Origin of the sequence: Streptomyces sp. NBRC 110035 (genome assembly GCF_000829695.1) — a bacterium.
Lineage (GTDB): Bacteria > Actinomycetota > Actinomycetes > Streptomycetales > Streptomycetaceae > Streptomyces.
The window spans coordinates 133,575-190,128 of sequence record NZ_BBNN01000030.1; the positions used below are offsets into that span (position 1 = coordinate 133,575).

The 56,554-nt window shown below is 72.1% G+C and carries 53 protein-coding genes and 2 pseudogenes (1 of these 55 running past the window's edge); 36 read left to right on the forward strand and 19 right to left on the reverse strand.

Annotated features, from left to right (window positions below; all coding sequences use genetic code 11):
• Positions 1-37 carry the end of a class I SAM-dependent DNA methyltransferase gene (locus TU30_RS20605; RefSeq protein ID WP_042172064.1) on the forward strand. Its footprint begins 1,580 nt before the window's first position, so only the last 37 of its 1,617 coding nucleotides appear in the window; its start codon lies off the left edge, out of view; it ends in the stop codon at positions 35-37.
• A 143-nt stretch (positions 38-180) separates the two neighbouring features.
• Positions 181-1,677 carry a class I SAM-dependent DNA methyltransferase gene (locus tag TU30_RS20610; protein ID WP_042172066.1) on the forward strand — a complete coding sequence of 499 codons (1,497 nt, stop codon included), beginning with the start codon at positions 181-183 and terminating at the stop codon, positions 1,675-1,677.
• A 46-nt stretch (positions 1,678-1,723) separates the two neighbouring features.
• Here TU30_RS20610 and TU30_RS20615 read toward each other — a convergent pair whose 3' ends face one another.
• On the reverse strand, positions 1,724-1,918 hold the full coding sequence (locus TU30_RS20615) for a DUF397 domain-containing protein (protein ID WP_042172068.1): 195 nt from the start codon (positions 1,916-1,918) through the stop codon (positions 1,724-1,726).
• A complete protein-coding gene (locus TU30_RS20620) occupies positions 1,908-2,792 on the reverse strand; it encodes a helix-turn-helix transcriptional regulator (RefSeq protein WP_042172070.1) in 885 nt (294 codons plus the stop codon). Before TU30_RS20620 ends, TU30_RS20615 begins: the two co-directional genes overlap by 11 nt.
• Before the next feature lie 264 nt (positions 2,793-3,056).
• Between TU30_RS20620 and TU30_RS20625 the strand changes: the two genes are divergently transcribed.
• Positions 3,057-3,404, forward strand: a complete 348-nt coding sequence (locus tag TU30_RS20625; protein ID WP_370626677.1) for an ATP-binding protein — start codon at positions 3,057-3,059, stop codon at positions 3,402-3,404.
• A gap of 46 nt (positions 3,405-3,450) precedes the next feature.
• On the opposite strand, the gene TU30_RS20630 is transcribed toward TU30_RS20625, so the two are convergent.
• Positions 3,451-5,622 carry an AIPR family protein gene (locus TU30_RS20630; RefSeq protein WP_042172072.1) on the reverse strand — a complete coding sequence of 724 codons (2,172 nt, stop codon included), beginning with the start codon at positions 5,620-5,622 and terminating at the stop codon, positions 3,451-3,453.
• Positions 5,623-5,785: 163 nt separating this feature from the next.
• Here TU30_RS20630 and TU30_RS20635 point away from each other — a divergent pair, with 163 nt between their 5' ends.
• Positions 5,786-6,232, forward strand: coding sequence for a hypothetical protein (locus tag TU30_RS20635; RefSeq protein WP_052479871.1), 447 nt, complete (start codon positions 5,786-5,788; stop codon positions 6,230-6,232).
• A gap of 2 nt (positions 6,233-6,234) precedes the next feature.
• Here TU30_RS20635 and TU30_RS20640 read toward each other — a convergent pair whose 3' ends face one another.
• Positions 6,235-6,918 (reverse strand): NUDIX domain-containing protein, encoded by a 684-nt coding sequence (locus TU30_RS20640; RefSeq protein ID WP_370626678.1) that lies wholly within the window; start codon positions 6,916-6,918, stop codon positions 6,235-6,237.
• Positions 6,919-7,200: 282 nt separating this feature from the next.
• Positions 7,201-7,862 (reverse strand): annotated as a pseudogene (locus TU30_RS20645) (pyridoxal 5'-phosphate synthase).
• 201 nt (positions 7,863-8,063) lie between these two features.
• Here TU30_RS20645 and TU30_RS20650 point away from each other — a divergent pair.
• The 3 genes from TU30_RS20650 to hemW all read left to right on the forward strand — a co-directional run bounded on the left by TU30_RS20650 (position 8,064) and on the right by hemW (position 13,154).
• Positions 8,064-9,278, forward strand: coding sequence for a glycosyltransferase (locus TU30_RS20650; protein WP_042172074.1), 1,215 nt, complete (start codon positions 8,064-8,066; stop codon positions 9,276-9,278).
• 353 nt (positions 9,279-9,631) lie between these two features.
• Positions 9,632-11,863, forward strand: a complete 2,232-nt coding sequence (locus TU30_RS20655) for an ATP-binding SpoIIE family protein phosphatase (protein ID WP_042172076.1) — start codon at positions 9,632-9,634, stop codon at positions 11,861-11,863.
• A 58-nt stretch (positions 11,864-11,921) separates the two neighbouring features.
• Positions 11,922-13,154, forward strand: coding sequence for a radical SAM family heme chaperone HemW (gene hemW / locus TU30_RS20660; RefSeq protein ID WP_042172262.1), 1,233 nt, complete (start codon positions 11,922-11,924; stop codon positions 13,152-13,154).
• Between the two features lie 120 nt (positions 13,155-13,274).
• Here hemW and TU30_RS20665 read toward each other — a convergent pair whose 3' ends face one another.
• On the reverse strand, positions 13,275-14,087 hold the full coding sequence (locus TU30_RS20665; protein WP_042172078.1) for a DUF3097 domain-containing protein: 813 nt from the start codon (positions 14,085-14,087) through the stop codon (positions 13,275-13,277).
• A 43-nt stretch (positions 14,088-14,130) separates the two neighbouring features.
• Entirely contained in the window at positions 14,131-14,856 is a 726-nt protein-coding gene (locus TU30_RS20670; RefSeq protein ID WP_042172080.1) for an MBL fold metallo-hydrolase, read from the reverse strand.
• A gap of 170 nt (positions 14,857-15,026) precedes the next feature.
• Between TU30_RS20670 and hrcA the strand changes: the two genes are divergently transcribed.
• The 18 genes from hrcA (at position 15,027) to era (ending at position 34,752) form a co-directional block, all read left to right on the forward strand.
• The gene (gene hrcA / locus TU30_RS20675; RefSeq protein ID WP_042172081.1) at positions 15,027-16,043 is read left to right on the forward strand and encodes a heat-inducible transcriptional repressor HrcA; all 1,017 of its coding nucleotides are present in this window, start codon (positions 15,027-15,029) and stop codon (positions 16,041-16,043) included.
• On the forward strand, positions 16,044-17,183 hold the full coding sequence (gene dnaJ / locus TU30_RS20680; RefSeq protein ID WP_042172083.1) for a molecular chaperone DnaJ: 1,140 nt from the start codon (positions 16,044-16,046) through the stop codon (positions 17,181-17,183).
• Between the two features lie 168 nt (positions 17,184-17,351).
• Positions 17,352-18,425 (forward strand): nitronate monooxygenase, encoded by a 1,074-nt coding sequence (locus tag TU30_RS20685; RefSeq protein ID WP_042172085.1) that lies wholly within the window; start codon positions 17,352-17,354, stop codon positions 18,423-18,425.
• On the forward strand, positions 18,422-19,162 hold the full coding sequence (locus TU30_RS20690) for a 16S rRNA (uracil(1498)-N(3))-methyltransferase (protein WP_042172087.1): 741 nt from the start codon (positions 18,422-18,424) through the stop codon (positions 19,160-19,162). The genes TU30_RS20685 and TU30_RS20690 overlap by 4 nt, the downstream gene beginning before the upstream one ends.
• A gap of 136 nt (positions 19,163-19,298) precedes the next feature.
• Entirely contained in the window at positions 19,299-19,883 is a 585-nt protein-coding gene (locus tag TU30_RS20695) for a hypothetical protein (protein ID WP_370626679.1), read from the forward strand.
• A gap of 108 nt (positions 19,884-19,991) precedes the next feature.
• Positions 19,992-23,171: a S41 family peptidase gene (locus TU30_RS20700; RefSeq protein WP_370626688.1), complete on the forward strand. Its 3,180-nt coding sequence runs from the start codon at positions 19,992-19,994 to the stop codon at positions 23,169-23,171.
• A gap of 388 nt (positions 23,172-23,559) precedes the next feature.
• Positions 23,560-23,913, forward strand: coding sequence for a histidine triad nucleotide-binding protein (locus tag TU30_RS20705; RefSeq protein WP_042172090.1), 354 nt, complete (start codon positions 23,560-23,562; stop codon positions 23,911-23,913).
• Positions 23,914-23,925: 12 nt separating this feature from the next.
• Complete coding sequence (locus TU30_RS20710; protein ID WP_042172092.1) at positions 23,926-24,831, forward strand: ribonuclease Z; 906 nt, start codon at positions 23,926-23,928, stop codon at positions 24,829-24,831.
• A gap of 21 nt (positions 24,832-24,852) precedes the next feature.
• On the forward strand, positions 24,853-25,845 hold the full coding sequence (locus TU30_RS20715; RefSeq protein ID WP_042172094.1) for an adenosine deaminase: 993 nt from the start codon (positions 24,853-24,855) through the stop codon (positions 25,843-25,845).
• 467 nt (positions 25,846-26,312) lie between these two features.
• A complete protein-coding gene (locus TU30_RS20720; protein WP_042172265.1) occupies positions 26,313-27,623 on the forward strand; it encodes a glucarate dehydratase family protein in 1,311 nt (436 codons plus the stop codon).
• Between the two features lie 232 nt (positions 27,624-27,855).
• Entirely contained in the window at positions 27,856-28,986 is a 1,131-nt protein-coding gene (locus TU30_RS20725; RefSeq protein WP_042172267.1) for a carbohydrate kinase family protein, read from the forward strand.
• 187 nt (positions 28,987-29,173) lie between these two features.
• Positions 29,174-30,244, forward strand: a complete 1,071-nt coding sequence (locus TU30_RS20730; RefSeq protein ID WP_042172096.1) for a PhoH family protein — start codon at positions 29,174-29,176, stop codon at positions 30,242-30,244.
• Between the two features lie 12 nt (positions 30,245-30,256).
• On the forward strand, positions 30,257-30,754 hold the full coding sequence (gene ybeY / locus TU30_RS20735) for an rRNA maturation RNase YbeY (protein WP_042172098.1): 498 nt from the start codon (positions 30,257-30,259) through the stop codon (positions 30,752-30,754).
• Entirely contained in the window at positions 30,751-32,121 is a 1,371-nt protein-coding gene (locus TU30_RS20740; RefSeq protein ID WP_042172100.1) for a hemolysin family protein, read from the forward strand. The genes ybeY and TU30_RS20740 overlap by 4 nt, the downstream gene beginning before the upstream one ends.
• The gene (locus tag TU30_RS20745) at positions 32,118-32,477 is read left to right on the forward strand and encodes an MmcQ/YjbR family DNA-binding protein (protein ID WP_042172102.1); all 360 of its coding nucleotides are present in this window, start codon (positions 32,118-32,120) and stop codon (positions 32,475-32,477) included. The genes TU30_RS20740 and TU30_RS20745 overlap by 4 nt, the downstream gene beginning before the upstream one ends.
• Before the next feature lie 108 nt (positions 32,478-32,585).
• Complete coding sequence (locus TU30_RS20750; RefSeq protein ID WP_042172104.1) at positions 32,586-32,939, forward strand: cytidine deaminase; 354 nt, start codon at positions 32,586-32,588, stop codon at positions 32,937-32,939.
• Between the two features lie 217 nt (positions 32,940-33,156).
• Complete coding sequence (locus tag TU30_RS20755; protein WP_042172106.1) at positions 33,157-33,636, forward strand: hypothetical protein; 480 nt, start codon at positions 33,157-33,159, stop codon at positions 33,634-33,636.
• A gap of 162 nt (positions 33,637-33,798) precedes the next feature.
• A complete protein-coding gene (era, locus tag TU30_RS20760) occupies positions 33,799-34,752 on the forward strand; it encodes a GTPase Era (RefSeq protein WP_042172108.1) in 954 nt (317 codons plus the stop codon).
• 161 nt (positions 34,753-34,913) lie between these two features.
• Here era and TU30_RS20765 read toward each other — a convergent pair whose 3' ends face one another.
• The 3 genes from TU30_RS20765 to TU30_RS20775 form a co-directional block, all read right to left on the reverse strand.
• Positions 34,914-36,242 carry a GH1 family beta-glucosidase gene (locus TU30_RS20765; RefSeq protein ID WP_078878401.1) on the reverse strand — a complete coding sequence of 443 codons (1,329 nt, stop codon included), beginning with the start codon at positions 36,240-36,242 and terminating at the stop codon, positions 34,914-34,916.
• 74 nt (positions 36,243-36,316) lie between these two features.
• On the reverse strand, positions 36,317-36,583 hold the full coding sequence (locus tag TU30_RS20770; RefSeq protein WP_042172112.1) for a protealysin inhibitor emfourin: 267 nt from the start codon (positions 36,581-36,583) through the stop codon (positions 36,317-36,319).
• Between the two features lie 69 nt (positions 36,584-36,652).
• Positions 36,653-37,723, reverse strand: a complete 1,071-nt coding sequence (locus tag TU30_RS20775; protein WP_042172114.1) for a M4 family metallopeptidase — start codon at positions 37,721-37,723, stop codon at positions 36,653-36,655.
• 351 nt (positions 37,724-38,074) lie between these two features.
• Between TU30_RS20775 and leuA the strand changes: the two genes are divergently transcribed.
• A complete protein-coding gene (leuA, locus tag TU30_RS20780; protein WP_042172116.1) occupies positions 38,075-39,796 on the forward strand; it encodes a 2-isopropylmalate synthase in 1,722 nt (573 codons plus the stop codon).
• Between the two features lie 183 nt (positions 39,797-39,979).
• Complete coding sequence (locus TU30_RS20785; protein WP_042172269.1) at positions 39,980-40,681, forward strand: TerB family tellurite resistance protein; 702 nt, start codon at positions 39,980-39,982, stop codon at positions 40,679-40,681.
• 31 nt (positions 40,682-40,712) lie between these two features.
• Here the strand turns inward: TU30_RS20785 and TU30_RS20790 are convergent, their stop codons facing one another.
• On the reverse strand, positions 40,713-41,261 hold the full coding sequence (locus TU30_RS20790) for a GNAT family N-acetyltransferase (RefSeq protein WP_042172118.1): 549 nt from the start codon (positions 41,259-41,261) through the stop codon (positions 40,713-40,715).
• 1,291 nt (positions 41,262-42,552) lie between these two features.
• Here TU30_RS20790 and TU30_RS37455 point away from each other — a divergent pair.
• From TU30_RS37455 to TU30_RS20805, 3 genes and pseudogenes are all read left to right on the forward strand, one after another.
• On the forward strand, positions 42,553-42,726 hold the full coding sequence (locus TU30_RS37455; RefSeq protein ID WP_234307933.1) for a hypothetical protein: 174 nt from the start codon (positions 42,553-42,555) through the stop codon (positions 42,724-42,726).
• 1 nt (position 42,727) lies between these two features.
• The gene (locus TU30_RS20800; RefSeq protein ID WP_042172120.1) at positions 42,728-43,741 is read left to right on the forward strand and encodes an SCO2521 family protein; all 1,014 of its coding nucleotides are present in this window, start codon (positions 42,728-42,730) and stop codon (positions 43,739-43,741) included.
• 84 nt (positions 43,742-43,825) lie between these two features.
• A pseudogene (locus TU30_RS20805) lies at positions 43,826-45,057 on the forward strand (hypothetical protein).
• Positions 45,058-45,114: 57 nt separating this feature from the next.
• Here the strand turns inward: TU30_RS20805 and TU30_RS20810 are convergent.
• Both TU30_RS20810 and TU30_RS38340 read right to left on the reverse strand, forming a co-directional pair.
• On the reverse strand, positions 45,115-45,399 hold the full coding sequence (locus TU30_RS20810) for a hypothetical protein (protein WP_042172272.1): 285 nt from the start codon (positions 45,397-45,399) through the stop codon (positions 45,115-45,117).
• A gap of 371 nt (positions 45,400-45,770) precedes the next feature.
• Complete coding sequence (locus TU30_RS38340; RefSeq protein ID WP_370626680.1) at positions 45,771-46,421, reverse strand: Scr1 family TA system antitoxin-like transcriptional regulator; 651 nt, start codon at positions 46,419-46,421, stop codon at positions 45,771-45,773.
• 4 nt (positions 46,422-46,425) lie between these two features.
• Between TU30_RS38340 and TU30_RS20815 the strand changes: the two genes are divergently transcribed.
• Genes TU30_RS20815 through TU30_RS20830 form a run of 4 tightly spaced genes read left to right on the forward strand, consistent with a single transcriptional unit; the run spans position 46,426 to position 48,540 of the window.
• The gene (locus TU30_RS20815; RefSeq protein WP_370626681.1) at positions 46,426-46,662 is read left to right on the forward strand and encodes a hypothetical protein; all 237 of its coding nucleotides are present in this window, start codon (positions 46,426-46,428) and stop codon (positions 46,660-46,662) included.
• Positions 46,659-46,874, forward strand: coding sequence for a hypothetical protein (locus TU30_RS20820; protein WP_042172122.1), 216 nt, complete (start codon positions 46,659-46,661; stop codon positions 46,872-46,874). Before TU30_RS20815 ends, TU30_RS20820 begins: the two co-directional genes overlap by 4 nt.
• A gap of 48 nt (positions 46,875-46,922) precedes the next feature.
• Positions 46,923-47,669, forward strand: a complete 747-nt coding sequence (gene recO / locus TU30_RS20825; protein WP_042172123.1) for a DNA repair protein RecO — start codon at positions 46,923-46,925, stop codon at positions 47,667-47,669.
• A gap of 34 nt (positions 47,670-47,703) precedes the next feature.
• Positions 47,704-48,540: an isoprenyl transferase gene (locus tag TU30_RS20830; protein WP_042172125.1), complete on the forward strand. Its 837-nt coding sequence runs from the start codon at positions 47,704-47,706 to the stop codon at positions 48,538-48,540.
• Between the two features lie 66 nt (positions 48,541-48,606).
• Here the strand turns inward: TU30_RS20830 and TU30_RS20835 are convergent, their stop codons facing one another.
• The 4 genes from TU30_RS20835 to TU30_RS20850 all read right to left on the reverse strand — a co-directional run bounded on the left by TU30_RS20835 (position 48,607) and on the right by TU30_RS20850 (position 51,866).
• Positions 48,607-49,029, reverse strand: coding sequence for a Fur family transcriptional regulator (locus TU30_RS20835; RefSeq protein WP_042172128.1), 423 nt, complete (start codon positions 49,027-49,029; stop codon positions 48,607-48,609).
• Positions 49,030-49,096: 67 nt separating this feature from the next.
• Positions 49,097-49,999 carry a metal ABC transporter permease gene (locus TU30_RS20840; protein WP_042172276.1) on the reverse strand — a complete coding sequence of 301 codons (903 nt, stop codon included), beginning with the start codon at positions 49,997-49,999 and terminating at the stop codon, positions 49,097-49,099.
• A gap of 6 nt (positions 50,000-50,005) precedes the next feature.
• Complete coding sequence (locus TU30_RS20845) at positions 50,006-50,782, reverse strand: metal ABC transporter ATP-binding protein (RefSeq protein WP_042172130.1); 777 nt, start codon at positions 50,780-50,782, stop codon at positions 50,006-50,008.
• A 46-nt stretch (positions 50,783-50,828) separates the two neighbouring features.
• Positions 50,829-51,866 (reverse strand): metal ABC transporter solute-binding protein, Zn/Mn family, encoded by a 1,038-nt coding sequence (locus TU30_RS20850; protein ID WP_042172132.1) that lies wholly within the window; start codon positions 51,864-51,866, stop codon positions 50,829-50,831.
• Positions 51,867-52,038: 172 nt separating this feature from the next.
• Between TU30_RS20850 and TU30_RS20855 the strand changes: the two genes are divergently transcribed.
• A complete protein-coding gene (locus TU30_RS20855) occupies positions 52,039-53,421 on the forward strand; it encodes a glycine--tRNA ligase (RefSeq protein ID WP_042172135.1) in 1,383 nt (460 codons plus the stop codon).
• 76 nt (positions 53,422-53,497) lie between these two features.
• Here the strand turns inward: TU30_RS20855 and TU30_RS20860 are convergent, their stop codons facing one another.
• Positions 53,498-53,704, reverse strand: coding sequence for a hypothetical protein (locus TU30_RS20860; RefSeq protein WP_042172137.1), 207 nt, complete (start codon positions 53,702-53,704; stop codon positions 53,498-53,500).
• 100 nt (positions 53,705-53,804) lie between these two features.
• Positions 53,805-55,250 carry an MFS transporter gene (locus tag TU30_RS20865; protein ID WP_042172278.1) on the reverse strand — a complete coding sequence of 482 codons (1,446 nt, stop codon included), beginning with the start codon at positions 55,248-55,250 and terminating at the stop codon, positions 53,805-53,807.
• A 99-nt stretch (positions 55,251-55,349) separates the two neighbouring features.
• On the opposite strand from TU30_RS20865, the gene dusB reads away from it, so the two are divergent.
• Positions 55,350-56,552 (forward strand): tRNA dihydrouridine synthase DusB, encoded by a 1,203-nt coding sequence (gene dusB / locus TU30_RS20870; RefSeq protein WP_078878412.1) that lies wholly within the window; start codon positions 55,350-55,352, stop codon positions 56,550-56,552.
• The last annotated feature ends 2 nt before the right edge of the window (positions 56,553-56,554 follow it).

A 56,554-nucleotide genomic window follows, 5' to 3' on the forward strand; every position in this document is an offset into this window, starting at 1 on the left:
TACTGGCACCACCGAAGAGACAGACCAGGAGCGGTAGTCCGGCTCTCGGCCCCTTTGGCCACCCGGCCCAGAGGTCCCGTCGGCGGCCACTCCGCCAAACGGGACGGAACGGCGTGTGGGCCCGTACACGCGTACGGGCCCACACGCCGTTCCGGGACAGGCACAGGGACTGGGTGAAACATGGTCAACGGGCTCGGCAACGGCGTGACGGGAACGGCCGCAGGGGGTGCGCCGGAGAGACTCTGGACCGGAGAGGACATTGCCGTACGGCTCCTGAGGTTCTACGACGAGAAGACCAGCACCCGTGCCATCACGCGCCTCCAGTTCGTGGAGCACGTCGGCTACCTGCTCTTCCTGAAGCTGGACCATGAGCGCTCACAGCGGCCGGGACGGTTCGCCCGCAAGTCCGTTGCCCCCGAAGGAGCCTGGCCGAAGCTCACGGACCTCGGCGGGGACGCCCTGCACAGCGGACTCACCGATCTCATGCGTGAGCTCGACGACCAGGCACCCAGCCGCTCCGACCGGCGGGTCGCCGGCATGGTCTTCCGCGACGCCCAGCCCTGGGACCTCGGCCGCATGGCCGAACTCGCCAAGCTGATCACGGAGCAGATAGACCACTACCAGTGGCGGCTCATACCCCAGACCGAACTGGGGCGTGCCTTCACCATCATGCTGCGCGCCTGCCGGGAGGACATCGACCGAAAGATCGACACCGGTCAGACGCTGACCCCGTTTCCCGTCCTGAACGCTGTCGTCAAGATCCTCGACGTAGGGCCCGACGACATCGTCATCGACCCGGCCTGCGGCACCGGCTCCACGCTCATCGCGGCCTACCAGGAGATGCAGTCCACCGACCCGGCCGCCATTGCCGGAGCGGACCTGGACGCCCAGATGTGCCGGCTCGCCACCCTGAACATCCTGTTCAACACGGGCCGCCCTTTCTCTGACCCCGCGCCGGTGAAGCTCGCGGACACCCTCACGCACAAGGTCCCCGTGGTGCGGGAAGACAGCACGCTCCCCACCGTGGCCATCTGCAACCCGCCCTTCAGAAGCGACGGCGTGGTGCCCAACGCCACCATGCGCGACGACTTCCTTGCCTACGGAGACTTCCCCACCAACTTCCTCCAGCACCTCATGGTCACTCTGGGGTCAGGGGCGCGGGCTGCGGTGTTCGTGCCCGACGGTGTGCTGTTCGGCGCAGGCGCGGCAGCCACCGCAAGGCGCGCGCTGCTGAAGAACTGCGACGTGCACACGCTCCTGCGGCTGCCCACCGGGATGTTCCACCGCAAGGGAGTGAAGTCGAACATCCTCTTCTTCACCAAGTCCACCCCTAAGCCGAACGGCCAGCCCGTCACGCAGAACCTGTGGGTCTACGACGCCCGCACGGGCAACCATCGCACGGACACCGGGAACCCGGTCACGGAGGCCGACTTCGACGACTTCGTCGCCGCGTGTATGCCTGGTGGGGACATCACCGAACGCACCGAGTCGGAGCGCTTCCGTCGCTACCCGGTGAACGAGCTGCTGGACCACCCGGCCGTGACCTTCGACCTGAAGGCCAACCTCGCGCCGGAGGTGGACGACTTCGGCTCCCCGAAGGAGATCGCCACCGGGATCGCCGATCTGCTGGACACCGCCGCAATGCACTTCCGTGAGGTTGCGGAGGCTTTGCCGTAGATAGAAGTGGGAGGCTACTGCGCCCAGCAGCCCTCCCCGTGTTCGCTCAGCCAGCCGCGGCGAAGGCCACGAACGTGGCCCAACCGTCTGCCCGCACGGAGAGGTGCGGCCGGTGCACGTCCTTGGAGTCACGGACATGGATTACGACGGTGTCGACCGCGACCTCCACGCACTCGCCCCCCTCGTTACCGCTGTAGCTGCTCTTGCGCCAGACGAGCTGTCGGAAGCTCTCAGCACTCATCGTCGGTCTGCATCCTCTCGATCAGAGCCAGAGACTCTCGCGGAGTGAGTGCCTGGGCCCCGATACTGCCGTAGCGTGCGGCCAGAATACGGACCTCGTCCATGTCCGTGGCCAGACGTGCGACAGCCTGTACTTCTGTGTACCCCACCTGAGGCTTTCCCTTTGGTGTCAGCAAGGTGAAAGAACCGCCCATACAGGCATGCTCGGATCGGTTTGTGGGCATCACCTGCAACTCGACTGTGCGGAACCGTCCGAGTTCGAGTAGCCGGGACAACTGCTCCTTGTGGACCTCTGGGCCGCCGATCGGTCGACGAAGTACTACCTCTTCGATCACGGCAGTCACCATGGGCGGGGGCCATTCGGTCAGGATGTGTTGGCGGTCCGTCCTTGAGGTCACTCGCTGTTCGATGGTCTCCTCTGTCAGTAAGGGCTTCCGCATCTCGTACAGCGCCCGGGTTCGCCGTTCGGTCTGGAACAGCCCGGGGACGTCATGGTTGTTGTAGAAGTTGACCTCAACCGCCTCCGCCTCCAGCCGCGCATAGTCCCGGAACCAAGCCGGGTGCCGGACTCGTGCACGTGCCTTGGCCCGCGCCACGTCCTCCTTCGTCGCCTTCAGGAGTCCGCCCGCATCGAGCAGGTCGTCCGCCGCGTCGAGGAACTCGGGCTGAGGCGTTCTGCGGCCCCGTTCCAGGGACGAGACCTGGTCCTCGCCGTACCCCAGCCGGTCGCCCAACTCCTTTTGGGTCAGGCCGGCGCGCTCCCGCAGGAGTTTGACCTGTCTGCCGACAGCCCGGTTCAGGTCGATGAGGCCGTCCGCGTCCTCCGAGGGCTCGGGGCGGCCTTCGGTGTCGTTCTGACGGGGTCCCGATGTCATCACGCTTCCCCCAACTCACCTGCCCCCGCCCGGTTGCTCCCGTCAGAACGGACACGCAACCGTCAGCAGCGGTACAGGTGCGTGCTGTACCGGTGGTTCTTCTGGTCGGCGTACGACCAGTCGGCCACGCTCTGTCACATGAAGTACGAAATCCGTGACCGATCCTGTCCGCCCCGCCGACTTCCCGCGCCCGCCCCCTTCCGTCAGCAGTTCAGCTCGACCAGATGCGGAGCACGGCTTGCTTGTCTCCTCGCGGCTCAACAGTTGGCGGACTGGGGGTGGGCCAGGGGCGGCGAATACCTGGAGGCCGCCGAGCTGGTGGTGGGTGAACTCGCCGCGAACGCGGTCACCCACGGCCGCGTGCCCGGCAGGGACTTCCTGCTCACGATGACGCTGGTCAGGCCCCAGGAGAGCGGCTCCGGCACCCTCCGGATCGAGGTGGCGGACAGCAGGGGAGAGCGGCTGCCCTTCCCGGCGCCGGAGCCCTGCCCGGACGGAGAGCACGGCCGTGGACTGGTCCTCGTGAGCGCGCTCGCGGCCCGGTGGGGCGTCGTACCCCGGTCGCCCTCGGGAAAGACCGTATGGGCCGAGCTGCCAAGTCCGCCGGGATGAGGCGGCGCGTGATCTCAACTGCCTGCCTCGCCCCTCTGCCCGACGATTACGACAGGTGCTCGTCCTCGGCCGCCTCCGCGGCTGCGATCCGCTGCCACAGCCGCTCCGCGATCTCGACCAGCGTTCCCTCACCCGGCACCCGCCACTGCTTGGGCCCCTGGACCGCGCTCCACTGCTCCTTCCAGTCGGCCTCGTTCCACATCTGGGAGACCAGCCCCGTCGGCGAGTAGCGCTTGCCGTCGGCTTCCCAGAGGAGCGGCGACTTGCGGTCGTTCACCCAACTCGCGCGGCGACGCCGGGGGTCGGCGTTGAGCCAGGCGCCGATGGCGAGTTCCTCGACGGCGCTGGGGGCGTACTCCAGACGCGTACCCTCCTCGATCGCGTCGTGGTCGACCAGCAGCCGCACGGTCTGGGGCCTGCGCTGTCGTGTCCGCCCGGCGGTCTTCAACAGCGCAGCCAGGTTCATGGGGGAGTCGGGCCCGGCGCCGCGGTCCAGTGTGCCCAGCACCGCCGAGGCCAGGCGCGCACAGCGCTCCTCGTTCGCGAAGGTGCTGGTGACGAAGCTCTTGGGGGTGAAGAGGTGGTCGACCATGCTGATGAGACAGGCCAGTACGGCGCTCACCTGGTTCGGGACATCCGCGAGTACGCCTGCCCACTCGCTGTCGGAATCGTCGAACCGTTCCCGCCCGATGCGCTGGAAGACCAGATGGGCCACCAGGAGCCCACCACTGTCCACGACAGCGGCCGGGCGTCCGGTGAGCTTCGCCCGCGTCGTCGTCAGCTCGTCACGTACCACCCGGAACACCTGGACCGCACGCCAGATCTGCTGAGCGCTCGGCTGCTGCCCGAAGAGACGCGTGTAGGCACCGCTCGGCCCCTCGCTCCACAGGGCGTTGGTCGATCCCTTGACCCGCACGGCGAGCGACGAGTCGCGGTGCATGCAGGCCAGGGCGGTGGCCGCCTCCGTGACCGAACAGCCCGACTCGGGTGCGGGGTCCAGCTCGCCGCGACGGAAGACGTACTCCTTGTCGAGGGAAATGCGGAAGTCCTTTTGGATCTCCCCCTGGACCGGGTCGATCGCGATGAAGTCCCGGCGCTCCATGTGGTTCTGCGTGTTGGTGGCCTTGGTGATGGAGCGGCCGAACCCTTCCGGTGTCCCGTCCAGAGAGATGACGCGCACCATCACGTACGCCTCCCCGCTGGCGTCCGCGTCCTTCTCGTACGCCCGGAACGCGGAGGTCACCGTCTGTGCGCCGTTGACGACGCTGGCGTTGGTCAGCGTGAGGACGGTCGGCTGTCCCACCGCCCGCTTGAAGGGGTACTCCTGGGCAATCTCGTCACACTGCACGGTGATGCCGTTGTGACGGTAGAGGAAGCCCTCCGGGTCCTCCAGCATCGAGTCGACCATGGTCTGGTTGACTCCGGTCAGCCCGAGCGAACGGCGGACGTTACGGTCGTACAGGCGTTCTCCGTGCCCCTCACCCTCGCCCTTGCCGCCGTACCAGCGGGCCAGCTGATCGGCGCTGACCTCGCCGATCACCGCCTTGAACGGTGTCTCGCGGGCGTACCACTCGCGGTTCATGGTCGCCTTGAGTGTGATCGGTTGCGGCTCGAGGTCTTCCCGGACGGCCCGGTGGAAGTCGGCCTGGCTCACCACCCGGTACGCGACGGTCCGGCCGAGTCCGCCGAATTCCCGGGCGGCCTCGTCCAGGATGTCGCGGGTCTCCTGGGAGAGGCGGCCGTCGCCCATGAGGGCAATGACCAGGTTGACCTTGCAGGTGGGAAGCTGGAGGACACCGTGCACGCGGTCCGACAGGAGTTGCAGTCGCTCGTTGAAGTGGTCGAGGTCGCGATTGTCGAGCTTCTTGAGCCCGTGGACCAGCTTGAGGGCGGCTTCCGTGTCGAAGCCGGCCGTCCCCTTGTCCTTCCACTTGGCCTGGACGAGGTAGATCTCCGAGCCCGAAGCGGAGAACGCCACACAGTCGATGCCGAAGTCGTCGCGGCCGTCGATGACTCCGGCTGCCGCCTCTTCCGATGTGCAGTCCGTGAGGATCCGGGCCGCCTTCGCCGAGACCGCCCGCGACAGCAGAGCAGTTTCACGCTCCTTGGGATCCTTCTTCACGAAGTCGTCCATGGAGATGGTCTCCCCGAACTCCTTCAGCAACGCCTTCCTGATGTGCTGAACCTCCAGCGGCATGTTCTGCCCGCCCTGCGTCATGCATCCCCCAACATCGAGGTCTCGACCAACCGGGCAGTTTAACCACATCAGATGATTGCTAACCGGCCAAATGGCCTATTCTGTAAGTGATTTGATGGTAGCGAAGGTATCTTGTGGGCTAAAATAAAACCGGTCGACCTGTTTGATTTCCTGCGGGCACCGGTTGCGCGATGCCCTGCCCGGGCTGAACGCGCACACGCTCTGCCGCAGTGCCCCCGGCGACGAGATGCCGTTCTGGGCGATGGCCTGGGGTCCACCGGTCGCGTCGGTGTATTCCCGCACCGCCAAGGTCCACGAGCCCCTGGGAGACCACCGGGCCGCCGCCGAGCAGTACGCGCTGGCCGCCACGGCCCGCCCGGCGGACACCTATGCGCGGATCGTTGCCCTGGACCTGGTGGCGGGCGCGGAGATGCACCTCAAGCGCGGCAGCATCGAGCAGGCGTGCGCCACCTGGCACCGGGCCATCGACCACATGGGCGGTGTCCGCTCCGTCCGTACCCGCAAGGCGGTCTCCCGTATGCGCGGCGACCTCGCACGCTTCCGGGCCCGTGGCCTGCGGTGCGTGGCCGAGCTCGACGAACGGGGGCGTGACTTCCTCGCTGGCGTCTGACCTCAGCGGCACCCGGAGAAACGGCGGACGACCGGCTCCAGGTAGCCCGCGTGCGGACCGGTCAGAACAGCCAGTTCGTCCGGTGAGCGCAGCAGGGCGATGTCGTCGAGTTCAGGTTCGCGGCCCTGGGCGCATTCGGCTGCCGCGGCAGCGGTGAAGTCCGCGCGCAGCGTTGCCTCGGGAAGGGCCGGAGCGAGGTAGGTCAGGCCGACACTGCCGTTCTCGCCGCGGGTGACGACCCACAGCTTCAGGTCCTCGGGTGCCGCACCGGTCCCCAACTCCTCGACCAGTTCCCGCGCGGCCTGGCCGGCCAGTGCCGGCTCGTCCAGCACCGCCCCGCCCTGGGGAGGCTCCACGGACCCCCCTGGCAGCTGCCAGCGGCCCGGGGTGGCCGTGGAGGGCGACATCCTCGCCACCAGCACACGGCCGTCATCGGTCGGCTGGACGACGTTCACGAACAACGAGGGCAGCGCAGTGGCGCCGGAAACGCGACGCAAGGCGTAGTGCCGGTAGGTCACACGCACCCACGACAGACGCAGGACGCGCGAGCCCGCCCATTCCAGTCCCCCACACGCCACCACAGGCCCGTCGAAGAGGGCGGGGTTGGCCCGGACCGCCATGTTCCACACCCGGTCCCGGGCCTCGGCGTCCTGGGGCGGCAGCGGCGGCTCCGCAGCTTCGGTCAAGAGGAGCCGTTCAACGTCGAAAAGGTCAACGCCCGCAGGGGGCAGTCTCTCGCTCACCGGCCCATCGTAGAACCCGCCCCACTCCTGCCCGCCACGAGTGCCTGCTCGTCCTTCAGCAGCGTCCAGAGCTCAACCGGCGTCGTTTGTGGCCGGTGACAGAGTTCTTACCGGCACCCCGAGTTCCACGGAGTCCGGGGCTCTTGTCCCAGAGAGATTGGTCCGGCCTGCCCACAGTCCGAGAGGGCCGCTTTCCGGCGGCCCGGCAGTGAGATCGGACAGGTGTCAGGGCCACAGCAGTTGCTTGGTCCGCCCGTCGGGTGAGGACAGGTAGGCGAGCCTGGTGTGGCGGCGCTGCTTGTCGCCCTGCCAGAACTCCACCGACTCCGGGCGCACTGAGTACAGCGTCCAATGGGGCGCCACGAGGTCCGGCTCGCTCTTGATCCGCGTGAGTGATGCCTCCACCTGCGCGTCCCTTTCGGCCAGATCCGCGAGCGGTTGCGATTGCCGACCGAGCAGGGCTTCCGCCCGTGCCCCCGCGCCGCGGGCGAGGAAGTCCGCAGCGCACAGTTCTGGGGTCTCTCGCACGACCGGTCCGCGCACCCGGACCTGGCGGGCGAGCGGTGCCCAGTAGAAGGTCAGCGCCGCATAAGGGCGGGCGGCGAGGTCCCGGCCCTTGAGGCTGCTCGCGTCCGAGGCGAATTGCCAGCCCTCAGGCTCACGTCCTTGAGGATGAGTACGCGGGCGGTCGGATCACCCTTGGCGTCCGCCGTGGCCAGCGTCATGGCATGCGGCTCCTGCACCCCGGCGCTCAACGCCTTGAGCAACCACTCGGTGAACAGTTCGAACGGCGTGTCCGGCGCAGTGGACGGGTCGAACCCGGGAAGCTCGCCGGCGAAGACCTCGATGTCCCGCAGCGTCTGACGCAGGTCGGCCGCGCCGGTCACGTTCCACTCCCTCGGTCGTGATCGCTCAAGTCGAACTGAACCTATCAACTCGCATGATCCTCAAGCTGATTGTGGTGGATCACGCCGTTGCATCCCCGAGGTGCCGGACAAGGTGGCCATTTTCGAACGGGGTTCCGGCGCAGGCGAGGGGCCTCGACGGGCCACGGTGACCGGGCGGCGCGCGCCGAGGAGAATCGCCGCATGCGTATTCTGATCGTCACCGCCGGCTCACGGGGAGATGTCGCGCCCTTCACAGGTCTGGGGCGGCGCCTGCTGGACGCGGGCCATCAGGTCGCCGTGGCCGCTCATCCGTCCTTCGGCGCACTCGTCGGCGGGTGCGGTCTCGACCACCGGCCTGTGCCGGGAGACCCGCAGGGGCTGCTCCGAGCCTGGTCCCGGGCGGCTTCGCGGGAGGAAGCCCGGGCGATGACCAGGGCGTACGCGGACGGCCTCGCCGACGGAGTGGCGGACGCCGTGGCCGCCGGAGCCGACCTGGTGCTCACCCCCTTCGGTCCCGCACCGTTCAGCCGGACGGCCGGCGAAGCGTTCGGCGTCCCCGTCATCGGCACCTACCTCACACCGGCGTTCGCCACCGCGGAGTTCCCGCTGCCCGGGGCGCGAGACATCGACGGCCCGGGCCCGGAGGGGAACCTCGCGGCCGGCCGGGCCGTGCTGGAACGCGCGAAAGGGGTCTTCGCGGGCGCCGTGACCAGGCTGCGCGACCGTCTCGGGCTGCCCGCCGACGCACCATCGGCACCGGAGGAGATCCGGCCGGTCCTCCACGGCTTCAGCCCGCTGGTCGTGCCGCGTCCCGGGGCCTGGCCGTCGGGGGTGGGCGTGGCGGGCTACTGGTGGCCCGCCAGGCCGGACCGCTGGCAGCCTCCGGCCGAACTGGTCGACTTCCTCCAGGCCGGTCCGCCCCCGGTGTTCATCGGGTTCGGCAGCATGGCACCGGGGCAGGGGGAACGGCTCAGCGAGCTGGTGGCCGCGGCGGTAAAGCGGGCAGGCGTACGCGCGGTGGTGCAGGCGGGGTGGGCCGAACTGGGCGGCTGCGGCGCCGACGTCCTGGCCGTCGGCGACCTTCCGCACGACTGGTTGTTCCCCCGCACCGCCGCCGTCGTCCATCACGCCGGGGCGGGTACCACCGCGGCCGGACTGCGGGCCGGAGTACCCGCCCTGCCCGTACCGGTCATGGCCGACCAGCCGTTCTGGGCGTCCCGGCTGCACCGGCTGGGAGTCGCTCCCCGACCCCTGCCGTTCCAGGATCTCACCGCCGAAGCCCTCGGCGCCGGGATCACTGCCTGTCTGTCCGATCCGGCCCACCGCCGCCGCGCGGCTGAACTCGCCCGCGGCATCGCCGCAGAGGACGGCGCCGCTGCGGTGCTCGCCCACATCGGCTCAGGATGCGCCGGGTGAATCCGGGGACGCTCCGTCGCCGTGGTCACCCGCGAAGGCTTCGAGATGGCGCTGGAGGGTGCGTGTCCGTCCCACTCCTGGCGCGCCGTCCACTGCGGCGATGGGGCGTGCACCGCCTTGATTCGTCTGGGTGGTCGGCAGGGGCGGGCCTCCGGGCCGGCTGCCCGGGGCCCGTGCTGCCGGCGCCCGTCGAGGGCCATGGGTTTCTCCCTCTCCGGTGTTGCGCGAAGCTGATCGGTTTTCGGCCAGTTCCTGACCGGATGTGGAGTGCTGTTCCTGCTTTCGGTGGTCCACTTCGGTAACCCGTTGCTTATGGGTGGGGTCGGTCTGTCACTCTGTCGGCATTGATCGAGATGTATTCGTACGAACTGCCCGGGGAGCTGCCCATGGGGGCCATTCCGACGCAACGGGAGACCTCCCCTGCCGCGTCCGAGACGTTCGCGCGGGCGTGTGCGCGGGCGGACGCGACCCTGCCCGGCGGTTCCCTCGCCCCGGGGTCCGCGCGCGCCCTGGTGCGGGCGGCGCTCGCCGAGTGGACGGAACGCGCCCTGCCCGGCGTCGAGCACCTCACCACCCGCGCCGTCGACGACGCCATGCTGATCGCCAGCGAGCTGGTCACCAACGCCGTCGTCCACGCCGGGACCGAGGTACGGCTCACCTGCGCGCTGGAGGAGGACACCGGCGCGCTCGTCGTCGAGGTCGCCGACCGGCACCCCTCCCGCGCCCCGCGCGACGGCGGGCCGGACGCGGTGCCCTCCGGGAGTCCCGAGGGCCATGAGTACGGGCGGGGGCTGCGGCTCGTCGCCGCTCTCTCCGAGGCCTGGGGGATCACGTACCGGCCCGGCGCCCACACGAAGACGGTCTGGGCCCGTGTCCCCGCCAGGGGCCTTGCACCGGACGACCTCGACGACCCCGACGACCCGGACGACGTGACGGGCGGTGCGGGGCGCCCGGCCGACTGGGGCGCCTGGGGCGACGACGTGGGCGCGTACGCGGGGGAGGCGGAGCCGGACGGGGCGTACGAGGTCCCGGGGCCCGGTGGGGGCCGGGAGGCGTGGCGTGCCGCGCGGCCGTACCGGCGGGACGGGGCCTGGCTGGGCCGCGGGGCGCTGTCGTTCCTGGCCGAGGCCTCCGATCTGCTCGCCGGGCAGCTCGACGAGGACCTCGTCGCCGCGCTCACCGGGCAGCTGATCGTTCCGCGGCTCGCGGACTGGTGCGCCGTGTGGCTGGAGGACGAGAGCAGCGGTCACGGCGGCTGGGGCGAGGGCGTGCCGGCCGGCGGGTCCCGCCTCGCCCGGGTCTGGCACGCCGACGAGAGCCGCGTCGAGGAACTGAGCCGGGTGCTCGGGCAGAATCCGCCACCGCCCTCCGACCCGTTGTCCCCCGGCCCGCTCGACTACCCCTGGCCCGAGAAGGCGTTCCGGATGCCGGAGGCCGACCTGGACCTGCCGGAGGCCGCTCTCGGCGGGTCGGAGGGCCTCGGCGGGCCGGAGGGCTTCCGCATGCCGGGAAGCCTCGGCATGCCCGGGGCCCCGGACGGCGGACCGGCGTACGACTGTGCCGTCTCCGTCTCCGCCCCCGTCGCCCTCCCGCCGCCGGTCTCCGTTCCCGCGCCCGGCGCGGCCCTCGCCTACCGGCTCGTCGTCGGCGGGCGGCCGCTCGGGACGCTGGTGATCGGGCGGGCCGGGATCGGGCGGTTTCCGGACGAGATCACCGGACTGGTGGAGGATCTCGGGCGGCGCGTGGCGCTCGCCATCGGCGCCGCCCGGCAGTACGCCCGCCAGGCCACCATCGCCGCGGTGCTCCAGCGCGGACTGCTGCCCGGCGCCGTCGCCGAGATCCCCGGTGTGCGCTCCGCGTTCGTCCACGAGCCCCTCGACAAGGGCGGGCCGAGCGGCGACTTCTACGACCTGTTCCAGGCGGGCGAGGGCCGCTGGTGCTTCGCCGTCGGTGACGTCCAGGGCAAAGGGCCCGAGGCGGCCGTCGTCATCGGTCTCGCCCGGCCCTGGCTGCGGCTGCTCGCCCGCGAGGGCTACCGCGTCGCCGACGTCCTCGACCGCCTCAACCGACTGCTCCTCGACGACGCCACCGAGGCCGCCGACGCCGCCGCCCGCGCCCTCGTCGCCGCCGGGGCCCGCCCCTCCGCCCCGGGCGACGGCCCCCAGACCCGTTTCCTGTCCCTGCTCTACGGCGAGCTCACCCTCCGCGACGAGGGCGACGGCGGCGCCCGCGTCACCCTCGGCTCCGCCGGGCACCCCCTGCCGCTGCTGCTCGCCCCCGACGGCACGGTCCGTACCGTCGCCCAGCCGCAGACCCTGCTCGGGGTCGTCGAGGACGTCACCTACACCAGTGAGACCTTCGAGCTGCGCCCCGGCGACACCCTGCTCTGCGTCACCGACGGCGTCACCGAGCGGCGCTCCGGCTCCCGCCAGTTCGACGACGGGGACGGGCTCGCCACGGCGCTGGCCGGCTGCGCGGGACTGGACGCCGGGCTGACGGCGGAAAGGATCAACCGGCTCGTCCACGAGTTCGGGGCACGGCCGCCGGCCGACGACCTCGCGCTGCTCGTGCTCCAGGCGGAGTGACGCCGGGGGCGCCGACGACGCGGGAGGGGACCGGAGCGCGTGCGGGACAATGGAGCACATGCCTTCCGCTCTCCCCGACGGCGAGCCCGTCCCCGCCGACGGCGCGCTGCCCGCGTCCGCACTCGCCGGTGCCACGGACCGCCCCCTCGGGTTCTACCTGCACGTGCCGTACTGCGCGACCCGCTGCGGCTACTGCGACTTCAACACCTACACCGCCACCGAGCTGCGCGGCAGCGGGGGCGTGCTGGCCTCCCGCGACCACTACGCCGAGACCCTGACCGACGAGGTCCGCCTGGCCCGCAAGGTGCTCGGCGACCACCCGCGCGAGGTCCGCACCGTGTTCGTCGGCGGCGGCACGCCCACCCTGCTGGCCGCCGACGACCTCGTACGGATGCTGGCCGCGATCCGCGACGAGTTCGGGCTCGCGGCGGACGCCGAGGTGACGACGGAGGCGAACCCGGAGTCGGTCGACCCGGCCTACCTGGAGACCCTCCGCGCGGGCGGCTTCAACCGGATCTCCTTCGGCATGCAGAGCGCCCGGCAGCACGTGCTGAAGGTCCTCGACCGCACGCACACCCCCGGCCGCCCGGAGGCCTGCGTCGCCGAGGCGCGCGCGGCGGGCTTCGAGCACGTCAACCTCGACCTGATCTACGGCACCCCCGGCGAGTCCGACGACGACTGGCGGGCCTCGCTCGACGCGGCGACCGGTGCCGGGCCGGACCACGTCTCGGCGTACGCGCTGATCGTCGAGGAGGGCACCGGGCTGGCCCGGCGCATCCGGCGCGGCGAGGTCCCGATGACCGACGACGACGTCCACGCCGACCGGTACCTGATCGCCGAGGAGGTCCTGTCGCAGGCCGGCTTCGACTGGTACGAGGTGTCCAACTGGGCCACCTCCGACGCCGGCCGCTGCCTGCACAACGAGCTGTACTGGCGGGGCGCCGACTGGTGGGGCGCCGGCCCGGGGGCGCACTCGCACGTGGGCGGGGTCCGCTGGTGGAACGTCAAGCACCCGGGCGCGTACGCGGCGGCGCTGGCGTCGGGCCGGTCGCCGGGCGCGGGCCGGGAGCTGCTGTCGGACGAGGACCGGCGGGTGGAGCGGATCCTGCTGGAGCTGAGGCTGCGGGAGGGCGTGCCGCTGTCACTGCTGAAGGAGGAGGGACTGGCGGCGTCGCGGCGGGCGCTGGCGGACGGGCTGCTGGAGCGGAAGCCGTACGAGGAGGGGCGTGCGGTGCTGAGGCTCCGAGGGCGGTTGCTGGCGGATGCCGTGGTCAGGGATCTGGTGGACTGATCACTCGGCGGAGTGAGTCGCCGCGGAACGCGGATCCGGCCCCTGACCTGGTTCGTAGGCTGCCGCTCGACATGCTGGGCATCGGCCTGGACACCAGTGAATCCGGCAGCTTCCAGGGCGTCAGGCCCCACCGTTTTCCGTGACGAAGTCGATCAGCTCCTCCACCCGGCCCAGCAGCGCCGGCTCCAGGTCCCTGTACGAGCGCACCGAACCGAGGATGTGCTGCCACGCCTCGCCGGTGTTCGCCACGCGCCAGCCCAGCGCCCGGCACACCCCCGTCTTCCAGTCCTGGCCGCGCGGGACGCGGGGCCACGCCCCGATGCCCAGGGACGACGGCTTCACCGCCTCCCAGATGTCGATGTAGGGGTGGCCCACCACCAGGGCGTGCTCGCTGGTGACGGCCTCGGCGATGCGCGACTCCTTCGAACCCGGCACCAGGTGGTCCACCAGGACCCCCAGCCGCGCGTCCGGGCCCGGACCGAACTCCTCGACGATCGCCTGGAGGTCGTCGACGCCCTCCAGGTACTCCACGACCACGCCCTCGACGCGCAGGTCGTCGCCCCACACCCGCTCGACCAGTTCGGCGTCGTGGCGCCCCTCGACGTAGATGCGCCCGGCGCGTGCCACGCGCGCGCGTGCGCCCGGGACGGCCACCGACCCGGACGCCGTACGGGCCGGACGCGACGGACCGGCGGCCGGCCGCACCAGCGTCACCACGCGTCCCTCCAGGAGGAACCCGCGCGGCTCCAGCGGAAACACCCGGTGCTTGGCGAAGCGGTCCTCCAGGGTCACCGTGCCCGCCTCGCAGCGGATCACCGCGCCGCAGAATCCGCTGCCGGGCTCCTCCACCACCAGACCGGGCTCGGCCGGCACCTCGGGGACGGGCCGGGACTTCTTCCACTCGGGGGTCAGGTCGGGAGAGTACGGGCGCATTCTGATGACGATAGGAGAAGCCGGCCCCCGTTCGGCCGAGGATTCAGCACGACACGCCGAAGCGGGCCGCGAGGGCGTCGCGCTGGGCCCGTACGAACGCCGCGTCCACCGCCGCGCCGTGGCCGGGAACGTACACCGCGTCCTCGCCGCCCAGGGCCAGAAGCCGGTCCAGGGCGCCCGGCCACTGCGACGGGACGGCGTCGGGGCCCGCCTGCGGTTCGCCGGACTCCTCCACCAGGTCGCCGCAGAACACCACCCGCGGTTCGCCGGTGACCAGCACCGCGAGATCGTGCGCCGTGTGGCCCGGGCCCACGTTCGCGAGCAGCGCCCGCCGTCCGCCGCCCAGGCCGAGCGTCCACTCGCCGGACACCGTGTGCCGGGGACGGACCAGCGCGTCCACCGCCTCCCGGGCCTCCCGCGCGTCCAGACCGTGGCGCTCCGCGTCCGTGAGCAGTTCCTCGCGCCCCCGCGCCAGCACCGTGTCCAGCCCCACCGCGCCGAACACCTCCGCGCCCGCGAACACCGCGGCCCCCAGCACGTGGTCGAAGTGGGGGTGGGTGAGCGCGAGATGCGTCACACGCCGCCCGGCGAGCGACTGCGCCCCGGCCCGCAACCGCGCGCCCTCGCGCAGGGACGAACCGGCGTCCACGAGCAGCACCGCGTCCGCGCCGACGACGAGGCCCACCGTGCAGTCCCACACCGGAAGCCGGCACCGCCCCACCCCCGGCGCCAGCCCTTCCCATCCCGACTCTTCCCACGCCACCGTCATACCGCGACGCTAACGGCCCACGGGTCTGCGCGGCGCGTTTGCGCGGGACCGGCCTTGCCCGGGGAGTACCCCCCGGCCGTACACTGGGCGGGGAGTCTGGCACTCGCGTGCGAAGAGTGCCAGGGCATCAGGGAAACGGACCGGGCGGACGGCTTTTGGAGGTGTGCGTGATGCTCAGTGAACGCAGGCTCCAGGTGCTGCGCGCCATCGTCCAGGACTACGTCGGCACCGAGGAGCCCGTCGGCTCCAAGGCCCTCACCGAGCGGCACAACCTGGGCGTCTCCCCGGCCACCGTGCGCAACGACATGGCGGCCCTGGAGGACGAGGGCTTCATCGCCCAGCCGCACACCAGCGCCGGGCGCATCCCCACCGACAAGGGCTACCGGCTCTTCGTGGACAAGCTCGCCGGCGTCAAACCGATGACCGCGCCCGAGCGGCGCGCCATCCAGAACTTCCTCGAGGGCGCCGTCGACCTGGACGACGTCGTGGCCCGCACGGTGCGGCTGCTCGCGCAGCTCACCCGGCAGGTCGCCGTCGTGCAGTACCCGTCGCTGACCCGCTCGACCGTGCGGCACGTGGAACTGCTCCCGCTGGCGCCCGCGCGCGCCATGCTGGTGCTGATCACGGACACCGGACGGGTCGAGCAGCGCATGGTCGACTGCCCGGCGCCGGTCGGCGAGGCGTCCCTGGCGGATCTGCGGGCCCGGCTCAACAGCCGTGTCGCGGGCCGCCGTTTCACCGATGTACCGTCCCTCGTCGAGGACCTCCCGGAGGCCTTCGACCCCGAGGAACGCGGTACGGTCTCGACCGTGCTCTCCACCCTCCTGGAGACGCTGGTCGAGGAGAACGAGGAGCGGTTGATGATCGGCGGCACCGCCAATCTGACCCGCTTCGGGCACGATTTCCCCTTGGTGATCCGGCCTGTCCTGGAGGCACTCGAGGAGCAGGTCGTGCTCCTCAAGCTGCTCGGAGAGGCGAAGGATCCGGGCGTGACCGTCCGTATCGGTCATGAGAACGCCCATGAGGGACTCAACTCCACGTCCGTCGTGTCGGTGGGCTACGGTTCGGGCGGCGAGGCGGTTGCCAAGCTCGGCGTGGTCGGACCGACCCGCATGGATTACCCGGGAACGATGGGAGCGGTACGCGCAGTGGCACGGTACGTCGGACAGATCCTGGCGGAGTCGTAAGTGGCCACCGACTATTACGCCGTACTCGGCGTGCGCCGGGACGCGTCGCAGGAAGAGATCAAGAAGGCCTTCCGGCGACTCGCCCGCGAGCTGCATCCGGACGTCAACCCGGATCCGAAGACCCAGGAGCGGTTCAAGGAGATCAACGCCGCCTACGAGGTCCTGTCGGATCCGCAGAAGAAGCAGGTCTACGACCTCGGCGGCGACCCGCTCCAGCAGGCCGGAGCAGGCGGCGGCGCGGGCGGCTTCGGGGCGGGCGGCTTCGGCAACTTCTCCGACATCATGGACGCGTTCTTCGGCACGGCGTCGCAGCGCGGTCCGCGCTCGCGCACCCGCCGCGGCCAGGACGCGATGATCCGCCTCGAGGTCGAGCTGGACGAGGCCGCGTTCGGCACGACCAAGGACATCCAGGTCGACACGGCGGTCGTCTGCACCACGTGCAGCGGTGAGGGCGCGGCGCCGGGCACCACGGCGCAGACCTGTGACATGTGCCGCGGCCGGGGCGAGGTCTCGCAGGTCACCCGGTCCTTCCTGGGCCAGGTCATGACCTCGCGCCCCTGCCCGCAGTGCCAGGGCTTCGGCACCGTCGTCCCGAACCCGTGCCCCGAGTGCGCGGGCGACGGCCGGATCCGCTCCCGCCGCACCCTGACGGTGAAGATCCCGGCCGGTGTGGACAACGGGACCCGGATCCAGCTGGCGGGCGAGGGCGAGGTCGGCCCCGGCGGCGGTCCCGCCGGCGACCTGTACGTCGAGATCCACGAGCTGCCGCACAACATGTTCCAGCGGCGCGGCGACGACCTGCACTGCACGGTCACCCTCCCGATGACGGCGGCCGCCCTCGGCACCAAGGTGCCGCTGGAGACGCTGGACGGCATGGAGGAGGTCGACATCCGGCCCGGCACGCAGTCCGGCCAGTCGATCCCGCTGCACGGCCGGGGCGTCACGCACCTGCGGGGCGGCGGCCGGGGCGACCTCATCGTGCACGTCGAGGTGCAGACCCCGGGCAAGCTCGACCCCGAACAGGAGCGCCTGCTGCGCGAACTCGCCAAGCTCCGCGGCGAGGAGCGCCCGCTGGGCCAGTTCCAGCCGGGCCAGCAGGGCCTGTTCTCCCGGCTGAAGGACGCCTTCAACGGGCGCTGACGGGCGCTTTCCCGCGGGGACCGGACGAGGTCCCCGCGGTGCCCCCGGAAGCGGGCCGCGCCAGGGGCGCGATCGGCTCCGGAGCCGTTTCGGACCCACTCCCGGTCGGGTGGTGACCCGTCCCCGGTCGAATTCGGAGATGTCCGAAGGACGTGGCAACATGCCGTCATGTCCTTGGCCCTCACCGACCTCCTCCGGCACCCCGTGGTGCAGGCCCCGATGGCGGGCGGAGTCGCCGTGCCGCAGCTCGCCGCGGCCGTGTCCGAGGCGGGCGGGCTCGGGTTCCTGGCCGCCGGGTACAAGACCGCGGACGGGATGTACCAGGAGATCAAACAGCTGCGCGGGCTGACCGGGTTCCCCTTCGGCGTCAACGTCTTCATGCCCCAGCCCGAGACCCCCGACCCCGCCGCCGTCGGCGTCTACGCCCATCAGCTGGCCGGTGAGGCCTCCTGGTACGCCACCGGGCTGGGCGACCCCGACGACGGCCGCGACGACGGCTACGACGCCAAACTCGCCGTCCTGCTCGACAACCCGGTGCCGGTGGTGTCGTTCCACTTCGGCGTGCCCGCCCGGGACGTCCTGGACGCCCTGCGCCGCGCCGGCACGTTCACGCTGGCCACCGCCACCACCCCCGACGAGGCGCGGGCCGTCCAGGACGCGGGCGCCGACGCGGTGATAGCGCAGGGTGCCGAGGCCGGCGGCCACCGGGGCACCCACCGGGACTGCCCGGAGACGGACTGCTCCGGCATCGGGCTGCTGCCCCTGGTCAGCCAGGTGCGGGAGGCCGTGGACATCCCGATCGTCGCGGCCGGCGGCATCATGCACGGCAGCCAGATCGCCGCCGTCCTGGCGGTCGGCGCCTCGGCGGCCCAGCTCGGCACGGCGTTCCTCGCCACGCACGAGTCCGGTGCGCACGTCCTGCACAAGCAGGCGCTGACCAACCCCCTGTACACCCGCACCGAACCGACCCGCGCCTTCTCCGGACGCCCGGCCCGCGCCCTGGTCAACCGCTTCCTGCGCGAGCACGGCCGCTACGCCCCCGCCGCCTATCCGGACGTCCACCATCTGACCGCCCCGCTGCGCAAGGCCGCCGCCACCGCCGGGGACCCGCAGGGCATGGCGCTGTGGGCGGGACAGGGTCACCGGATGGCCCGCGAGCTGCCCGCCGGGCAGCTGGTGGAGGTGCTGGCCGCCGAGCTCACCGCCACCCGGACCGCGCTGTCGGCGGGAGGTACCCGATGACCGCCCCGGTCTTCGTCGTGGACGACTTCGGCACGGACGGCTTCGGCCACCACGTGCTCGACGGCCCCGAGGGACGGCACGCCGTCTCCGTGAAGCGGCTGCGGGCCGGGGAGAAGGTCGTCCTCACCGACGGCGCCGGCCGCCGGGCCGAGGGCGAGGTGACCGCGACCGAGGGCAGGGACCGGCTGGTCGTGCGCCTCGGCGACGTCGTCGAGGAGCCCGTGGAGTCGCCCCGGCTCACCGTCGTCCAGGCCCTGCCCAAGGGGGACAGGGGCGAGCTGGCCGTGGAGACGATGACCGAGGTCGGCGTCGACGCGATCGTGCCGTGGTCGGCGGCGCGCTGTGTCACCCAGTGGCGGGGCGAGCGCGGGCTGAAGTCCCTCGGCAAATGGCGGGCGACGGCCCGCGAGGCGGGCAAGCAGTCCCGCCGGACACGCTTCCCGGAGGTCGCGGACGCGGCCACGACCCGACAGGTTGCGTCACTTCTCGCCGGAGCCGACTTCGCCGCCGTCCTCCACGAGAGCGGCACCGAACCCCTCGCGACCGCCGGACTCCCCTCCTCCGGCAGCATCGTGCTGGTCGTCGGCCCCGAAGGCGGGGTCTCGCCGGAGGAGCTGGAGCTCTTCGCGCAGGCCGGCGCCAAGCCCTACCGCCTGGGCCGCAGCGTCCTGCGCACCTCCACCGCCGGCACCGCGGCGACGGCCGTGCTCCTGACCCGTACGGGCCGCTGGTCCTGATCCGGGACCGCCGAGGTGCCGGGACGCCGGTGCACCGGGGCGCCGACCAGGCCCGGCAGCGGGGGCGGGGCGGGGGCGCCCGCGGTGGCCGTATGCGCTCTACCGTCACGTCCGTGACGGTGGCAGGCTGCCGTCCATGGCGTCCAAGGGGGCACTGACGAGGAGTTGGCCGAGGAGTTGGCCGAGGGCCCGGCGCGGGACACGGTGGCGGCGTCCGGTACTGGCCGTGGGGTTCGCCGTGGTCGCCGTGGGCGGGGCCGTGGCGTGCGAGCCGGGCTCGGTCGGCTCGACCGCGGTGGCGCTCACGACCGACGAGACGGTCACCCGGGAGCTCAACCGGCAGAAGACCGGCGTGCGGTGGCTCAGCTGCACCGCCTCCTACGGGGACGACGCGAGCGCGTCGTCGCGGTCCGCGAGCGCGGGCGAGAACACGGTGGCCACCGTGGACTGCGACGGGGAGACCGAGGACGGCAAGGAGATCACCGTCACCGGGAAGATCACCCACGCCGTCAACGGCGCCTGCGTGCGCGGGGACATCACCGCGAAGGTGGACGGCAAGCAGGTGTTCCGGGTCGACGGCCTGGGTGACTGCGACGCCACCAGTCCGCCTCCGGTGGGCGAGCCCACGGGCCGCGGCCCGCAGCCCACCGTCACGGTGACGGTCACGACGACCGTGTGGTGCGACCAGTACCCGTCCTGCCGCCCTGTCGAGGGCAAGTGATCCAAACCCCTGTCCACGCCGACCGCGCCTGCGTAGGGTGACCGGGTGACACACTCTGCTTCGGTCGCCTCCGCCGCGTATCTCCGGTTCCCGCACCCGCACGGCGAGTTGGTCGCCTTCACCGCCGAGGACGACGTGTGGCTCGCCCCGCTCGACGGCGGCCGCGCCTGGCGGGCCAGCGCGGACAACGTGCCGGTGACGATGCCCCGCATCTCGCCCGACGGCACCACCGTCGCCTGGACCTCCACCCGTGACGGCGCCCCCGAGGTGCACATCGCCCCCGTCGAGGGCGGACCCGGCCGCCGCCTGACGTACTGGGGCAGCTCCAGGACCCAGGTGCGCGGCTGGACCCCGGACGGGAAGGTCCTGGCGCTCAGCACCCACGGCCAGGCCAGCCTGCGCCGCACCTGGGCCCGTGTGGTCCCCCTCGACGGAGGCCCCGCCACCACGCTGCCGCACGGCCCCGTCGGCGACGTCGCCCACGGGCCGCGCACCGTCCTGCTCTCCGCGACGATGGGCCGCGAGGCCGCCGCCTGGAAGCGCTACCGGGGCGGCACGGCGGGCAAGTTGTGGATCGAGCAGGAGTCCGGGGACGGAGACGGCGCGGGGAACACGGCCGACGGCCGTGTCGAGTTCGTACGCCTGCACGCCGACCTCGACGGGAACATCGAGTACCCGATCTGGGTGGGAACCAGGATCGCCTTCCTCAGCGACCACGAGGGCACCGGCGCGCTGTACTCCTCCCTCGCCGACGGGTCCGACCTGCGCCGGCACACCCCGCTCGGCGGGTTCTACGCCCGGCACGCCGCCACCGACGGCACCCGCGTCGTCTACTCCAGCGCCGGCCGGCTGTGGACCCTCGACGACCTGGACGGGGCCGAGCCCCGTCCGCTCGACATCCGGCTCGGCGGCCAGCGCGTCGACCTGACGCCGTTCCCGGTGAACGCCGCCCGCTGGTTCGGCTCCGCCTCCCCCGACCACACCGCGCGCGGCAGCGCCGTCTGCGTGCGCGGCACCGTCCACTGGGTCACCCACCGGTCGGGACCCGCCCGCGCCCTCGCCGCCACCCCCGGCGTCCGCGCCCGGCGCCCGCACACCTTCCGCGCCGACGGCGAGGAGTGGGTGGTGTGGGTGACCGACGCCGAAGGCGACGACGCCCTGGAGTTCGCCCCGGCCACCGGCCTCGCCCCCGGCGCGACCCCGCGCCGGATCGCCGCCGGACAACTCGGCCGGGTCCTGGGACTCGCGATGTCGCCGGACGGCAGCCGCGCCGCGGTCGCCTCGCACGACGGCCGCGTCCTGCTCGTCGAGCGGGAGACCGGCGAGGTCCGCGAGGTCGACCGCAGCGCCGACGGCGACGTCTGCGGGCTGGCCTTCTCACCCGACTCCGCCTGGCTCGCCTGGTCCCACCCCGGCCCCCGCCCGCTGAGCCAGCTGAGGATCGCCAGCACCACCGACCTCCAGGTCACCGAGGCGACCCCGCTGCGCTTCCAGGACTACGCGCCCGCCTTCACCCTCGACGGCAAGCACCTCGCGTTCCTGTCCACCCGCTCCTTCGACCCGGTCTACGACGAGCACGTCTTCGACCTCGCCTTCGTCGAGGGCGCCCGGCCGCACCTGATCACCCTCGCCGCGACGACCCCGTCACCGTTCGGCCCGCAGCGGCACGGCCGCCCCTTCGAGACGCCGGACCGGGACGAGACCCCCGACAGCGAGGGCACCCCGACCACCCGGATCGACCTGGAGGGGCTCGCCGACCGGATCGTGCCGTTCCCGGTCGTGGCCGCCCGCTACTCCCACCTGCGTGCCGCCAAGGACGGGGTGCTGTGGCTGCGGCACCCGGTGCGCGGCGTGCTCGGCGCCTCCCGGGCCACCCCCGACGACCCCGACCCGAAGACCGAGCTGGAGCGCTACGACCTCGCCCAGTCACGCATCGAGCACCTGGCCTCGGACGCCGACCACTTCGAGGTCAGCGGCGACGGCAAGCGGGTGCTGCTGTGGACCGACGGCCGGCTCAAGGTCGTCCCCAGCGACCGGCGCGCGTCGGGCGACGACGACAGCGACAGCAACATCACCGTCGACCTCGACCGGGTCCGCCAGTTCATCGACCCGGCCGCCGAGTGGCGGCAGATGTTCGACGAGGCCGGCCGCATCATGCGGGACAACTACTGGCGGCCGGACATGAACGGCCTCGACTGGGACGCCGTCCTCGACCGCTACCGGCCCGTCCTCGACCGGCTCGCCACCCACGACGACCTGGTCGACCTCCTGTGGGAGGTGCAGGGCGAACTCGGCACCTCGCACGCCTACGTCACCGGGCGCGGCGGCTTCGGCGGCGGCGCCCGGCAGGGCCTGCTCGGCGCGGACGTCTCCCGCCACGAGGACGGCAGCTGGCGCGTCGACCGCATCCTGCCCGCGGAGACGTCCGACCCCCAGGGCCGTTCCCCGCTGGCCGCGCCCGGCGTCGCGATCCGCGCCGGTGACGCGATCGTCGCCGTGGCCGGGCAGCCCGTCGACCCGGTGGGCGGACCGGCCCCTCTGCTGGTCGGCACCGCGGGCAAGCCCGTCGAGCTGACCGTCTCCCCGGCAGGCGGCGGCGAGGCGCGGCACGCGGTCGTCGTCCCCGTCGCCGACGAGGAGCCGCTGCGCTACCACGCGTGGGTCGCCGACCGGCGGGCGTACGTCCACGAGCTGTCCGGCGGCCGGCTCGGCTACCTCCACGTCCCCGACATGCAGGCTCCCGGCTGGGCCCAGATCCACCGGGACCTGCGGGTCGAGGTGGTCCGCGAGGGCCTGATCGTGGACGTCCGGGAGAACCGCGGCGGCCACACCTCCCAGCTCGTCGTGGAGAAGCTGGCCCGGCGGATCGTCGGCTGGGACCTGCCGCGCGGCATGCGCCCGGAGAGCTACCCGCAGGACGCGCCACGCGGTCCGGTCGTCGCCGTCGCCAACGAGTTCTCCGGCTCCGACGGCGACATCGTCAACGCGGCGATCAAGGCGCTCGGCATCGGCCCGGTCGTCGGCACCCGCACCTGGGGCGGCGTCGTCGGCATCGACAGCCGCTACCGGCTGGTCGACAACACCCTCGTCACCCAGCCCAAGTACGCCTTCTGGCTGGAGGGTTACGGCTGGGGCGTGGAGAACCACGGCGTGGACCCGGACGTGGAGGTCGTCCAGCGTCCGCAGGACCACGCGGCGGGCCGGGACGTCCAGCTGGACGAGGCGGTACGGCTGGCGCTGGCCGCGCTCGAGGAGACCCCGGCGAAGACGCCGCCGACGCTGGAGTAGACGGCCCGGCGCCGCGGCACGTCCGGGCGTCCGCCCGCGTTTCGGCGTCGCCCGTGCCCCCGTGCCCCCGTGCCCCCGGGGTTTTGTGTCGCCGCGTCTCCGCGCCGCCTTGCGTCCGCTTGCGTCCCGGGGGTCCGCTTGTGTCCCGGGGGTCCGCCTGGGTTTCGGTGTCGCTGTGTCTCCGTGTCCTCGGGGTTTTGTGTCTCCGCGCCGCCTCGCGTCCGCCCCCGCCCCGGGGGCTGCCCCCGTCCCGGCGTCGCCCGTGTCCCCGCGTGCGGCGCATCCGCCTGCCCGGCGTCCGGGCCCGTCCCCGGAAGCCTGCCCGCCGCGGCGGGGGGCGACTACGATGCCTCCGTACGCGATCACCACGCACCGAGGAGGGCCTGCCATGGCAGGGGAACCGCAGGACGACTGTCTGTTCTGCAAGATCGCCGCAGGGCAGACCCCGGCGACGATCGTCCGGGAGACGGACACCACCGTCGCGTTCCGCGACATCAACCCGCAGGCGCCCACGCACATCCTGGTGATCCCGAAGGTGCACCACAAGGACGCGGCGGCCCTCGCCGCGGCCGCCCCCGGGGTCGCGGCGGACGTCCTGCGCGAGACGCAGGCCGTCGCGGACCAGGAGCAGCTGGAGAGCTACCGCACCGTCTTCAACACCGGCAGCGCCGCCGGCCAGACCGTCTGGCACGCGCACGCCCACGTCCTGGGCGGCCGCGGTCTCCACTGGCCCCCCGGATAGGCGGCGGCTTCCTTGTCCGTACGCGAACTGGTGGTGCTCGGCACCGCCAGCCAGGTGCCCACCCGCCACCGCAACCACAACGGCTATCTGCTGCGCTGGGACGGCGAGGGCATCCTGTTCGACCCCGGCGAGGGCACCCAGCGCCAGATGCTGCGCGCCGGGGTCGCCGCGCACGACCTGAACCGGATCTGCGTCACCCACTTCCACGGCGACCACTCGCTCGGCCTCGCCGGAGTGATCCAGCGCATCAACCTCGACCGGGTCCCGCACCCCGTCACCGCCCACTACCCGGGCTCCGGGCAGCGTTTCTTCGACCGGCTGCGGTACGCCACCGCCTACCGCGAGACCGTCGGCATCACCGAGGAACCCGTCGCCGCCGACGGCCCGCTCACCCGCACCGCCGGATACACCCTGGAGGCGCGGAAGCTGTCGCACCCCGTCGAGTCGTACGGCTACCGGCTGGTCGAACCCGACGGCCGCCGGATGCTGCCCGACCGGCTCGCCGCGCACGGCATCAAGGGCCCGGACGTCGGCCGCATCCAGCGCGAGGGCACGCTCGACGGGATCGCGTTGGAGGACGTCAGCGAGGTGCGGCGCGGCCAGCGGTTCGCCTTCGTCATGGACACCCGGCTCTGTGAGGGGGTGCACGCGCTCGCCGAGGGCTGCGACCTGCTCGTCATCGAGTCCACGTTCCTCGACGAGGACGAGGAACTCGCCGTCGAGCACGGTCACCTGACGGCCGGCCAGGCGGCCCGGGCGGCACGGGACGCAGGCGTGCGGCATCTGGTGCTCACCCACTTCAGCCAGCGCTACAGCGACCCGGAGGAGTTCGAGCGGCAGGCGCGGGCCGCCGGGTACGAGGGCGAGCTGACCGTGGCCCGCGATCTGCTGCGGGTGCCGCTCCCCAAGCGCCGCTGAGGCCGCCCGTACGATGCTTCGATGCCCGTACCCAAAGCCGAACTGCACCTTCACATCGAAGGCACCCTCGAACCCGGGCTCGCCTTCGCCCTGGCCGCCCGCAACGGCGTCGACCTGCCCTGGACCGACACCGACGCCCTGCGCGAGGCGTACCGCTTCCAGGACCTCCAGTCGTTCCTGAACCTGTACTACGCACTCATGACCGTGCTGCGCACCGAGCGGGACTTCGAGGACCTCGCCGACGCCTACCTGGCCCGCGCCGCCGCGCAGGGCGTGCGGCACGCGGAGATCTTCTTCGACCCGCAGGCCCACACGGCGCGTGGCGTCGGCATGGACACCGTGGTCGAGGGGTTGTGGCGGGCACTCGGGCGCAGCCAGGAGAGGCACGGCGTCTCGACCCGGCTGATCATGTGCTTCCTGCGGGACGAGTCCGCCGAGTCGGCCCTGGCGACGCTGGACGCGGCCAGGCCCCACCTGGACCGGATCACCGGTGTCGGCCTGGACTCGGCCGAGGTCGGCCACCCGCCCGTGAAGTTCCGTGCGGTGTACGAGGCGGCCGCCGCGCTCGGGCTGCGGCGCGTGGCGCACGCCGGTGAGGAGGGGCCGCCGGAGTACATCACCGAGGCGCTGGACGTCCTCGGCGTCGAACGGGTCGACCACGGGCTGCGCTGCGTGGAGGACCCGGCGCTGGTGGCACGGCTGGTGCGGGACCGGATCCCGCTGACTCTGTGCCCGCTGTCGAACGTCCGGCTGCGCGCCGTGGACACCCTCGCCGACCATCCGCTGCCCGCGATGCTCGACGCCGGCCTGCTGTGCACGGTGAACTCCGACGACCCGGCCTACTTCGGCGGCTACGCGGGCGACACCTTCGACGCGGTGCGCGACACGCTCGGCCTCGGCCCGGAGCGGCTGCGCGAGCTGGCCCGCAACTCCTTCCTCGCCGCCTTCCTGGACGACGAGGAGGACCGGCGGAGCAGGTACCTCGCCGAGGTGGAGGCGCACGTCTTCCCGTAGGCCCCACGCGGTCCCGCCGTAGAGCCGTCAGCCGTCAGCCGTCAGGCATCAGGCGTCCGGCGTGCGGACCGGGGGTGGCGCAAGCATCCCTGTGCACACGGGGCGCAGCCCCGTCGACCGCCGCGACGGCCGTCCACGGTCTCCGTGGGGTGCCGCCGAACGGGCCGGCACCCCACGGAGCCGGCCCACCTCCACGCCGACGGGCCCGAGGCCACCGTCGAGACGGCCGGGGACGTCGCCGCGCGGGCCGCCGGCCGACGGTCCGGGACCGGTTGCCCCCTGCCCCATTGACGCTCCCTGTTCGCCTGTCTAACCTCTGTTCCCCTATGTGGATGGCCTCCCGCGGTCCGGCTGCGCGGACGCCGTCCGTGGCCCCGTACGCGCCCCGCTCGCCGCCCTCTCGCCCTCCCGGGCCCGCCCGCCGCCGGCCCGGACCTCGTAGGAGCCGCCCCGTGACCGCGCAGACCGTGCCCGCCGCGCCGACCGCCCGCGACCTGACCGTCACCGAGGTGCGGCTCACACCGATCCTGGTCGCCGACCCGCCGCTGCTGAACACGCAGGGCGTCCACCAGCCGTACACGCCCCGGCTGATCGTCGAGATCGTCACGGCGGACGGGACCACCGGGGTGGGGGAGACCTACGGCGACACCACGTACCTGGAACCGGCCCGCCCCTTCGCCGAACAGCTCGAGGGCCGCAAGGTCACGGACGTGAACGCGCTGTTCGCGCTCCTGGACGAGGTCGCCGTCGCGGCCGCCCGGGTCGACACCGCCGTCGACGTCGGCGGACTGCGCGGCGTGCAGACCGCCGACAAGCTGCGGCTGTCCATCGCCTCCGCCTTCGAGGTCGCCTGCCTCGACGCCCTCGGCAAGACCCTCGGTCTGCCCGTGCACGCCCTGCTCGGCGGCAAGCTCCGCGACACCGTGGAGTACAGCGCGTACCTCTTCTGCAAATGGGCCGGCCACCCCGAAGGCGTCCCGGCGGAGAAGGACGACTGGGGCGCCGCCCTGGACCCGGCCGGCGTCGTCGCGCAGGCCCGCGCCCTCAAGGAGCGGTACGGCTTCGGCTCCTTCAAACTCAAGGGCGGCGTCTTCCCGCCCGAGGAGGAGGTCGCCGCCGTCCGTGCCCTGGCCGAGGCCTTCCCCGGCCACCCGCTGCGGCTCGACCCCAACGGCGCCTGGTCCGTCGAGACCTCGGTCGAGGTGGCCGAGGAGATCGGCGGACTCCTGGAGTACCTGGAGGACCCGACGCTCGGCACCCCCGCCATGGCCGAGGTCGCCGCCCGCACCGGTGTGCCGCTCGCGACCAACATGTGCGTGACGACCTTCTCCGAGATCAGGGAGGCGTTCACCACGAACGCCGTCCAGGTCGTCCTCTCCGACCACCACTACTGGGGCGGGCTGCGCAACACGCTCCACCTCGCCGCCGTCTGCCGCGCCTTCGGCGTGGACGTCTCCATGCACTCCAACACCCACCTCGGGATCAGTCTCGCCGCGATGACCCACGTCGCGTCCACCGTCCCCGGCCTGCACCACGCCTGCGACTCCCACTACCCGTGGCAGTCCGAGGACGTCCTCACCGAGCGCCTCACCTTCGAGGACGGCGCCGTGCGCGTGTCCGACGCACCCGGCCTCGGCGTCACCCTCGACCACGACCGGCTCGCCGCGCTGCACCGGCGGTGGCTGGAGGACGACGGCACACTCCGCGACCGCGACGACGCGGCGGCCATGCGGATCGCCGATCCCGACTGGGTCACCCCGACGGTGCCCCGCTGGTGAGAGGCCTCCCGTCACGCCGGAGCCCCGGGCGGGGGCGGTTCCGGCGTGACGGGCGGCACGTTGTCGGCGACGTGGTGCACACTGGCCAGAACCGCACCAGGTCAGGGAGCGCAACGTGAGGGCGTCCACCACGCCGGCCGCGTCGGCCGGAGAGGGAAACACCGAGGGCGCCGGCACGGGCGCCCCGGACAGCGCGCCCCGGACCGCCGCCGTCCGCTCGGGGTCGTCCTGCATGCCCCATGTCGACCCGCTCGCCGCGCTGCGCGCGCCCGGCGACCCGCCCTGGGACGTCTACCTCACCGGCACCGTCTTCCTCGACATCGTCTTCACCGGGCTCGACTCCGCTCCGGTGTGCGGGACCGAGTCCTGGGCGCGCGGGATGGGGTCGAGCCCCGGCGGCGTCGCCAACATGGCCACCGCCCTGGCCCGCCTCGGCCTGCGCACCTCCCTCGCGGCCGCCTTCGGCGACGACCACTACGGGGACTACTGCTGGGACGCCCTGGAGAAGGGCGAGGCCATCGACCTCTCCCCTTCGCGCACCGTGCCCGGCTGGCACTCCCCGGTCACGGTCTCCATGGCGTACGAGGGGGAGCGCACGATGGTCTCCCACGGTCACGAGCCGCCCCCGGAGCAGCCCTCCCGTCCGTCCGGCCCCGCCGCCCGCAAGCGGCTCCCGCCCGGCGCGGACCTGCCGCCCTGCCCGCCCCGCGCGCGGGCCGCCGTCGCCTCCCTCACCCCGGGCCGCAGCGACTCCTGGATCGCCCGCGCCGCGGCGCGGGGCACCCGGGTCTTCGGGGACGTCGGCTGGGACGACACCGGTGCCTGGGACCTGGCCGCGCTGCCCGACCTGCGGCACTGCGAGGCCTTCCTGCCGAACGCGCAGGAGGCCATGCGCTACACCGGCACCGACTGCCCCCGCGCCGCCGCGCACGCCCTCACCGACCAGGTGCCGGTCGCCGTCGTCACCCTCGGCGCGGACGGGGCGTACGCGGTGGACCGGCGGACCGGGGAGAGCGCCGAGGTGCCGGCCATCGCCGTCGAGGCCCTCGACCCGACCGGCGCCGGGGACGTCTTCGTCGCGGGCTTCGTCACCGGCAGCCTGGCCGGCTGGCCGCTCGCCGACCGTCTCGCCTTCGCCGGCCTGACCGCGGCCCTCTCCGTCCAGGAGTTCGGCGGCTCCCTGTCGGCGCCCGGCTGGTCGGAGATCGCCGCCTGGTGGCGCGAGGTCCAGTCCGTACGGGCCCAGGACCCGGCCGCGCTCAGGCGCTACGCGTTCCTGGCGGATCTGGTTCCCGACGACCTGATCCGCCCCTGGCCCCTGCGCCGGGCGGTCCCGACCATCGGCTTCGGCCGGTCGTCCTGACCCACCCGCCGCCCCTCCCCGGCCCGCCGGTGCGGGTCGGGGACGTCACCCCGTCCCCGACCGCCGCCACCCCGCTGTGAAAAGGCCTACAGGGTTGTCATCCCCGCGTCGTACCCTGGGAGTCGCGAGGCCGCCCTCAGCTGCGCGGCCCTGACGAGGAGGAACCGCAGGCCTTCAGAGCCGGCCCATGACTCAGACACCCACAGATCACACCCCCGCGCAGGAGCAGGCGAGAGTACAGCTCACCGTCCCGGCCAAGCACCCCATGGTGACCGTGCTGGGATCCGGCGACTCCCTCCTCCGCGTGATCGAGAAGGCCTTCCCGGGGGCCGACATCCACGTCCGGGGCAATGAGATCAGCGCGGTCGGCGACGCCACGGAGGTCGCCCTCGTCTCGCGCCTGTTCGACGAGATGATGCTGGTGCTCCGCACCGGACAGCCGATGACGGAGGACGCGGTGGAACGCTCGATCGCGATGCTGAGGACCGCCGAGGACGGGGAGGGCGACGGCCGGGAGACCCCGGCCCAGGTGCTCACGCAGAACATCCTGTCCTCGCGCGGCCGCACGATCCGTCCCAAGACGCTCAACCAGAAGCGCTACGTGGACGCGATCGACCAGCACACCATCGTCTTCGGCATAGGCCCCGCCGGTACGGGCAAGACCTATCTCGCCATGGCCAAGGCGGTGCAGGCCCTGCAGTCCAAGCAGGTCAACCGCATCATCCTGACCCGCCCCGCGGTCGAGGCCGGAGAGCGCCTGGGCTTCCTGCCCGGCACCCTCTACGAGAAGATCGACCCGTACCTGCGTCCGCTCTACGACGCCCTGCACGACATGCTCGACCCCGACTCCATCCCCCGTCTGATGGCGGCCGGGACCATCGAGGTCGCGCCGCTGGCGTACATGCGGGGCCGGACGCTCAACGACGCCTTCATCATCCTGGACGAGGCGCAGAACACCAGCGCCGAGCAGATGAAGATGTTCCTCACCCGGCTCGGGTTCGACTCGAAGATCGTCATCACGGGTGACGTCACCCAGGTCGACCTGCCGAGCGGCACCAAGTCCGGGCTGCGGCAGGTGCAGGACATCCTGGAGGGCGTCGAGGACGTCCACTTCTCCCGGCTGTCGTCGCACGACGTCGTCCGGCACCGGCTGGTGGGCCGTATCGTCGACGCGTACGAGCAGTACGACAGCGAGCACGGCACCGAGAACGGCACGCGGGAGAGCGGCCGGGGCAGGTCCGGGCACAAGGGGAAGTAGACCGAGCAGCAGATGTCGATCGACGTCAACAACGAGTCCGGAACCGAGGTCGACGAGCAGGCGGTCCTCGACATCGCCCGCTACGCGCTCGCGCGGATGCGCATCCACCCGCTCTCCGAACTCTCGGTGATCGTGGTGGACACCGCCGCGATGGAAGAGCTCCACATCCAGTGGATGGACCTGCCGGGACCGACGGACGTCATGTCGTTCCCGATGGACGAGCTGCGGCCGCCCGCGAAGGACGAGGCCGAGCCGCCGCAGGGGCTGCTCGGCGACATCGTGCTGTGCCCCGAGGTCGCCGCCAGGCAGGGCGCCGAGGCGCCGACGCAGCACACCATGGACGAGGAGCTCCAGCTGCTCACCGTCCACGGTGTGCTGCACCTGCTGGGCTACGACCACGAGGAGCCCGACGAGAAGTCCGAGATGTTCGGCCTGCAGGCCGCCATCGTCGACGGCTGGCGCGCGGAGAAGGGCATCACCGGCCCGTCCCCCGCCCCGACCGTGTCATGAGCCCGCACCTCGTGCTGGGCGCGATCGCCCTGATCGTCGTCGCCTGGCTGTTCGCCTGCGCGGAGGCGGGCATCGCCCGGGTCTCCACCTTCCGCGCCGAGGAGGCCGCGCGCTCCGGCCGCCGGGGCAGCGCCCGGCTCGCGAAGCTCGCCGCCGACCCGACCCGCTACCTCAACGTGGCCCTGCTGGTCCGCGTCGGCTGCGAGATGGCCGCCGCCGCGCTGGTCACCTACGCCTGCCTGCGGGAGTTCGACGGCACCGCCGAGGCCCTGCTGATCGCCATCGCGGTCATGGTCCTCGTCTCCTACGTCGCCGTCGGCGTCTCCCCGCGCACCATCGGCCGCCAGCACCCCCTGAACACGGCCACGGCGGCGGCGTACGTCCTGCTGCCGCTGGCCAGGATCATGGGCCCGGTCCCGAACCTGCTGATCCTCATCGGCAACGCGTTCACCCCCGGCAAGGGCTTCAGGCGCGGCCCCTTCGCCTCCGAGGCGGAGCTGCGCGCGCTGGTCGACCTCGCCGAGCAGGAGTCGCTGATCGAGGACGAGGAGCGCCGCATGGTGCACTCCGTCTTCGAGCTGGGCGACACCCTGGTCCGCGAGGTCATGGTCCCGCGCACCGACCTGGTGATGATCGAGCGCTACAAGACCATCCGGCAGGCCCTCACCCTCGCCCTGCGCTCCGGTTTCTCCCGGGTGCCGGTGACCGGCGAGAGCGAGGACGACATCGTCGGCGTCGTGTACCTCAAGGACCTGGCCCGCAAGACGCACATCAGCCGGGACGCGGAGAGCGAGCTGGTGTCCACGGCGATGCGGCCCGCGTACTTCGTGCCCGACACCAAGAACGCCGGTGACCTGCTGCGCGAGATGCAGAAGGAACGCAACCACGTCGCCGTCGTCATCGACGAGTACGGCGGCACCGCCGGCATCGTCACCATCGAGGACATCCTCGAGGAGATCGTCGGCGAGATCACCGACGAGTACGACCGTGAGATCGCGCCGGTCGAGGAACTGGGCGAGGAGCGCCACCGGGTCACCGCCCGCCTCGACATCACCGACCTCGGCGAGCTGTACGGACTGGAGGAGTACGACGACGAGGACGTGGAGACCGTCGGCGGACTGCTCGCCAAGATGCTCGGCCGGGTACCGATCGCGGGCGCGTCCGCCGTGGTCGAACTCCCCGACGAGCGCCGGCTGCGGCTGACGGCGGAGGCTGCGGCCGGCCGCCGGAACAAGATCGTCACCGTGCTGGTGGAGCCGGTCGCCCCCGGAGACCCGGGGGAGCAGGCCGACCCGTCCCGGGACGAGGCGCAGGAGGCGCAGGAGCGGGGCGAGAGGGACGAGCGGGCAGGGGGGCCGTCGGTATGACTCCGGTACGGCTGCGCGCCCTCTGCCTCTCCTTCGGCGCGGCCGTGGAGGACTTCCCGTTCAACCCGGAGACCTCGGTCTTCAAGGTCGGGGGCAAGCTCTTCGCCCTGACGAACCTGGACGCGCGGCCCCTGACGGCCAACCTCAAGTGCGACCCGGACGACGCGGTCCGGCTCCGCGCCGAGTACCCCGGGCTGATCGTCCCCGGCCGGCACATGAACAAGAGGCACTGGAACACGGTGACCGTCGACGGCGGCCTCCCGGACCGGCTGGTCCGGGAACTGGTCGAGGACTCCTACGACCTGGTCGTCGCCGGCCTCCCCCGCGCCGAACGCCTCCGCCTCGACCGCGCGTGAGGAGCTGAGGCGCGGCCCCGCGCCAGGGGAGCCCCGGCGGTCCCGTGACACGGCGTCGCAGGCGGCCCTGGGGCACGTCCCCGGGGCCGCGCTCCGTATGCTCGGGCCATGACCGACAGCAGCGCGCTCGACCCCGAGGACCTCAAGATCGTCACCCTGGCCCGTTCCGCGCGGGCCCGCAACGGTGTGCCCGAGGGGGCCGCCGTACGGGACGAGAACGGCCGGACCTATGTCGCCGGGACCGTGGACCTGGACTCCCTGAAGCTGACCGCCCTGCAGACGGCGGTGGCGATGGCGGTGGCGTCCGGGGCGAAGTCGCTGGAGGCGGCGGCCGTGGTGACGGACGCCGGTTCGGTGCCGGAGGCGGACCGCGCGGCGGTACGCGACCTCGGCGGCCCCGGGACCCCGGTGGTCCTGGCCGGCCCGGACGGGACGGTCCGGGGGACGTCGACCGCGGGCTGACCCGATCCGGAGCCCTTGGAGCGCCCTGCCCCCTCGGGTGTTACCGGCGGTAAATGGGCCGGAATTCAACCTTGCCGTGCCCTGCCTCCCACGCATCAATGGAACCGTTGTTCCGACGGGCCGTCAGGCGCGGTCCGTCGGTCCCCCCGGCCCGCGCAGCGTGACGACCGCTCTCACCTGCCGGGCGTTTCCCCCCACGGAAAGGGAACCGGATTCCATGAGAGGCACACGAATCGGAACAGGCGCGTCACTGGTCGCGGGGGCGCTCGCGGTCTGCGGGCTCGCCTTCGCCCCGTCCGCCGCCGCGGTCGCCCCCGGGACGGCGACGATCACCGCCGACTGCGGAAGCTTCGGCGGTGGCGAGGCCACCCTCACGGCGACCCAGAACGGCTCGGCCGCCACCCTCACCCTCAGCACCTCCGCGTTCACCGCCCCCGTCGCCCTCGGCCAGGACTCCATCAACTCCACTCTCACGCTGGTGAACAACAACGGGGGGACCGTGAGGTTCGCCGGCACGAAGAACCCGGCCATGGCGACCGGCGACCCCCTCTCCGTCGGCCCGCTCGACGGCACCGTGGCCTCCGGCGACAGCCTGGAGGCGTACGGGGGCTCGCTGCGGATGACCGTGTTCGGCTTCATCACCATCACCTGCACGGCGGAGGGACCGCAGTCACCGGGCCCGTTCGTCTTCGACTGATCCTTCGACCGGTCCCGGTCGAGCCCCACTCGACCGCTGCTCCACCGCTGTCTGCTCCCCCCTGTTTCCCGGGCCGGACATCTCACGGGGTGCCCGGCCCTCCGGGGCCCGCCGCGGGCGGGTGGTACGGCGGGGCTCCGGGGATCAGGGAGAATGGGCGGCATGAGCGTTCGTACCCAGTCATCCGAGCAGCCCGCCGAAGCAGTCCACCGGGCCGGCTTCGCCTGCTTCGTGGGCCGCCCCAACGCGGGCAAGTCCACCCTCACGAACGCTCTGGTCGGGCAGAAGGTGGCGATCACCTCCAACCGGCCGCAGACCACCCGGCACACCGTGCGCGGCATCGTCCACCGCCCCGACGCGCAGCTGATCCTCGTCGACACCCCCGGTCTGCACAAGCCGCGCACGCTGCTCGGCGAGCGGCTGAACGACGTGGTCCGCACCACCTGGGCCGAGGTCGACGCGATCGGCTTCTGCATTCCCGCGGACCAGAAGCTCGGCCCCGGCGACCGCTTCATCGCCAAGGAACTGGCCGGGATCAGGAAGACCCCGAAGACCGCCATCGTCACCAAGACCGACCTGGTGGACGGCAAGGCGCTGGCCGAGCAGCTGATCGCCGTCGACCAGCTCGGCAGGGAACTCGGGATCGAATGGGCGGAGATCGTCCCGGTGTCGGCGACCGCGAACCAGCAGGTCGACCTGCTGGCCGACCTCCTCATCCCGCTGATGCCCGAGGGCCCCGCCCTCTACCCCGAGGGCGACCTGACCGACGAGCCCGAGATGGTCATGGTGGCCGAGCTGATCCGCGAGGCCGCCCTGGAAGGCGTCCGCGACGAGCTGCCCCACTCCATCGCCGTGGTCGTGGAGGAGATGCTGCCCCGCGAGGACCGCCCCGCCGACAGGCCCCTCCTCGACATCCACGCCAACCTCTACATCGAGCGCACCAGCCAGAAGGGCATCGTCATCGGCCCCAAGGGCAAGCGTCTGAAGGACGTCGGCATCAAGTCCCGCCAGCAGATCGAGGCACTGCTCGGCACCCCCGTCTTCCTGGACCTGCACGTCAAGGTGGCCAAGGACTGGCAGCGTGACCCGAAGCAGTTGCGCCGTCTGGGCTTCTGACGCGGGGTGGTGCCGGGGCTCCTGCCGGGCGGCGGTAGCCGCATGCCGATGCGGCCCGGACCCGCATGTCGAGGTGGCCGAGGTCTGGCAGCGTGACCCGAAGCAGACGCGCCGTCCGGGCTTCTGACGTGAACCCGGGCGCCTTCGGCGCCGCAGGTCCCTCAGGTGCCGGCCGGCCGGCCCCGCTGCTGCTCGCGCAGCACCTCGCGCAGCCAGCCGTACGACGCCTTCGGTGTGCGCCGCTGGGTCTCGAAGTCCACGTGGACCAGGCCGAAGCGACGGGTGTAGCCCTCCGCCCACTCGAAGTTGTCCATCAGGGACCACACGAAGTAGCCGCGTACGTCCACGCCCGCTTCCAGTGCCCGGTGCAGGGCGCGGAGGTGGCCGTCGAGGTACGTGATGCGGGCCTGGTCGTCGATGCCCTCGTAGGAGCAGCCGTTCTCGGTGATGAGGACCGGGGGGAGCCGGTCGCCGTAGCGGTCGCGGAAGCCGGTGAGGAGCTCGGTCAGGGCCCCGGGGACCACCGGCCAGCCGAAATCCGTCACCGGAAAACCCTCGATCTCCCGCACGGAGAAGGGGAGTTCGGCCGGCATTCGGACACCGCCGAAGTCGATCTCCGTGCCCTGCGGGGCGCCCACCCGGGTCGGCGCGTAGTAGTTGACGCCGTACCAGTCGACCGGCTCGGCGATGGTCCGCAGGTCCGCCTCGACGTCGCCGGGCATCAGGTCGCCGAGACCGTCCGGATAGCGGCCGAGCAGCACGGGGTCGGCGAACAGGCGGTTCAGGAGCGTGTCGTAGAAGTCCGCCGCCGCCACGTCCGCCGGGTCGGGGGAGGCCGGCCAGGTCGGGCCGTGGGAGTTGGTGATGCCGATGTCACCGGCGCCGGCCGCACGCAGGGCCCGTACCGCCATTCCGTGCGCGAGGAGTTGGTGGTGCGCCACCGGCAACGCGTCGAAGAGCAGCTTTTGGCCGGGGGCGTGGACGCCCAGCGCATGCCCGAGCAGGGTGTGTTCGGCGGGTTCGTTGAGGGTGATCCAGCGCTTCACCCGGTCGCCGAGGCGCCCGGCGACCTCGGACACGTACTCCGCGAACCGCTCCGCGGTGTTCCGATCCAGCCAGTCCAGACCGGCCGGCAGGTCCCAGTGGAACAGCGTCGGCACGGGCCGTACGCCCGCGGCACACAGGTCGTCGACCAGACGGTCGTAGAAGTCCAGGCCGCCCCGCGCACGCGCCCGGGGCCAGGAGACGGAGAAGCGGTACGCGTCCACCCCCAGGCCGGACAGCAGCGCCACGTCCTCGCGGTGCCGGTGCACGTGGTCGCAGGCCACCGCCGCCGTGGAACCGTCCCGCACCCGGCCCGGCTCGGAGGTGAACACGTCCCACACGGACGGCTCGCGAGCGTCCACCGCGCCCTCGATCTGGTGCGCCGAGGTCGACACGCCCCACAGGAAGCCGTCCGGGAAGCGGGGGACCGGGTTCGTCGTCGCCATGGGGTGGATCATCCGCACCGGCCACGAGAGAAGTCAACGCCCTCGCAGCCGAAGGAGGTTGCACAGAACGTCGATCACGCTCCCTCCTTGAGCACTCTGCTGATCAGCGCGCGCTGTTCCCCGGTCAGCCAGGGGTCGGCGCAGTACACCGACCGCCCGTCCACCGTGATCCGGTAGCTGAAGCCGTCCGGCACCCCGGCCGGGGGGGTGCCCCGGCCGGCGGCCAGGGCCCGCTCGGCCAGGGCGTGCCAGTCGGCGGCGTCGGCCCGGGCCGAGGTGTCCACCTCGGCCCGCCGCTCGATCCCCGCGAACCCGCCCGTACACCGCACCTGAATACGCATGGGTCCCTGTCTAGTACGAGAACGGGCGTGACGCCCACACCGCTGCCACCGCGCCGGCACCCCCACCCACTACCGCGCCGGCACCCCCACCCGTTCCCACGCCTTCGACACCGCCAGCAGTTCCTCGCCCTCGCCGAACCGCTCCCGTGCCGCCTTCACCGTGAGCGTCGCGAAGTCCGTGAACTGCGCGTCCTGCTCCAGCTCGCCGCCGGTCAGCACGTCGTACCAGACCTGCCCCGCCCGCTCCCACGCGTTGCCCCCGAGGGCGGTGGCCGCCTGGTAGAAGGCGTGGTTGGGGATGCCGGAGTTGATGTGGACGCCGCCGTTGTCCCGGCCGGTGCGCACGTAGTCGTCCATCGTCGAGGGCTGCGGGTCCTTGCCGAGGACGTCGTCGTCGTACGCCGTGCCCGGCGCCTTCATCGAACGCAGCGCCACCCCCGTCACCCGCGGGGCGAGCAGCCCGGAGCCGATCAGCCAGTCGGCCTCGGTGGCGGTCTGGCCCAGCGTGTACTGCTTGACGAGGGCGCCGAAGACGTCCGACACCGACTCGTTGAGCGCGCCGGACTGCCCGAAGTAGTCGAGGTTGGCGGTGTGCTGCGTGACGCCGTGCGCGAGTTCGTGGCCGATGACGTCGACGGGGATCGTGAAGTCGAGGAAGATCTCCCCGTCCCCGTCGCCGAACACCATCTGGTCGCCGTTCCAGAACGCGTTGTTGTAGTCGCGGTCGTAGTGCACGGTCGCGACCAGCGGCAGGCCACAGCCGTCGATCGAGTCGCGGGAGAAGGCCTTGAGGAACAGCTCGAAGGTGGCGCCGAGGCCCGCGTAGGCGCGGTTGACGGTGGCGTCCTTGCCGGGCTCGTCGCCCTCCTCGCGGACCTTCGTCCCCGGCAGCGCGGTGCGGTGCCGGGCGTCGTGGACCGTCCGGTGCGGCCTGCCCGGCTCGGCCCCGGCGGGGGGCGCCACGGCCGCGGCGCCCACCACCGTGGTCAGGCGGCGCTGGGTGCGCTCGTAGGCGTCGCGCTGGAGGGTGCGGCGAGCGGGGCCGGCCAGCGCCGGGTCGTCGGCCCGCGCGAGCCGGTCCAGGACGTGCGGCGGGACGATGGTGCAGAAGACGGGCTCGAAGCCCCCGTGGGTCGTCATGCTCCGCACTCTTGCACTGCGTCACGGGAATGTCACTGTCGGCAACCGTATTCTCAACCGTGACGGGGGGAATGTGCCACCCCTCCCGCCCCGGGGCGCCTTCGAGTGGTATGCGGCACTTTTCGTCCCCTTCCTCCCTCTGGTCCCGCATACTGATACGGAACCTCGCGCGGGAGCGCGTCTCGGTTAAGCTGCGGAGCATCATGCGTTTCGGGCTGCTCCTCCTTAGCCGCCGCGGCGAGGGCCTGTAGTCGAGGCCGACCCCCTCCCCGCGGAGTTCGGCGTTGCGCCGTCGGCCGTCCCTTCCGGATCCCACCGGATGACCGCGGACCATCGAGGAGCCCACGCATCATGGCGAACCGCCAGCAGCCCAGCCCCATGCCGATCCACAAGTACGGCCGTTACGAGCAGGTCGACCTCCCCGACCGCACCTGGCCCGAGAAGCGGATCACCACCGCCCCCCGCTGGCTCTCCACCGACCTGCGCGACGGCAACCAGTCCCTGATCGACCCCATGTCGCCCGCCCGCAAGCGCGCGATGTTCGACCTGCTGGTCGCGATGGGCTACAAGGAGATCGAGGTCGGTTTCCCGGCCTCCGGCCAGACCGACTTCGACTTCGTGCGCTCCGTCATCGAGGACCCGGACGCCATCCCCGAGGACGTCACGATCTCCGTACTGACCCAGGCCCGCGAGGACCTGATCGAGCGGACGGTCGAGTCCCTGAAGGGCGCCCACCGCGCCACCGTGCACCTGTACAACGCGACCGCGCCGGTCTTCCGCCGGGTCGTCTTCCGCGGCTCCAGGGACGAGATCAAGCAGATCGCCGTCGACGGCACCCGGCTGGTCGTGGAGTACGCGGAGAAGCTGCTGGGCCCCGAGACGCACTTCGGCTACCAGTACAGCCCCGAGATCTTCACCGACACCGAGCTGGACTTCGCGCTGGAGGTCTGCGAGGCGGTGATGGACGTCCACCAGCCGGGTCCGGGCCGCGAGATCATCCTCAACCTGCCCGCGACGGTGGAGCGTTCCACGCCGTCCACGCACGCCGACCGCTTCGAGTGGATGGGCCGCCACCTGTCCCGCCGCGAGCACGTCTGCCTCTCCGTCCACCCGCACAACGACCGCGGTACGGCCGTGGCCGCCGCCGAGCTGTCCCTGATGGCCGGCGCCGACCGCGTCGAGGGCTGTCTGTTCGGGCAGGGCGAGCGCACCGGGAACGTCGACCTGGTCACCCTGGGCATGAACCTGTTCTCCCAGGGCGTCGACCCGCAGATCGACTTCTCCGACATCGACGAGATCCGTCGGACGTGGGAGTACTGCAACCAGATGGAGGTCCACCCGCGCCACCCGTACGTGGGCGACCTGGTCTACACGTCCTTCTCCGGCTCCCACCAGGACGCCATCAAGAAGGGCTTCGACGCCATGGAGGCCGACGCGAAGGCCAGGGGCGTCACCGTCGACGACATCGAGTGGGCGGTGCCGTACCTGCCCATCGACCCCAAGGACGTCGGCCGTTCCTACGAGGCCGTCATCCGCGTCAACTCGCAGTCCGGCAAGGGCGGCATCGCCTACGTCCTGAAGAACGACCACAAGCTGGACCTGCCCCGCCGGATGCAGATCGAGTTCTCGAAGATCATCCAGGCGAAGACGGACGCGGAGGGCGGCGAGGTCACACCGGCCGACATCTGGTCGGTGTTCCAGGACGAGTACCTGCCCAACCCGGACAACCCCTGGGGCCGCGTCCAGGTCAAGAACGGCCAGTCCACCACCGACCGGGACGGCGTCGACACGCTCACCGTCGAGGCCGCCGTCGACGGCGTCGACACCGTGCTGACCGGCACCGGCAACGGCCCGATCTCGGCGTTCTTCGAGGCCCTGCAGTCCCTCGGCATCGACGTACGCCTGCTCGACTACCAGGAGCACACGATGAGCGAGGGCGCCTCGGCGCAGGCCGCCTCGTACATCGAGTGCGCCGTCGGCGACAAGGTGCTGTGGGGCATCGGAATCGACGCCAACACCACCCGCGCCTCGCTGAAGGCGGTCGTCTCGGCCGTCAACCGGGCGGCCCGCTGAACAGCCGCTCCGAGGGTTCCGACGGCCCCGCCCGCCACCTCCGGCGGGCGGGGCCCGTCGTTTACCGGCCAAATCCCGTGGAGATCACGGAAAGGTCTCGCCCGGGGTGCTGACTCGGCCTCACCGATGTGGCTAACATCACGGGGGCGCGGCGATGAGGCCGGGGCGATGTGGAGGTGCGACGTGCTGCCAGGACGGGGACCCGACGGCCGTGCCGCTGTGGCCAGACTTTCGCGCCTGCTGGGTACCCGGACCGCGTGGACGGCCGTGGGCGACGGCGAGTTCTTCTGCCCCGGCTGCGGCGGCGACCGCAACTACCGGCGGCTGACCGGACAGCGCCGCTTCGCCCTCCTCGGCGTGCCCGTGGCGCCCCGCGGCACGACCGGCCCGGTCGTCGAATGCGCCGCCTGCCGCCGCCACTTCGGCACCGACGTCCTGGACCACCCCACCACCACCCGTTTCTCCGCGATGCTCCGCGACGCCGTGCACACCGTCGCCCTCGCGGTCCTGGCCGCGGGCGGCACCTGCGCGCGCGCCTCCCTGGAGACCGCCGTGACCGTCGTCCGCGCGGCCGGCGTCGACGACTGCACACGGGACCAGCTGGCGGCCCTCGTCGAGGCGCTGGCCGCCGACACCGGCCGCTTCACCGGTGAGCCCTGCGCGGCGGGCCTCGCCATCGAACTGCACGAGGCCCTCGACCCGCTGGCCCCGCACCTCTCCGCCCCCGGCCGCGAATCGATCTTCCTCCAGGGTGCCCGCATCGCCCTCGCCGACGGCCCCTACACCCCCGCCGAACGCGACACCCTGGCCACCGTCGGCGCCGCCCTCACCCTCTGCGCGACGGACGTGACCCGCCTGCTGACGGTGGCCCGGACGCCGTCCTGACCGCGTCCCGACCGCCCTGGCCGGGCCCGGCTCAGTGGAGGCCGGTGAGCCCGAGGTGCATGACCAGGCGGTCCTGACCGGGGCCGAAGCAGTCCCGGCGCAGCCCGGCGTCGGGGTGCTCGAGGCGAAAGCCCAGGGACCGGTAGAGCAGGATGGCCGCGCGGTTGGCGGGTTCCATCGTCAGCCGGACCTGTTCGATGCCGCTCCCGCGCAGCCGCGCCAGGACCTCCACCATCGGCTCCCGGCCCAGTCCGTGACGGCGGCGCTCCTCGGCCACGCACAGGCCGAGGATCCAGCTCTCCCGGTTGAGCGCCGTGGTCGCGGCCAGGACGTAGCCGCGCAGGCGTCCCCCGCCGTCGTCGAGGACCAGGAGATGCTCGGCGTACATGTCGTAGAGCTGGCGGAACAGGAACGCGGGGTACGCGACCTCCTGGAAGACCGCCTCGTCGAGCCGTCGGAGCTCGGGCAGGTCGGACTCCTGTGCCGTCCGCAGGACCAGAGGCCGCGGATCGGGGAACGGGCCGGGCTCCCCCGGGAACCGGCGGCGGTCCAGGGCGTGCTCCAGCGGTTCGGCGGTCATGCCACCCTCAGTCGGGACGTGCGGAACGTTCGGATGCGTGGACATGCGGACGACAGGCGAACGCGCAGCCGTCAACACCGGCAGCCCTGCGGAGGCTCATCCCTGAGAGTGAGGGCCCCGGTGGCGACCGGTTGCTTCAACTCGCTACAGCGGGCGTCAAACTCGCTCCCAGCAAGGGCGAGTTGTGTTTTGTCGGCGAAGTGCTGACGTGCGCCTGCCGTGCGCCTCTTCGTCCGGGGCTGGCCGGATTCCCGGCTCTCCTGGTGTTCTGCACCGGTTTACCGTGCGAATACCGGCAGACTCTGCTCCACCTGCCGACGTCCGCGAGGACAGGCGTGCGGAGGGCAGGGTTTTGTCCGGTACCGACGGGACAGGGAACACGACAGGGCGATGATGGATCGCAACGCCGACGCGCCGTGGGCGCAGTTCGATCCCGAGGTCTACGTCGACCTCAACTACCGCACTCCGCTCGAAGTCGATCTGCTGATCGTGCGGTTGATGCGCGATTACTTCGGCAGGTGCTTCGTCGGCGGGGTCCCGGACCCGATGCGGGGTGTCGACGTCGGCGCGGGCGCGAACCTCTATCCGGGCCTGGCCATGCTCCCGTGGTGCGAGAAGATCGTCCTGCTCGAGTACGCGCAGCCGAACGTCGAGTACCTGGAGCGGCAGACGTCTCCCAAGGGCTACGACGAGGCCTGGGACGCGTTCTGGAACGAGCTGAGCGAGGCTCCCGCGTACGCCGCCGTCGAACCGAAGGGCCGCCTGGCCCTGTTGCCCGGCGACACCGGCGGCGGCGAGTTCGTCACCGGCGAGGAGACCCTCGACCGGTGCGTCGACCTCCTGCTCCGGCTGAACGGCGAGTTCGACCTGACCGTGGTGGACCTCAGCGCCGGCCGCAGCTACGCCGTGGACATGGTCCTGGCGGCCACCGCCCACCCCCGGATGCGGTACGTGCCCTTCCGCTGGCTCGTCTTCCACCGCTGGACCCGGCAGCACGTGATCGCCGCCGCCTGGCAGCCGCCCAGGGAGACCGCGGCCCGCCGCCACTCCGTCTTCCTCGACGTCGAACTCTGGAGCGAGGCACCCGACGGACAGCGCACCTGGTCCTGCCCCTTCCTCGCCGCGGTGTGGCAGCTCGCCCGCCTGGGCCTGTTGCGCACCGGGGGGCGAGGCCGTCCTGACGCCCCGGCCGCACACCGCCGACGGCTTCCCCGAGGACTGGGACGAACTGCCCCCGCTGATCCGGCTCAACCCCCGGGCGGACCCGTTCGCCGCCTACCGGACCTGCTCGGTGGTGCCCAACCGGTTCCTGCCCGTCGAGCACGCCGTCCGCGTCGTCCTCGACCAGACCGAGGTGGACCCCGAGGCCCTGAGCCAGGTCGCCCGCCGGTCCGCCGGCGAGAGGATGACCGTCCCCGACCCGGTCGCCGACCGCGTCTCCTACGTCTTCCACGCGGGGCCGTGACATGGGGCCGGCAACGACCGCCCCGCGTGTCGTGCTCGCCTGCGGCGAGGTCCGCACCTCACTGCTGCCGGTCCTGCAGGCCCTCGACAGCCGGGCCGCCGCCCAGTTCCTGGCACTGCGCGCCGACGAACGCGTCCTGCTCTCCGAACGCCCCAACCCCTACGGGCGCTCGCCCGACACCCTGACCGGCGTCGACTGCCCCCTGCCCAGCGCCGACGGCGCCCGGGTCCGCGCCGTCGGCACGGTCCCCGCACGGGCCGTCCTCACCGAGGGGCGCCTGCTGCAGGCCTCCGCGTACTTCAGGGTGCCCGCCGGCGGTCCGGGCCACCGGCGGCCGTGGGGCCAGTACCTGGTACGGCCAGGGGTGGTCGAGCCGTTCGGGAAGCTGCCCCGCGAGGCGGTGGCCGAGGGTGTGCTGAGCGGCGGGCGGCACGGCGATCTCGACGTCGGCCTGATCGCGGACGGACTGCACACCCGGCTGCTGCGCCACCCCCTGCTCGACCACCGGCCGCCCCTGAGGTCCCGCCCCACCCGGCTCCGCTGGGTGGCCCTGCCCGCGGACCCGGGCGCCGGCCCCTCGGTCGAACGGTTCACCCTCGCCGAGGACGAGCTGCGCACCGTCCGGCTCCGGGTGCCCGAGGGCACCCCCGGCGACAGGATCGCCGGGCTCTGCGACGACCTCGCCCTGCACGACTGGCTGCTCACCACCGTGGTCCGCATCCTCGACGGCATCCGGCCGCTGCGGGCACCGCCCGCCCGGCGCCCGCAGCGGCCGGGAGCGGCGGAGGAGCATCCCGCCGTGGTCCGGGTGCTGCGGCCCGCCGTCGACCATCTGCTGCATCTGTGGATGCCCCGGGCCCGGGTCGCGCAGGACCTGGCCCCGCTCTGGGACGCGCTGGAGGAACGGCCCGGCTTCTCCCGGCAGTGGCACAACCTCGTACAGCGCGTCCGTGACCAGCTGACCCTGCACGCGATCCCCTCCCCCCCCACCGGGAGGGGGGCCATGGGGCCCTGACCGGGCACCGGTCAACCGCCGGACCCCGCCCCACGCACAGGTGCGCACCCCGATCCGACGTGTATCCCAACGGGGGAGAGCGAGATGAGCACGGCACCATCACCCGAGTCCGAGGGCACCCGGCCCGACCCCGGCCCGGCGGTCCCCGCACCGGCGGGCCCGCCGGGCGAACCGGGCGGCACGGCGTCACCCCCTCCGGCCGTCGCACCGGACGTGACGAGCGTGCCGGACGAGCCCCCCGATCCGGACCCGTGGACGCGTCGGCTGTCGGCCGGGCCGGTCCTCGGCCTCCTCGTCCGGGGCGTCGCCGCGCTGCTGGCCCCGGACGCCGGTGCGGCCAGGCAGCTGGCCGCCGCCGCACTCTGCGCCGGCGGTGCCGTGGCCCTCCAGTACCTCCTCGCCCCGCCCCGCGGGGCGCGGGGGCGGAAGCGGCGGGCGGAGCGCGCACTGGCCGAGACCGCCGCCACCGTGCACCACACCGTGCGAGACGGCCTCCAGCGGTACGACGACGACCTGCGGACCGGTCTCGCCCGGCACGCGGAGGACCTGCGGACCGGTCTCGCCCGGCACAGCGAGGACATGAAGCACCTGGTCGAGAGCCGTTTCGCCCAACTGGACCGGCCCCCGCAGCCCTACCCGCCGCTGGACCGGGTCCGCATGGACGGCCTGCCCGAACTGGCCCAGCGCTTCGCCGACGTCCTGGCGCCCGGATCCCCGCTCCTCTACTCGTTCATCCGGCTGGAGATGCAGCGGGTGATCGGGCACATGTCCGCGCTCACCCGGCTGAGCGTGGAGAGCCACGGGGAGAACCACGACTGGATGCTCACCCTCACCCATGTCGCGGAGCAGTCCATCTGCGCCATCAGTACGTCCGTCGACCGGGAGTTCTGGAACAGCGAACCGGCCGGCCGCTACCTCGACGCGCAGAAGCAGGCGATCGAGGAGCACGGGGTGCCCGTACGGTGCCTGTTCCTGCTGGAGAGCGCCCGTGACTCGACGACCGGCTGCTGCGGCTGTGCGACGAGCAGGAGGCACTGCGCATCGAGGTGCGTGTGGCGGTGCTGCCCGAACTGCCGCCGCACATCCAGCGCGGCCACGCCAACGACTTCATCGTCTACGACGAGGAGGTGTCCTTCGAGATCGAGCAGGACCTGCGCGACGTCAACGTCAGGACCCGGCTCATCGCCCACCCCGACCATGTCCAGGACCAGATGAAGCGTTTCTGGAAGCTCTGGGAGGCGGGGATGGGCATCCGCGAACTGGAGGTGCGGGTCGACGACGAGGAGGACGGCACCTGGATGGTCGACCGCACCTGAGCTGCCGTACGCGGGACGGGTGCCACGCCCTCCCCGCGTTCCCTGTCCCACCTCGCGTCAGAGGGCGTGCTGCAGCCAGCGCTGGATCGTGCTGTTGATGTTGCCGGGCAGGGCGCTGAGCCGGTCGATGGCCTCGCGGTCCTCGGGCAGCGGCGGGATACCGGCGGCGGTCAGGGCCGCGTGGAGCTCCAGCCGCCGCCGGTCCTGCGGATCGATGCCGATGTCCAGCCGCTCCACCGGCTGCGGCGGCGCGATCGGGAAGTCGCCGTAGGCGCTCCCGTCGAAGGCGTACGGGTCGACGTAGGTGTGGTGGGGGCCGTACTCGTACGAGGTGGCGGTCACGTCGGTCTCCAAAGAATCGCGGTCCTACCTCACAGGAGACCGTCCCGGAGCCCGCCACGGCTGTAGCCCCGCCGAAGCGTCATGCCAACGGCGTCATCGCCGGGTCATCCTCCGATCGGACCAACCGCCTGGCGTTAAAGCGGGAGTTGGGAGGAACCCGGCGCAGGGGGAAGCCGCGTATCCGCACGCTTCCCCCTGTGTACCCACTAAGGCGTGAAACCTCACGCAACCGTACAACCACCCGGCGTCCGCACGGGTTGTACACCCGCACCACACGGACGAAATCCGTCCGGGCCGCCGCCCCGACGGCCAGGACGGGGCGCGCCCCGCGGGGAGGGGCGGCGTCTGCGACAGCACCGTGCGCCGCCGCGTCACGGCCGCGGTGCGGCCGAGCCGGTGGGCCGTGATCGCCGGCCCGCCCGCAAAGGCGCGCGGCACCGTCTCGTGCAGCGCCACCCCGTGCACGGGCCCTGTGGCGCCCCGAGGACCTGAGCCCTGTCCGGGCGCTCCTTGACCGGTTCCCCGATGTGCTCGTCGGCGGCCGACGGGTTGCCTGCCGGGAACATCGTCCGCGCGTCCTCCCGCGTTTGCAGGAGTCCGGGAACCACCGCCGGTACGTACTCGCGGATTTCCTTCGCCGGTCGCTCCGGTCCGGCTGCGGGTGAAAAGTGCTCCGTGTGCGTCTGGTCCTTGATGGGGCTGCGCCGCATCCGTTCGGGAATGCCGCCGGTGTGCAGTGTGCTGTCGATCCGCCGGGCCACGTCCCGCGGCGGGTTTGCGAACTGCCTGTTCGAATCGCCCGATGCGGCCGTCCGGCACGCACACCCGCGTCCCCGGCTCCACCTGTGTGAACACCGGCTCCTCCCGGCGTCACTCCGGTTCCGCGCCGGAGAACTCCCGTGCCGTCCGGCGTGAACCGTTGGCCATTGTCGATCCCTTTCCCAGCCCCTTTGTGCGGCCCTTTTCCCGTGGAGCACAAACCTCTTCCGAGTGTAGGTTCCGGCAGGCACCTCAAGGAGCATAAGCGTGAAAGCCGAAAAGGAGGGGAGCAGGGTGAAGGAACGGCACTCGGCGCTCTGCGTCGAAGAAGCGGAGGACGTGGTGAAAGAATTGCGGGCGTTACTCGTGAAGACCGGAATTTTTCTGCCGTCACTGGGGCTGGACCCGGTGAGTCTTGCGCGGGAGGCGCCCCGCACGCTCGCCGAGCGGGGGCGGTGCTCCGCGGAGACCGCGCGGCGGCTCGCGGCCGCGGTGGCGAAGTGAAACCGCCGGTCGGGGTGTACGTCGTGGACACCCGGACCGAGCGGATCGGCATCGTGATGGGACACGAGGGGCCCTACATCCAGCTGAGACCGTACGGCGGGGGCCGGGAGTGGGACGCCGAGCCGGTCGCGGTGCGGCAGGCGACCCCCGCCGAGCGGCTGCGCGCGGCGACCGCGTACGCCAACGCGCGCAGCCGGGGTGAGCTGCCTTGACGCCGGACCCGGGGCCCGCCGGCTTCGCGCGTACGCGAGAATGGGCGCATGAGTCTGTTCCGCGACGACGGCATCGTGCTGCGCACCCAGAAGCTGGGTGAAGCGGACCGGATCATCACGCTGCTCACCCGCGGTCACGGGCGCGTACGCGCCGTGGCGAGGGGCGTGCGCCGCACGAAGTCCAAGTTCGGCGCACGCCTCGAACCGTTCTCCCATGTGGACGTGCAGTTCTTCTCCAAGAACAGCGAGCTGATCGGGCGCGGCCTCCCGCTGTGCACACAGAGCGAGACGATCGCGCCGTACGGCGGCGGGATCGTCACCGACTACGCCCGCTACACCGCCGGAACGGCCATGCTGGAGACCGCCGAGCGGTTCACCGACCACGAGGGCGAGCCGGCCGTCCAGCAGTACCTGCTGCTCGTCGGCGCCCTGCGGACCCTCGCCCGCGGCGAGCACACACCGCATCTCGTCCTCGACGCGTTCCTGCTGCGCTCCCTCGCCGTCAACGGCTACGCCCCGAGCTTCGGCGACTGCGCGAGGTGCGGGATGCCCGGACCGAACCGGTTCTTCTCGGTCGCCTCCGGCGGGACCGTCTGCGCCGACTGCCGGGTGCCCGGCAGCGTCGTACCCTCGCCGCAGGCCCTGGACCACCTCGGTGCGCTGCTCACGGGAGACTGGGAGGCGGCGGACGCGTCCGAGGCGCGGTACGTCCGGGAGGGCAGCGGGCTGGTGTCCGCATACCTGCACTGGCACCTGGAGCGCGGGCTGCGCTCCCTGCGGTACGTCGAGAAATAAGCACGACACGTCGGTACGAGGAGACGAGAAGCACATGGCCGTACGCGGGTTCCTGGGGCGTCAGCGCCGGGAGTACAGGACGCCGGTACCGCACCCCTCCGGCGCGCGGCCCCCGAAGTTCCCGGGCGAGCTGGTCCCCAAGCACGTGGCGATCGTGATGGACGGCAACGGCCGCTGGGCCAAGGAGCGGGGCCTGCCGCGCACCGAGGGGCACAAGGTCGGCGCCGAGCGGGTGCTGGACGTGCTCCAGGGCGGGATCGAGATGGGCGTCGGCGCCATCTCGCTGTACGCCTTCTCCACCGAGAACTGGAAGCGCTCACCGGACGAGGTGCGCTTCCTGATGAACTTCAACCGCGACTTCATCCGCAAGTCCCGTGACGAGCTCGACGAGCTGGGCGTGCGGGTGCGCTGGGTGGGCCGGATGCCCAAGCTGTGGAAGTCGGTCGCCAAGGAACTCCAGATCGCCCAGGAGCAGACCAAGGACAACGACCGGCTGACGCTGTACTTCTGCATGAACTACGGCGGGCGGGCGGAGATCGCCGACGCGGCGCGGGCGCTGGCCGAGGACGTGAGGGCGGGGCGTCTCGACCCGTCGAAGGTCAACGAGAAGACGCTGCAGCACTACATGTACTACCCGGACATGCCGGACGTGGACCTGTTCCTGCGGCCGAGCGGTGAGCAGCGCACGTCCAACTACCTGCTGTGGCAGAGCGCCTACGCCGAGATGGTCTTCCAGGACGTCCTGTGGCCGGACTTCGACCGCCGGGACCTGTGGCGCGCGTGCCTGGAGTTCGCCTCCCGCGACCGCCGCTTCGGCGGGGCGATCCCGAACGAGGAACTGCTCGCCATGGAGGGCGGGCAGGAGCAGTAGGGGAAGGCGTGGGTACGGCGAAGGGGCGCGGAGATCACCTCCGCGCCCCTTCCCGTGTCCGGGTTCTCAGGTGCCGCCCGACGCCGCCGCGCACTCCGCGCAGGTGCCGAAGATCTCCACGGTGTGGGCCACGTTGACGTAGCCGTGCTCGGCGGCGATGGCCTCCGCCCAGGTCTCCACGGCCGGACCCTCGACCTCGACCGCCTTGCCGCAGCTGCGGCAGACCAGGTGGTGGTGATGGTCGCCGGTGGAGCAGCGCCGGTAGACGGACTCGCCGTCGGCGGTGCGCAGGACGTCCACCTCGCCGGCGTCGGCGAGGGACTGCAGGGTGCGGTAGACCGTGGTGAGCCCGACCGAGTCGCCCTTGTGCTTGAGCATGTCGTGCAGCTCCTGCGCGCTGCGGAACTCGTCGACGTCCTGGAGCGCAGCCGCCACAGCGGCCCGCTGCCTGGTGGCGCGGCCCTTCACGGGCGGTCCAGCGGTGGTCACCGGTGTCCTCCTCACACGTCTGCCTCTGCCCTGCCGCGGCCATTGTGCCAGGCCGGGCGGAGACGGGTCAGACGCCGACGTCGCCGGGTGGCTTCCGGCCGGCCGGAACGGCGCACTCCGCGAGGTCCGGGGTGGGCCGCGCGGCGGCCAGGGCACGGGCGCGGCGGCGGGCCAGCGGTGTGGCCAGCACGGTCGGCACGATGAACGCGGCGATCGTCAGCAGCACGATCGTCGCCCCGGGCGGCACGTCCTGGTAGTACGAGGTGACCGTGCCGCCGATGGTCACGCTCACGCCGATCGCGACGGCGATGGCGAAGGTGGCGGCGAAGCTGCGGCTGAGCGCCTGGGCGGCGGCGACGGGCACCACCATGAGCGCGCTCACCAGAAGCAGGCCGACCACACGCATCGCGACGGTGACGGTGACCGCCGCCGTGACCGCGGTGAGCAGGTTCAACCACCGTACCGGCAGGCCCGTGACCCGCGCGAACTCCTCGTCCTGGCTGACCGCGAACAGCTGGCGGCGCAGGCCGACGGTGACCAGCACCACGAACGCGGCCAGGAGGCAGATCGCCGTCACGTCGGACTCGGAGACCGTCGACAGGGAGCCGAACAGGTACGAGGTGAGGTTCGCGTTGGAGCCGGTCGGGGCGAGGTTGGTGAACATCACGCCGCCCGCCATGCCGCCGTAGAACAGCATCGCGAGGGCGATGTCGCCGCGGGCCTTGCCGTACCAGCGGATCAGCTCCATCAGGACGGCGCCGACGACGGAGACCAGGGTCGCCATCCACACCGGCGACCAGGAGAGCAGGAAGCCGAGGCCGACGCCGGTCATCGCGACGTGCCCGATGCCGTCGCCCATGAGGGCCTGGCGGCGCTGGACGAGGTAGATGCCGACCGCGGGGGCGGTGATGCCGACCAGGACGGCCGCCAGCAGCGCCCGCTGCATGAAGGCGTAGTTCAGGAGGTCCATCAGCAATCAGCTCAGCAGTCCCGTGCGGATCGGTTCGACGCCCGCCGGTGCGTGCGGGTGTACGTGGTCGTGGCCGGGCAGGGCGTGCTGGCCGACCGCCTCCGGGGGCGGGCCGTCGTGCGTCACGCAGCCGTCGCGCAGGACGACCGCCCGGTCGATCAGGGGTTCCAGCGGGCCCAGCTCGTGCAGGACCAGCAGGACGGTGGCACCCCGGGCGACCTGGTGGCGCAGGATCGTCGCGAGCACCTCCTGGCTGGCCAGGTCGACGCCCGCCATCGGCTCGTCCAGGATCAGCAGCTCGGGTTCGGCGGCGAGCGCGCGGGCGATCAGCACCCGCTGGTGCTGGCCGCCGGAGAGCGCGTCCACGGAGTCCTTCGCCCGTTCCGCCATGCCGACCAGCCCCAGCGCGTGCCGTACGGCCTCGCGGTCGGTCCTGCGGAACACGCCGAAGCGGGTGCGGGAGAGCCGGCCGGAGGAGACCACTTCGGTCAGCGTGGCGGGCACGCCGCCCGCGGCCGTGGTGCGCTGCGGGACGTACCCCACCCGCGCCCAGTCGCGGAAGCGGCGCCGCGGGGTGCCGAACAGCTCGATCGCGCCGGCGGCGACCGGCACCTGGCCGATGACGCTGCGCACGGCCGTCGACTTGCCGGAGCCGTTCGCGCCGAGCAGGGCGACGACCTCACCGCGGTGCACGGTGAGGTCGATGCCGCGGAGGACGGGGCGCGAGCCCAGCTCGGCGTGGACGCCCCGCAGGGATATGACGGGGTCGGACTTCGTCGTCATGCTGCCGCCCTCCGGTGGGTCGGTCGGTGGTCGGCCGGGCGGCCGGTCATGCGGCTCCCAGAGCCGTCCGCAGGGCCTTCAGGTTGGACTCCATGACCTCGAAGTAGTCGTCGCCGCGGGAGGAGTCGGTGATGCCCTCGAGCGGGTCGAGGACGTCCGTCTTCAGTCCGGCGTCGGCCGCGACCGTCTTCGCGGTGCCGTCGCTCACCAGTGTCTCGTAGAACACGGTGGTCACGCCGTCGGCCTTGGCCGTCTCGGCGAGCTCCTTCACGCGGGCGGCGCTGGGCTCGGCCTCGGGGCTGAGACCGTTGATGGCCTCCTGGGTCAGGCCGTAGCGCTCGGCGAGGTAGCCGAAGGCGGAGTGGGTGGTGATGAAGACGTCGGACGTGCGGTCCTTCAGGCCCGTCTCGAACGAGGTGTCCAGCTCGTTCAGCCTGCCGACCAGGGCCTCGGTGTTCTTCTTGTAGTCGGCGGCGTGGTCGGGGTCGGCCTTCTCGAAGGCCGTGCCGACGCCCTCGGCGATCTCGGCGTACTTGACCGGGTCGAGCCAGACGTGGGGGTCCTCGCCGCCCTCGGTCTCGTGGCTGTGGCCTTCTTCCTCGCCCGCGTGCTCGTCGTCGTGCTCGTCCGCGTGCTCGTCCGCGTGTTCGTCGTCGTGCTCGTCCTCGTGACCGTGCTCGTCCTCGTGGGCGCCGGCCTCGGTGCCGTGCGTCTCCAGGGTGGTCAGGGTGGCCGCGTCGATCTTCGTCTTCACACCGGACTGGCCGATGGCCTCGTCGATGGTGGGCTGCAGGCCCTTGAGGTAGAGCGCCGCGTCGGTCTCCTCGAGCTGCGCGGTCTGCTTGGCGCTGATCTCCAGGTCGTGCGGCTCCTGGCCGGGCTGGGTCAGGCTGGTGACGTTCACATGGTCGCCGCCGATCTGCTCGGCGAGGAACGCCATCGGGTAGAAGGAGGCGACGACGTCGAACTTCCCGGTGTCGCCCGCGGCGGCGCTGTCGGAGGAGCAGGCGGACAGCGTGCCCATGGCGAATGCGGTGACCGCGGTCACCGCTGCGGCGGGTATGAGGCGTCGTCGTACGTTCATGACTCCCATTTTCAACAAATATGGAAACCGTTGTCAACAAACTGGACGAGAGGTGCTGGGCACAGCGGGGCGGGGCCCCGAATTGGTCGGGGGGCAGGCCCCGCCGGTAGCCTGAGTCCTTCGCTGGAAGCAATCTCGCTTCGTCGCCCGTCGTCGTAATGAAGAGAGCACCGTGGCCGCCGACAAGATCGACACCATCGTCAGCCTGAGCAAGCGCCGAGGCTTCGTATTCCCCTGCAGTGAGATCTACGGCGGCCAGCGTGCCGCCTGGGACTACGGACCGTTGGGTGTCGAGCTCAAGGAGAACCTCAAGCGCCAGTGGTGGCGCTACATGGTGACGTCGCGTGAGGACGTCGTGGGTATCGACTCGTCGGTGATCCTGGCCCCCGAGGTGTGGGTCGCCTCCGGTCACGTCGCCACCTTCTCGGACCCGCTCACCGAATGCACCGCCTGCCACAAGCGGTTCCGCGCGGACCACCTGGAAGAGGCGTACGAGGAGAAGAAGGGCCGCGCCCCGGAGAACGGCCTCGCCGACATCAACTGCCCCAACTGCGGCAACAAGGGCCAGTTCACCGAGCCCAAGCAGTTCTCGGGTCTGCTCTCCACCCACCTCGGCCCCACGCAGGACTCCGGCTCCGTCGCCTACCTGCGCCCCGAGACGGCCCAGGGCATCTTCACCAACTTCGGCCAGGTGCAGACCACTTCGCGCCGCAAGCCGCCCTTCGGCATCGCCCAGATGGGCAAGTCCTTCCGCAACGAGATCACGCCCGGCAACTTCATCTTCCGGACCCGCGAGTTCGAGCAGATGGAGATGGAGTTCTTCGTCAAGCCGGGCGAGGACGAGACGTGGCAGGAGTACTGGATGCAGCAGCGCTGGAACTGGTACACCGGCCTCGGCATGCGCGAGGAGAACATGCGGTGGTACGAGCACCCGAAGGAGAAGCTCTCCCACTACTCCAAGCGCACCGCCGACATCGAGTACCGCTTCCAGTTCGGCGGCAGCGAGTGGGGTGAGCTCGAGGGCGTCGCCAACCGAACCGACTACGACCTCGGCGCCCACTCCAAGGCCTCCGGCCAGGACCTCTCCTACTTCGACCAGGAGGCCGGCGAGCGCTGGACCCCGTACGTCATCGAGCCGGCGGCCGGTGTCGGCCGGGCGATGCTCGCCTTCCTGCTCGACGCGTACATCGAGGACGAGGCGCCCAACGCCAAGGGCAAGCTGGAGAAGCGCACCGTGCTGCGCCTCGACCCGCGTCTGGCCCCGGTGAAGGTCGCGGTGCTCCCGCTCTCCCGCAACCCGGAGCTGTCGCCGAAGGCCAAGGGCCTCGCCCAGGCGCTGCGGCAGAACTGGAACATCGAGTTCGACGACGCCGGCGCCATCGGCCGCCGCTACCGCCGCCAGGACGAGATCGGTACGCCGTTCTGCGTCACGGTCGACTTCGACACGCTCGAGGACAACGCGGTGACGGTGCGCGAGCGCGACACCATGAAGCAGGAGCGGATCTCCCTCGACCAGATCGAGGGCTACCTGGCGAGCCGCCTGGTCGGCTGCTGACGGCCGACGGGCCCCCGCACCGCCGACTTCCCCGGAGCCGCCCCGGGCAGCGCTTCCCGCGCCGCCCGGGGCGGTTCTACGTCCCCGTGGGGTCCACCGTCGCCTGGTGGGCCCGGGCCAGGTGCTCCTGCGCCTTCAGCCAGGGCAGGAACTGGGCGTGTACGCGCCAGTCACAGGTCCCGCACCTGAGGGTGCGCTGCACACCGGTGCGCCGGACCCGCACGACGTGTTCCCGCCCGTGCTGGTCCCAGCGGCTGACTTTGCTCGTGTCGCTCGGGGGCATGACGCAGAGTGTGCAGCAAGAACAACATCAACGGGGGCCCGGCGCAGGTGAATTCGGTGGCGGACCGGCCCCCGGCCCCGTGCGCGAACGCCGCGCGTGGCTACGCGCCCGCTCCGGCCGCCTCGCGGATCTCCCCCGACTCCAGCCGCTCGGCCGTCCGCCGCGCGGTCGCCCGTGCCCAGGGGCCCGAGGTCGACGCGCCCACCACCAGCACCGCGAGCCCGCACGCGGTGAGGATCCACCAGCCGGGCCGCGAGGCCGCCACGAAACTCTCCGCGTACGACGAGGAGCCCACCCCGGCCGCCAGCACCGCGCCGACCACCGCGACGCCGAGCGTCTGGCCCAGCTGCCGGCTGGTGGAGGCCACCGCCGAGGCCACCCCGGCCTGGGCGCGGGGCATGCCGGAGACGGCGGTGTTGGTGACGGGCGCGTTGACGAAGCCGAAGCCGACGCCGAACAGGACGTACCCGGCGGCCAGCGTGGCGTTGGACGTCTCGGCCTCGAAGAGGGCGAAGAGGAGCCCGGCCGCCGTCATCGCGCCGCCCGCGATCAGCAGCGGCAGCCGTGGCCCCCGGCTGCCGACCAGCCGGCCGGAGAGCGGGGCGCACAGGAACGTCGGGAGGGCCATGGGGAGCATCCACAGCCCGGCCTCCAGGGCGCTCAGCCCCCGTACGTTCTGCAGGTGGAGCGTCGACAGGAACAGGAACCCGCCGAGCGCGGCGAACGCGCTCACCGCGATCACCGTGGCCCCGCTGAACGGCGCCGAGCGGAAGAAACGCAGGTCGATGAGGGGTTCGTGGCGCCGTGACTCGTACACCAGCAGGGCGGTCAGGGACGCGAGCGCGACGGCGGCGAAGGGGGCCGTGGCGGAGAGCGGCGCGTGCGGCGCCTCGATGATCGCGTACGTCAGCGAGCCGAACAGGGCGACGACCAGCAGCTGGCCCACCGGGTCGGCGCGGCGGGCCTTCGGCGCCCGCGACTCCGGGACGAAGCGCAGGGTGAGCACCAGGGCGGCGAGGCCCACGGGCAGGTTGATCCAGAAGATGGAGCGCCAGCCGACGGAGTCCACCAGCAGGCCCCCGATCAACGGCCCCGCCGCCATCGAGAGGCCGACGACCGCGCCCCACGCGCCGATCGCGCGGGCGCGTTCGCGCGGGTCGGTGAAGGTGTTGGTGATGATCGACATGGCGACCGGGTTGAGCATCGAACCGCCCACCGCCTGCACCATGCGGAAGACGACCAGCGCGTCCAGGTCCGGGGCGAGCGAGCACAGCAGCGAGCCGAGGGTGAAGACGACCAGGCCGGCCGTGAAGACCCGTCTGCGGCCGATCCGGTCCGCCGTGGAGCCGGCGAGCATCAGCAGGGACGCCAGGACGAGCGTGTACGCGTCGATGGTCCACTGCAGCCCCGGGGTACTGGCGTCCAGGTCCCTCTGGAGCGACGGCAGGGCGACGTTCAGGACGGTGTTGTCCAGGCTCACGAGGAGCAGGCTCGTGCAGCAGATCGCGAGCACGAGCAGACGTCGGCGCGGAGTGAGCTCGGACATGGCCACCATCGTACGCGCGGTTCGATAGTGCGGTTAACTAATGGTCGTTACATGATGCTGCCCGGGAAGCTCCGGGCGGCACCCCGGGCAGTGCTCGGCATGCGGGACAATGGGGGAATGTCCACGCCCCCCTCCACCCCGAACCCGGCCCCGGACGCGCGCGACCCGGCGACGGGCCGCGACCTGGCGATCGGCCCGTACGCGGTCCGGCCGCCCGTCGTGCTGGCCCCCATGGCCGGGATCACCAACGCGCCCTTCCGCACCCTCTGCAGGGAATTCAGCGGCGGCAAGGGGCTGTTCGTCAGCGAGATGATCACCACCCGGGCGCTGGTCGAACGCAACGAGAAGACCATGCAGCTGATCACGTTCGACGCGAGCGAGACGCCGCGCTCGATCCAGCTGTACGGCGTCGACCCGGTGACCGTCGGCAAGGCCGTCCGCATGATCGTCGAGGAGGACCTCGCCGACCACATCGACCTCAACTTCGGCTGCCCGGTACCGAAGGTGACCCGCAAGGGCGGCGGCTCGGCCCTGCCCTACAAGCGGAACCTGCTGCGCTCCATCCTGCGCGAGGCGGTCGCCGGCGCCGGGGACCTGCCGGTCACGATCAAGATGCGCAAGGGCATCGACGACGACCACCTGACCTACCTGGACGCCGGCCGCATCGCCGTCGAGGAGGGGGTGAGCGCCGTCGCCCTGCACGGCCGCACCACCGCCCAGCACTACGGCGGCACCGCCGACTGGGACGCCGTCGCCCGGCTCAAGGAGCACGTGCCGGAGATCCCCGTGCTCGGCAACGGCGACATCTGGTCCGCCGACGACGCCCTGCGGATGGTCCGGGAGACCGGCTGCGACGGAGTCGTGGTGGGACGCGGCTGCCTGGGGCGGCCGTGGCTGTTCGCCGACCTGGTCGCGTCCTTCGAGGGCCGCCGCGACCTGTACCGGCCCACGCTGCGCGAGGTCGCCGACGTCATGGTCCGGCACGCCGCCCTGCTCGGCGAGTGGATCGGCGACGAGGCCCGCGGGGTGATCGACTTCCGCAAGCACGTCGCCTGGTACCTGAAGGGCTTCGCGGTCGGCTCCGAGATGCGCAGGCGGCTCGCCGTCACGTCCTCGCTGGAGACCCTGCGGGCCGGGCTGGACGAGCTGGACCTGGACCAGCCCTGGCCGGCCGGTGCGGACGGCCCCCGCGGCCGTACGTCCGGCAACAACCGGGTGGCGCTGCCGGACGGCTGGCTGAAGGACCCGTACGCGTGCGCGGGCGTCGGCGAGGACGCCGAACTGGACACGTCGGGCGGCTGAGC

Bases quoted from the DNA above. Each gene is read 5' to 3' on its own strand.
- TU30_RS20610 (WP_042172066.1), top strand. From the start codon at position 181: ATGGTCAACGGGCTCGGCAACGGCGTGACGGGAACGGCCGCAGGGGGT.
- TU30_RS20615 (WP_042172068.1), bottom strand. From the start codon at position 1,918: ATGAGTGCTGAGAGCTTCCGACAGCTCGTCTGGCGCAAGAGCAGCTAC.
- TU30_RS20620 (WP_042172070.1), bottom strand. From the start codon at position 2,792: ATGACATCGGGACCCCGTCAGAACGACACCGAAGGCCGCCCCGAGCCC.
- TU30_RS20630 (WP_042172072.1), bottom strand. From the start codon at position 5,622: ATGACGCAGGGCGGGCAGAACATGCCGCTGGAGGTTCAGCACATCAGG.
- TU30_RS20650 (WP_042172074.1), top strand. From the start codon at position 8,064: ATGCGTATTCTGATCGTCACCGCCGGCTCACGGGGAGATGTCGCGCCC.
- TU30_RS20655 (WP_042172076.1), top strand. From the start codon at position 9,632: ATGTATTCGTACGAACTGCCCGGGGAGCTGCCCATGGGGGCCATTCCG.
- hemW (WP_042172262.1), top strand. From the start codon at position 11,922: ATGCCTTCCGCTCTCCCCGACGGCGAGCCCGTCCCCGCCGACGGCGCG.
- TU30_RS20665 (WP_042172078.1), bottom strand. From the start codon at position 14,087: ATGCGCCCGTACTCTCCCGACCTGACCCCCGAGTGGAAGAAGTCCCGG.
- TU30_RS20670 (WP_042172080.1), bottom strand. From the start codon at position 14,856: ATGACGGTGGCGTGGGAAGAGTCGGGATGGGAAGGGCTGGCGCCGGGG.
- hrcA (WP_042172081.1), top strand. From the start codon at position 15,027: ATGCTCAGTGAACGCAGGCTCCAGGTGCTGCGCGCCATCGTCCAGGAC.
- TU30_RS20685 (WP_042172085.1), top strand. From the start codon at position 17,352: ATGTCCTTGGCCCTCACCGACCTCCTCCGGCACCCCGTGGTGCAGGCC.
- TU30_RS20690 (WP_042172087.1), top strand. From the start codon at position 18,422: ATGACCGCCCCGGTCTTCGTCGTGGACGACTTCGGCACGGACGGCTTC.
- TU30_RS20695 (WP_370626679.1), top strand. From the start codon at position 19,299: ATGGCGTCCAAGGGGGCACTGACGAGGAGTTGGCCGAGGAGTTGGCCG.
- TU30_RS20705 (WP_042172090.1), top strand. From the start codon at position 23,560: ATGGCAGGGGAACCGCAGGACGACTGTCTGTTCTGCAAGATCGCCGCA.
- TU30_RS20715 (WP_042172094.1), top strand. From the start codon at position 24,853: ATGCCCGTACCCAAAGCCGAACTGCACCTTCACATCGAAGGCACCCTC.
- TU30_RS20725 (WP_042172267.1), top strand. From the start codon at position 27,856: ATGCCCCATGTCGACCCGCTCGCCGCGCTGCGCGCGCCCGGCGACCCG.
- TU30_RS20730 (WP_042172096.1), top strand. From the start codon at position 29,174: ATGACTCAGACACCCACAGATCACACCCCCGCGCAGGAGCAGGCGAGA.
- ybeY (WP_042172098.1), top strand. From the start codon at position 30,257: ATGTCGATCGACGTCAACAACGAGTCCGGAACCGAGGTCGACGAGCAG.
- TU30_RS20740 (WP_042172100.1), top strand. From the start codon at position 30,751: ATGAGCCCGCACCTCGTGCTGGGCGCGATCGCCCTGATCGTCGTCGCC.
- TU30_RS20745 (WP_042172102.1), top strand. From the start codon at position 32,118: ATGACTCCGGTACGGCTGCGCGCCCTCTGCCTCTCCTTCGGCGCGGCC.
- TU30_RS20750 (WP_042172104.1), top strand. From the start codon at position 32,586: ATGACCGACAGCAGCGCGCTCGACCCCGAGGACCTCAAGATCGTCACC.
- TU30_RS20755 (WP_042172106.1), top strand. From the start codon at position 33,157: ATGAGAGGCACACGAATCGGAACAGGCGCGTCACTGGTCGCGGGGGCG.
- era (WP_042172108.1), top strand. From the start codon at position 33,799: ATGAGCGTTCGTACCCAGTCATCCGAGCAGCCCGCCGAAGCAGTCCAC.
- TU30_RS20765 (WP_078878401.1), bottom strand. From the start codon at position 36,242: ATGGCGACGACGAACCCGGTCCCCCGCTTCCCGGACGGCTTCCTGTGG.
- TU30_RS20770 (WP_042172112.1), bottom strand. From the start codon at position 36,583: ATGCGTATTCAGGTGCGGTGTACGGGCGGGTTCGCGGGGATCGAGCGG.
- TU30_RS20775 (WP_042172114.1), bottom strand. From the start codon at position 37,723: ATGACGACCCACGGGGGCTTCGAGCCCGTCTTCTGCACCATCGTCCCG.
- leuA (WP_042172116.1), top strand. From the start codon at position 38,075: ATGGCGAACCGCCAGCAGCCCAGCCCCATGCCGATCCACAAGTACGGC.
- TU30_RS20790 (WP_042172118.1), bottom strand. From the start codon at position 41,261: ATGACCGCCGAACCGCTGGAGCACGCCCTGGACCGCCGCCGGTTCCCG.
- TU30_RS20800 (WP_042172120.1), top strand. From the start codon at position 42,728: ATGGGGCCGGCAACGACCGCCCCGCGTGTCGTGCTCGCCTGCGGCGAG.
- TU30_RS38340 (WP_370626680.1), bottom strand. From the start codon at position 46,421: ATGCTCCTTGAGGTGCCTGCCGGAACCTACACTCGGAAGAGGTTTGTG.
- recO (WP_042172123.1), top strand. From the start codon at position 46,923: ATGAGTCTGTTCCGCGACGACGGCATCGTGCTGCGCACCCAGAAGCTG.
- TU30_RS20830 (WP_042172125.1), top strand. From the start codon at position 47,704: ATGGCCGTACGCGGGTTCCTGGGGCGTCAGCGCCGGGAGTACAGGACG.
- TU30_RS20840 (WP_042172276.1), bottom strand. From the start codon at position 49,999: ATGGACCTCCTGAACTACGCCTTCATGCAGCGGGCGCTGCTGGCGGCC.
- TU30_RS20845 (WP_042172130.1), bottom strand. From the start codon at position 50,782: ATGACGACGAAGTCCGACCCCGTCATATCCCTGCGGGGCGTCCACGCC.
- TU30_RS20850 (WP_042172132.1), bottom strand. From the start codon at position 51,866: ATGAACGTACGACGACGCCTCATACCCGCCGCAGCGGTGACCGCGGTC.
- TU30_RS20860 (WP_042172137.1), bottom strand. From the start codon at position 53,704: ATGCCCCCGAGCGACACGAGCAAAGTCAGCCGCTGGGACCAGCACGGG.
- TU30_RS20865 (WP_042172278.1), bottom strand. From the start codon at position 55,250: ATGTCCGAGCTCACTCCGCGCCGACGTCTGCTCGTGCTCGCGATCTGC.
- dusB (WP_078878412.1), top strand. From the start codon at position 55,350: ATGCGGGACAATGGGGGAATGTCCACGCCCCCCTCCACCCCGAACCCG.